Here is a 55,588-nt window from a genome sequence, read left to right on the forward strand (position 1 = left end):
CGATCCAGTTCCCGGACCTCGCCGTCACGGTCGACGTAAGGCTTTTTCATATTTGTGTTTTTCCCTTTCGTTGGCCTTGCGGAGGCTGATCACGCGGAGAACGCCGCCCCGGTCGCACCAGGCAAAGACGCATAGGCGATTGTTGATCGGGGCCATTGCGACAAAGCGGACTTCGGAATAGTCCGCTCGCGCGTCTTCGCGAGTGAAGGCCAAATCCCAATCTACGTAGGCAACATCGGCAAAATCGAGGCCGCGCTCAGCCAGCGTCCTGTCTCGTTTTCCGTCGTCCCATTCCAGCTTCATGCAATTGGACTGAATTGATATACACACATAAAAGCGTCGTCGCGTCAATATATGGAAATTCCCTGCGCCGGCCCGCGAGGTCGTCAGAACGCCGTCGATTCGAAGCAACGACGTCGAGGCGCCGCCGCAAGATCCGACCCATCCGAGGCTCGTCAGAAGCCGAGCGGGTGCGCTTCGACGTCCGCCGGGGGCGCCCCGCCACGCTGACCGGCCGAGAAAGGGGCCGGTCTTCCTCGTCACGCTGCCGGTTTCGCTCGCCGTGACCGTGCTGTCCTCGACGCGCCGGCGCCGGGCTGGCTGATTGTCGGCGTCGTGGTTCTGATCGTCGGCGCCAGCCTGTCGCAGGCGTTCCACGGCGCCTTGCACCGCGACGACGTGGGCGTGGCCGTTCGCGCCCTGCGCGCGCTCGGACTCCTGATGTCGAAATCCGCCCACAACCGACACCACGAGACGTGACCCGGGATTTCGGCGTCGTCAACGGCTGGTCGAATCCCCTGGTCAGCCTCCGCGCGGCGTTCCGCCTCCGGATCGGCGCCATCCGAAGCGAAGGCGTGACGCCGGCCTGAAGCGGCCGACCGTCCCCGGACGAACCGGAGAGACGGCGCGCGCCGACCCCGTGCGCCCGCCGCGATGCGGGATCGCTCGCGAGCGCGCGAACCGGCCGGGCGGCCGGAACGCGCCCGCGCCGGGTGGGCAAAGCCCGTCATCCGGTTGGTGTTAACCGGGTTTCACGAAATTGCGCGCATGCGACTTCAGGCCCATTGCCACCCTTTCGCCTTGCATGCGCCGCGGCCCTGCGATAGGCCTTCGGGCACGCAAGGGGGCCGCGTCGATACGACGCAAGAACCCGTTGTGCTTGTCCAAAACCACGAGCCCAGCGATGCCGAGCATCATCTCCGACTACCTTCCGCTGGTCGTTTTCGTCATCCTGGCCACGCTGATCTGCGGCTCCCTGATGGTCATGCCGTTCCTGCTCGCCTTCAAGGCGCCGGATTCGGAAAAGCTGTCGCCGTACGAGTGCGGATTCGACCCCTTCGACGACGCGCGCATGCGCTTCGACGCCCGGTTCTATCTGGTGTCGCTGCTGTTCATCATCTTCGACCTCGAGGTCGCCTTCCTGTTCCCGTGGGCGATCGTGTTTCATCATCTCGGCGCGTTCGGCTTCTGGTCGATGATCGGGTTCCTCGCCGTGCTGACGGTCGGCTTCGTCTACGAATGGAACAAAGGAGCGCTGGAATGGGATTGAGCTCCGGTCCGATCGTCGCCCCCGCTCCGAGGGGAATCCTCGATCCCGCCACCGGCAGGCCGATCGGCGCGGATGACCCCGCGTTCGGCGCGATCAGCGACGAACTCGCCGACAAGGGGTTTCTGCTGACCTCGACCGAGGATCTGATCCAGTGGGCCCGCACCGGCTCGCTGATGTGGATGACGTTCGGGCTCGCGTGCTGCGCGGTCGAGATGATGCAGCTGTCCATGCCCCGATACGACGTCGAGCGCTTCGGCTTCGCGCCGCGCGGCAGCCCGCGCCAGTCGGACGTGATGATCGTCGCCGGCACGCTGACCAACAAGATGGCCCCGGCGCTGCGCAAGGTCTACGACCAGATGCCCGAGCCGCGCTACGTCATCTCGATGGGCTCGTGCGCCAACGGCGGCGGCTATTACCACTATTCCTATTCCGTGGTGCGGGGCTGCGACCGGATCGTCCCGGTCGACATCTACGTGCCGGGCTGCCCGCCGACCGCCGAGGCGCTGCTGTACGCCGTGCTGCTGCTGCAGAAGAAGATTCGCCGGACCGGCACGATCGAGCGCTGATCCGCCTTCAGGAACGAGAGACAGTCGAATGGACGACCTGTTGAAGACGATCGGCGACAAGCTCGCCGCCGCCCTTCCGGGCGCGATTCTCGAACAGACCTGGGCGTTCGGGGAACTCACGCTGACGGTCGAGGCTGCGCGCAACACCGACGTGCTGAAGGCGCTGCGCGACGACCCGGCCGGCCAGTTCGTGTCGATCATCGACGTGTCGGGCGTCGACTATCCGGAGCGGGAGAAGCGCTTCGACGTCGTATATCATCTCCTGTCGCCGCGACTGAACCGGCGCATCAGCGTCAAGACCCACACCGACGAGGAGACGCCGCTCGCCAGCGCCACCGCGGTCTATCCGGGGGCCGACTGGTACGAGCGCGAGATCTACGACCTGTTCGGCGTGCTGTTCGTCGGCCATCCCGACCTGCGCCGCATTCTCACCGACTACGGCTTCGAGGGCCACCCGCTGCGCAAGGACTTCCCGATGACCGGCTTCGTCGAGGTGCGCTACGACGACCAGGAGAAGCGGGTGCGTTACGAGCAGGTTCGCCTGAACCAGGAATTCCGTGAGTTCGACTTCCTCAGCCCCTGGGAAGGGCCGCCGCTGCCGGGCGACGAGAAAGCGAGCGGGGGGAGCAGGCAGTAGGCAGTCGGCAGTCGGCGGTCGGGAAGTTCGCGGTGGACGGGATCAGGTCGTACCGGGATCTCAGAGTGTGGCAGGAAGCTATGATCTTGGCGGAAGACAGCTACCGGTTCTCGGCGACATTGCCCCGCGAAGAGCTGTTCGGCCTGATGTCGCAAATCCGACGGGCGGCCGTGTCGGTTCCAGCCAACATCGCCGAGGGTTATGGCCGCGACAGCAAAGGGTCCTACGTCAGTTTCCTGAAGACGGCGCAAGGCTCTCTCAAGGAACTCGAGACCCATCTGATCTTGGCGCAGCGACTGAAACTGGGCAGTTTCGCAGCGGCCGAGGGCCTGCTTGCGCGGTGCGAATCGATAGGGCGGATGATGCGGGGACTGATTCGAAGCCTACAAGGCGCGCCGGAGGCATGAAATGACACGACCCATACAGGCCATTCGCGCCGACTGCCGACTGCCGACTGCCGACTGCCTTCGCGCGGCGGAGCCGCGCTCATGACCGACCAGAACCTCCGCAATTTTTCCATCAACTTCGGCCCGCAGCATCCGGCGGCGCACGGGGTTCTGCGACTCGTGCTCGAGCTCGACGGCGAGGTGGTCGAGCGCGTCGACCCGCACATCGGCCTCCTGCACCGCGGCACCGAGAAGCTGATGGAGGCGCGCACCTACCTGCAGAACGTGCCCTACCTCGACCGGCTCGACTATGTCGCGCCGATGAACCAGGAGCACGCCTATGCGCTCGCGGTCGAGCGCCTGCTCGGCATCGCGGTTCCGCGTCGCGCCCAGCTGATCCGTGTCCTCTATTCCGAGATCGGCCGCCTCCTCTCGCATCTCCTCAACGTCACCACCCAGGCGATGGACGTCGGCGCGCTGACGCCGCCGCTGTGGGGGTTCGAGGAGCGCGAGAAGCTGATGGTGTTCTACGAGCGGGCGTCGGGCGCGCGCATGCACGCGGCTTATTTCCGCCCCGGCGGCGTCCACCAGGACCTGCCGCCGAAGCTGATCGACGACATCCACGCCTTCTGCGATCCGTTCGAGAAGGTGCTCGACGATCTCGAGACGCTGCTCACCGGCAACCGCATCTTCAAGCAGCGCAATGTCGACATCGGCGTGGTCAAGCTCGAGGACGCATGGGCCTGGGGGTTCTCGGGCGTCATGGTGCGCGGCTCCGGCGCGGCCTGGGACCTGCGCAAGTCGCAGCCCTACGAGTGCTACGAGGAGATGGAATTCGACATCCCCGTCGGCAAGAACGGCGACTGCTACGACCGCTATCTGATCCGCATGGCCGAGATGCGCCAGTCGGCGCACATCATGAAGCAGTGTTGCGAGAAATTGCAGCTGGCGAGCGGCGCTGGGCCGGTCGCCAGCGACGACGGCAAGGTCGTGCCGCCGAAGCGCGCCGACATGAAGACGTCGATGGAGGCGCTGATCCATCACTTCAAGCTCTACACCGAAGGCTATCGGGCGCCGGCCGGCGAGGTCTACGCGGCGGTCGAGGCGCCGAAGGGCGAGTTCGGCGTCTACATCGTGTCGGACGGCTCCAACAAGCCCTATCGCGTCAAGCTTCGGGCGCCGGGATTCGCCCACCTGCAGGCGATGGACTTCCTGTGCCGCAAGCACATGCTCTCTGACGTCAGCGCCATCCTCGGCTCGATCGACATCGTGTTCGGGGAGGTCGATCGGTGACCGTCCTCGAGTCGCTCAAAAGCCGCGCCGGTTTCATCGCCTCCGGGGCGGCGTCGTTCGCCGTCATCGTCGGCGGCGTGCGCTTCGCCTCCGGGGAGCCGCTGGTCCAGCCGCAGACCGATCTCGGGATCGTCATCGGGGTTGCGATGGTGGCCCTCTATCTTGTCCTTTCCGACACGCGCGGGGGCGTCCGATGACGACCCGCCTCGCTCGTTCCGCCCCCGGGATTGCATAGCCCATGTCCGTTCGCCGACTTGCCGAGAAGCAGCCTGACAGCTTCGAGTTCACGCCCGAGAACAAGGCGTGGGCGCAGACCGAGATCGCCAAATATCCGCCTGGCCGTCAGGCTTCGGCGGTGATCGCGCTTCTGTGGCGCGCCCAGAAGCAGAACGCCTACTGGCTGACGAAGCCGGCGATCGAAAAGGTCGCCGAGATGCTCGACATGCCGAAGATCCGCGTGCTCGAGGTCGCCACCTTCTACACCATGTTCAACCTCGAGCCGGTGGGACGCTACTATGTCCAGCTGTGCGGCACGACGCCCTGCATGCTGCGCGGCGCCGAGGAGATCAAGGGCGTGCTGCGCAGCCGCGTGGGCGAGCCCGACCACGTCACCGCCGACGGCCTGTTCTCCTGGAGCGAGGTCGAGTGCCTCGGCGCCTGCTGCAACGCGCCGATGGTGCAGATCAACGACGACTATTACGAGGATCTGACGGCGGAGAGTTTTGCGAAGCTCCTCGACGACCTGGCCGCGGGGCGCCCGGTGAAGAAGGGATCGCAGATCGGCCGCGTCTCGTCCGAGCCGGTCGGGGCCTTGACCGCGCTGACCAGCCTCTACGGGGCGGACGGCCGCAGCGGGCCGGCGAGCGTCGACCAGAAGACGGGGGCCTGAAGACGATGCTGGAAGACAAGGACCGCATCTTCACCAACCTCTACGGCTTCGGCGACCGCAGCCTGAAGGGCGCCCGGGCGAGGGGAAACTGGGACGGGACCAAGGCGCTGATCGACAAGGGCCGCGACTGGATCATCGCCGAGATGAAGGCGTCGGGCCTGCGCGGCCGCGGCGGGGCGGGCTTTCCGACCGGCCTCAAGTGGTCGTTCATGCCCAAGACCGTCGACCCGAAGCGGCCGCACTATCTGGTCATCAACGCCGACGAATCCGAGCCGGGCACCTGCAAGGACCGCGAGATCCTGCGCAACGACCCGCACGTGCTGATCGAGGGCGCGTTGATCGCCTCGTTCGCCATGGGGGCCGAGGCCGCCTACATCTACTTCCGCGGCGAATACATCGAGGAGCGTCTGCGCTTCCAGGCGGCGGTCGACGAGGCGTACGAAGCCAGGCTGATCGGCAAGGACAACATCCACGGCTGGCCGTTCGACCTCTACGTCCATCACGGCGCGGGCGCCTACATCTGCGGCGAGGAGACCGCGATGCTCGAATCGCTCGAGGGCAAGAAGGGCCAGCCGCGCATGAAGCCGCCGTTTCCGGCCGGCATGGGCCTCTACGGCAGCCCGACGACGGTCAACAACGTCGAGTCGATCGCCGTCGCGCCGACCATTCTCAAGCGCGGCGCCGCCTGGTTCACGAGCTTCGGCGCCCCCAACAACGCCGGCACGAAGCTGTTCTGCATCTCGGGGCACGTCGAGCGCCCGTGCAACGTCGAGGAGGCGATGTCGATCCCGTTCCGGGAGCTGATCGACAGGCATTGCGGCGGCGTACGCGGCGGCTGGGACAATCTGCTCGCCGTCATCCCCGGCGGCTCGTCGGTGCGCTGCGTGCCGGCGGCGCAGATCATCGACTGCCCGATGGACTTCGACTCGCTCGGCAAGCTGCGCTCGGGGCTCGGCACCGCGGCGGTGATCGTGATGGACAAGTCGACCGACATCGTCCGCGCCATCGCCCGCCTCAGCTACTTCTACAAGCACGAGAGCTGCGGCCAGTGCACGCCCTGCCGCGAGGGCACCGGCTGGATGTGGCGGGTGGTCAGCCGGATGGCGGAGGGCCGCGCCGAGAAGCGCGAGATCGACATGCTGCTCGACGTCACCAAACAGGTCGAGGGCCACACGATCTGCGCCCTCGGCGACGCGGCGGCCTGGCCGATCCAGGGCCTGATCGCGCATTTCCGCCCCGAGATCGAGCGGCGCATTGACCTCTATTCCGCCCGGCCGCACGGGCCGAGCCCCGTGCGCGCGGCGGCGGAGTAGGCCATGGCCGAGGAGCCGGACAACCTGGTTCTGCAACTGCTGCGCGCGATGCGAGCGGAGAATTCCGCGCGCTTCGACGCGATCGAGGCGATCGTGAGGGAGGTCAGGCTGACGGTCGTCAGTCACGACCTGCGTTTCGACGCGCTGGATGAGCGGGTCGAATTGATCCGCGAGGGCGCCGTGACGGCGATCGGATACGCCGCCCACGCCAACCGCGGGCATGTCGATCTTCGCAAGCAGATCGCCGACTTGACCCGCCGGGTCGAAAGGCTGGAGGCCGGACGATGACCCGCGCCGTGGCGAAAGCCGCCCTCGCGGCGGCCGCGCTCCTGCTCGCTGCGGCGCCGCTCGCCGCTCACGGCGACCACGCGGCCGGAGTGCCGGGCGATCCGAACAAGCCCGCGCGCACGGTGGAGATCGTCATGTCCGAGGCGGCGGACGGAATGCATTACACACCCGACCGGGTCGAGGCGCATCCCGGCGAGCAGATCCGCTTCGCGATCCGCAACGCCGGTTCGGTCAGCCACGAATTCTTCCTCGGGACGGCGGAGGCCGACAAGGCCCACGCCGCGATGATGGCCGCGATGCCCGAGATGAAGCACCACGACGCCAACGCGGTCACGGTCGCGCCGGGGCAGTCGGCGACGTTGCTGTGGCGCTTCACCCACGCCGGCGACTTCGAGTTCGCGTGCCTCGTCCCGGGCCACTACGAGGCCGGCATGCACGGCGCGGTGGCGGTCAAATGAAAGCGACGTCTCCGGCTCGGTTGGTCGAGCGCAGCGCGGGGTCCTGCCGATGAAGATCGAGTGCGAGAAGCAACGGCTGGATGTCCATTCCGCCGACCTCTCGGGGTCGCGCTTCGACGACGTCAATCTGTCTGGCTCGGACTTTCACGACATCAACATGTCGGGCTGCTCGTTTGACGACCTGAACATGTCCGGATGGCGGGTTCGAAACGCGAATTTGGCCGGTTTGAAGGTCGAGGGGGCCAACCTCGCCGGCGCGTCGATCGCCGACGCCCGGCTGGACGGCATGACCATCGACGGTATTGCCGTCACAGATTTGCTCGCCTATTGGCAGGCCGGTCACGGGGCGAAGGGCGCATGAGCAAGATCAACATCGACGGCAAGGACATCGACGTTCCGGCCGAATACACCCTGCTTCAGGCCTGCGAGGCCGCCGGCGCCGAAGTGCCGCGGTTCTGCTTCCACGAGCGGCTGTCGATCGCCGGAAATTGCCGCATGTGCCTCGTCGAGGTGAAGGGCGGCCCGCCCAAGCCGACCGCGTCCTGCGCCATGGCGGTGAGGGACCTGCGTCCGGGACCCAACGGCGAGCCGCCGGTGGTGCTGACCAATTCGCCGATGGCGCGCAAGGCCCGCCAGGGCGTGATGGAGTTCCTGCTGATCAATCATCCGCTCGACTGCCCGATCTGCGATCAGGGCGGCGAGTGCGACCTGCAGGACCAGGCGATGGCCTACGGCGCCGATTCGTCGCGCTTCGCCGAGAACAAGCGCGCCGTCGAGGACAAGTACCTCGGCGCCCTCGTCCGCACCTCGATGAACCGCTGCATCCAGTGCACCCGCTGCGTGCGCTTCGCCACCGAAGTGGCGGGCGTTCCGGAGCTGGGCGCGATCGGGCGCGGCGAGGACATGGAGATCACCTCCTATCTCGAGCGCGCGCTGAGTTCGGAGCTGCAGGGCAATGTCGTCGACCTGTGCCCGGTCGGCGCGCTGACGGCGAAGCCGATCGCCTTCCACGCCCGCCCGTGGGAATACGTCAAGACCGAGACGGTCGACGTGATGGACGGGCTCGGCGCGGCGATCCGCATCGACTCGCGCGGCCGCGAGGTCGTGCGCATCCTCCCGCGCGTCAACGACGCGATCAACGAGGAGTGGATCTCGGACAAGACCCGGCACGTCGCCGACGGCCTCAAGACGCAGCGCCTCGACCGCCCTTACGTCCGGGTCGACGGCAAGCTCAAGGCGGCGAGCTGGAATGAGGCGTTTGCGGCGATCGCCGCAAAGGCGAAGGCCGCCGCGCCGGAGAAAATCGGCGCGATCGTCGGCGACCTCGCCGCCGTCGAGGAGATGTTCGCCCTGCAGGGCCTGATCGCCCGGCTCGGATCGCCCAACATCGACTGCCGCCAGGACGGCTCGAAGCTGCATCCGAAGTTCGGCCGCGCCTCCTACCTGTTCAATTCCACCGTCGCCGGCATCGACGACGCCGACGCGATCCTGGTGATCGGCTCCAACCCGCGGCTCGAATCGCCGGTGCTCAATGCGCGCATCCGCAGGCGCTGGCTGAAGGGGGGCGTCCGGATCGGCGTCATCGGCGAGCGGGCGGACCTGACCTACGACGCCACCTACATGGGCGCCGGGCCGGAAACGCTCGCGGAGGTCGCCGAGAAGCCGGCGCAGGGGATGACGAAGCCGATGTTCGTGGTCGGGGCGGGCGCGTTCGCGCGGCCCGACGGCGTCGGCGTCCTGGCGAGCCTCGCGAAGGCCGCGGCCGCGGCCGGCGTCGTCAAGGACGGCTGGAACGGCTTCAACGTCCTGCATACCGCGGCCTCGCGCGTCGGCGGCCTCGATCTCGGCCTCGTCCCCGGAGACGGCGGCCTCGACGCGCCGGCGATGGCGAAATCCGGCGCGCTCGACGTGCTGTTCAATCTCGGCGCCGACGAGATCGAGGTCGAGCCCGGCGCTTTCGTCGTCTACATCGGCACGCATGGGGACCGCGGCGCGCATCGCGCCGACGTCATTCTGCCCGGGGCCGCCTATACCGAAAAGTCCGGCGTCTACGTCAACACCGAGGGGCGGCCGCAGTTCGCCGAACGCGCCGTCTTCCCGCCGGGCGACGCCCGCGAGGACTGGTCGATCCTGCGCGCGCTGTCCGAGGCGCTCGGCGCCCGGCTGCCGTTCGATTCGCTGACCGAGCTTCGGGCGACGCTCGCCGCCGCGCATCCGCATCTCGCGCAATTCGACCAGATCGCGCCCGCCGATCCCGCCGCGCTGACCGCGGCCGCGGCGCTCGGCGGGGCGGTCGACCGGACGCCGTTCCGGTCGCCGGTCGAGGACTTCTATCTCACCAACCCGATCGCGCGCGCTTCGCGCGTCATGGCCGAGTGCTCGGCCCTGGCGCGCGAGCGGACGCGGCAAGCCGCGGAATAGCCGCCGATGAGCAGCGCAACGCCCACACGCCCCGACTCGTCGTCGAACTGGCTCGCCATCATCGGCGGAGGCGCCGCCGTCGCGGTGGTCTTCGTCGTCGCGATCGTCTGGTGGCTCGTCGCCGGCGGATATTTCGCCGCCCTCGGCCGCTGGATGCACGAAAGCGACCTCGGCTCGGCGCTCCGCTACATTCTCGAGGCGCTGGCGATGCTCGTCTGCGTCCTGCTGTCGACCGCGGTTCTGATTTACTTCGAGCGCAAGGTCTGGGGCTCGGTGCACATTCGCCGCGGCCCCAACGTCGTCGGGCCATGGGGAATCCTGACGCCCTTCGCCGACTTCGGCAAGTTCATCATCAAGGAGCCGATCATCCCGGCGGGCGCCAACAAGGGCGCGTTCCTGCTCGCGCCCCTGGTCTCGGTGGTGCTCGCCTTCGCCGGCTGGGCGGTCATTCCGGTCAACGACGGCTGGGTGGTCGCCGACATCAACGTCGGCATCCTCTACCTGTTCGCGGTGTCGTCGCTCGGGGTCTACGGCATCATCATGGCCGGCTGGGCGTCGAACTCGAAGTACCCGCTTCTCTCGGCGCTGCGCTCGGCGGCGCAGATGGTGTCCTACGAGGTGTCGATCGGGTTCGTGATCGTCACCGTGCTCATGTGCGCCGGTTCGCTGAACCTGAGCGACATCGTGCGCGCCCAGGACACGCGCTTCGGCCTGCTCGGGTGGTACTGGCTGCCGCTGCTGCCGATGTTCATCATCTTCTTCGTCTCCTCGCTCGCCGAGACGAACCGGCCGCCGTTCGACCTGACGGAAGCGGAGTCGGAGCTCGTCGCCGGTTACATGGTGGAATATTCGGCGTCGCTGTTTCTGCTGCAGTTCCTGACCGAACTCGTCGCCATCCTGCTCATGTCGGCGATGACGGCGGTCCTGTTCCTCGGCGGCTGGCTGTCGCCGCTGCCGTTCCCGCCGTTCACCTGGATTCCGGGCATCGTCTGGTTCCTGCTCAAGATGTGGAGCGTCGTGTTCTGCTTCTCGATGGTGAAGGCGTTCGTGCCGCGCTATCGCTACGACCAGCTGATGCGCCTGGGTTGGAAGGTGTTCCTGCCGATCTCGCTGTTCATGGTCGTTCTCGTCGCGGCGGTGCTGGAGTTCACCGGCCTCGGCGCCAACGTTTCGGGTTGAGGGGAGAGGAGAGAACCATGGCGCTCAGACTTGCCCAATCAGCCCGCTCGCTGTTCCTGACCGAGTTCTTCGCGGCGTTCGCGCTGTCGATTCGGTACATGTTCAAGCCGAAGGTGACGATCAACTATCCCAACGAGAAGTTTCCGCTGTCGCCGCGGTTCCGCGGCGAGCACGCGCTGCGCCGCTATCCGAACGGCGAGGAGCGCTGCATCGCCTGCAAGCTGTGCGAGGCGATCTGCCCGGCGCAGGCGATCACCATCGAGGCGGGGCCGCGCCGCAACGACGGTACGCGCCGCACCACCCGTTACGACATCGACATGACGAAATGCATCTACTGCGGCTTCTGCCAGGAGGCGTGCCCGGTGGATGCGATCGTCGAGGGGCCGAATTTCGAGTTTTCCACCGAGACGCGCGAGGAGCTGTTCTACGACAAGGACCGGCTGCTCGGGAACGGCGCGCGCTGGGAGCGCGAGCTGGCGCGCAACATCGCGATGGACGCGCCGTATCGGTGATCCCGGGCGCCGCGGACATCGGTTTCGCGGACCAGGGGCGAGGCAGGTTTGAGGGGCGGGGGCGCGAGCCTCCCGCCAGTCGCTTCGGCTGCGTCCGATCCCGCTTCGCGCGGGAGGGGGCAGGGGGCAGGGCTTTCAAGAGGCTGACGACATGGCCGAGGCGGTATTTTTCTGGATTTTCTCGACGATCCTCGTGGGATCGGCGGTCGCGGTCATTTTCGCCCGGAACCCGGTCCATTCCGTGCTGTTCCTGATCCTCGCCTTCGTCAGCGCCGCGGGGCTGTTCCTGATCCTGGGGGCGGAGTTCCTGGCGATGATCCTGGTCGTCGTCTACGTCGGCGCGGTGGCGGTGTTGTTCCTGTTCATCGTCATGCTGCTCGACGTCGACTTCGCCCGGATGAAGGAGGGCTTCGTCACCTACCTGCCGCAGGGCCTGCTGATCGCCTTCGTGTTCGGCGCCGAGCTCGTCTACGTCGTCTCCGGCTGGGCGGTTTCGCCCCATGCCGCCGGGGCGGCGACGCCGTCGGGCACGCTGTCGAACACGGCCGCGCTCGGCGAGGTCCTGTACACCCGCTACGTCTACTTCTTCCAGGCGGCCGGCTTCATCCTGCTGACCGCCATGATCGGCGCGATCGTCATCACCCTCCATCACAAGGTCGGGGTCAAGCGGCAGGACATCGGCGCCCAGAACGCCCGCACGCCCGAGACCGCGATCGAGTTGCGCAAGGTCCCCTCGCGCGTCGGCATCTGAAGGATCACGTCCATGGACCTTTCCGCCTACCTGATCCTCGCGGCGATCGTGTTCACGATCGGCGTCGCCGGCATCATCCTGAACCACAAGAACATCATCATCATCCTGATGTCGGTCGAGCTGATCCTGCTGGCGGTCAACATCAACCTCGTCGCCTTCTCGACCTTCTCGGGCGACCTCACCGGCCAGGCGTTCGCGCTGTTCATCCTGACGGTGGCGGCGGCCGAGGCGGCGATCGGGCTCGCCATCCTGGTCGCCTACTTCCGCAACCGCGGCTCGATCGCGGTCGAAGACATCAATTCGCTGAAGGGCTGAGAAGACCGATGTACGACCTGATCGTCTTTCTTCCGCTCCTCGGCTTCCTGATCGCGGGCCTGCTGGGTCCGTGGATCGGGGCGCGCGCGTCGGAATACGTCACGACCGGCTTCCTGGGCGTGAGCTTCGTGCTGTCCTGGTTCGCTTTCTTCCTGGTCGCCGGCGGCGCCGACGCCCACGTCCTGGTCGGCAACTGGTTCACCTCGGGCCGGCTCGACGTCGCCTGGGCGCTGCGCATCGACACGCTGACGGCGGTGATGCTGGTGGTGGTGACCACCGTGTCGTTCCTCGTCCACGTCTACTCGATCGGCTACATGGCTGACGACCCGTCGCGGCCGCGCTTCTTCGCCTATCTGTCGCTGTTCACCTTCGCCATGCTGATGCTGGTGACGTCCGACAACCTGGTGCAGATGTTCTTCGGCTGGGAGGGGGTGGGCCTCATGTCCTACCTCCTGATCGGCTTCTGGTACGAGAAGCCGTCGGCCAACGCCGCGGCGATCAAGGCCTTCGTCGTCAACCGGGTCGGCGACTTCGGCTTCGCCCTCGGCATCTTCCTCGTCTTCGCCCTCACCGGTTCGGTGACGTTCGACCAGGTGTTCGCCGCCGCCCCGGGCATTGCCGGCAGGACGGTTCACTTCATCGGCATCGACTGGGACGCCTGGACGATCGCCTGCCTGCTCCTGTTCATGGGGGCGATGGGCAAGTCGGCGCAGTTCCTGCTCCACACCTGGCTGCCCGACGCGATGGAGGGCCCGACCCCGGTCTCCGCCCTCATCCACGCCGCCACCATGGTGACCGCCGGCGTGTTCATGGTGGCGCGGCTGTCGCCGCTGTTCGAGCAGTCGAACGTCGCGCTGAGCGTCGTGCTGATCGTCGGCGCGACGACGGCGTTCTTCGCCGCCACGGTCGGCCTGGTGCAGAACGACATCAAGCGGGTGATCGCCTATTCGACCTGCTCGCAGCTCGGCTACATGTTCGTCGGCCTCGGCGTCGGCGGCTACAGCCTCGGCATGTTCCACCTGTTCACCCACGCCTTCTTCAAGGCGCTGCTGTTTCTCGGCGCGGGCTCGGTCATCGTCGCGATGCATCACGAGCAGGACATGCGCCGGATGGGCGGCCTGCGCAGGGAGATCCCGTTCACCTTCTGGATGATGACGATCGGCACGCTGGCGCTGACCGGCGTCGGTCTGCCGTTCAGCACCATCGGCTTCGCCGGCTACGTGTCGAAGGACGCGATCGTCGAGGCCGCCTTCGCCTCGCACCGCGTCGGCGCGGTCTACGCCTACTGGTGCGTGGTGATCGCCGCGGCTTTCACCTCGTTCTATTCCTGGCGTCTCGTGTTCATGACCTTCTTCGGCGAACGCGGCCAGTTTTCCTCGTGGCTGCCGGCGGAGGCGCATGACGGCCACGGGCACGGGCACGACGATCACGGTCATGGCCACGGCGACGGCCGGGCGCACGAGTCGCCGCGGGTGATGCTCGTTCCGCTCGCGGCGCTGGCGCTGGGCGCGGTCATCGCGGGCGTGGCGTTCCGGCACGCGTTCATCGGCGCGGGCGCCGAGGGCTTCTGGCGCCATTCCCTGTTCCTCGGGCCGATCCTCGAGGAGATGGAGCACGTTCCGACGCTGGTCTCGCTGTCGCCGACGCTGGCGATGGTCGTCGGGCTGCTGGTCGCCTACTATTTCTACATCGTCGACCGCCAGGCGCCCGAGCGGCTGGCCGAGCTGTTCCCGGCGCTCTACCGGTTCCTGCTCAACAAGTGGTACTTCGACGAGCTTTACGACTTCCTGTTCGTCCGGCCGGCGTTCGCGATCGGCCGCGCGCTGTGGAAGGGCGGCGACGGCGCGATCATCGATGGGCTTGGGCCCGACGGGCTGTCGGCGCGCGTGCTCGACGTGACCCGCGGCGCGGTGAAGCTCCAGTCGGGCTTTGTCTATCAATACGCCTTCGCGATGCTGCTTGGCGCAGCCGCCTTCGCGACCTGGTATCTGTTCGGGGGAGCGCGCTGATGTCCGGGTCCTGGATTCTCTCGAGCCTGCTGATCCTGCCGCTGATCGGCTGCGTGTGCATCCTGGCGTTGCCGACGGGGAATTCGGAGGCGACCCGGCGCAACGCGCGCTGGATCGCGCTGTTCGCGACGCTGATCACCTTCGTGCTGAGCCTCGCCGCCTGGGGCCGGTTCGACCCGGCGCAACCCGGTTTCCAGCTGATCGAGGAGCACGCCTGGTTCTCGCACGGCATCCTCTACAAGCTCGGCGTCGACGGCATCTCGATGCCGTTCGTGCTCCTGACCACCTTCCTGATGCCGATCGCCATCGCCGCATCCTGGGGGATCGAGATCCGGGTCAAGGAGTACATGATCGCCTTCCTCGCCCTCGAGACGCTGATGATCGGCGTGTTCGTGGCGCTCGACCTGGTGCTGTTCTACCTGTTCTTCGAGGGCGGCCTGATCCCGATGTTCCTGATCATCGGCGTCTGGGGCCACGGCAACCGCGTCTATGCGGCGTTCAAGTTCTTCCTCTACACCTTCGCGGGCTCGGTGCTGATGCTCCTCGCCATCATGGCGATGTACTGGAGCACGGGCACGACCGACATCACGGTGCTCCTGAAGACGGCGTTCGACCCGAAGATTCAGACCTGGTTGTGGCTGGCGTTCTTCGCCTCGTTCGCGGTCAAGATGCCGATGTGGCCGGTCCACACCTGGTTGCCCGACGCGCATGTCGAGGCGCCGACGGCGGGTTCGGTCATCCTGGCGGCGGTGCTCCTGAAGATGGGCGGCTACGGCTTCATCCGCTTCTCGCTGCCGATGTTCCCGGACGCCTCGCTCTACTTCACCCCGCTCGTCTACGCGCTGTCGGTGATCGCCATCATCTACACCTCGCTGGTGGCGCTGGCGCAGGACAACATGAAGAAGCTGATCGCCTATTCGTCGGTGGCGCACATGGGCTTCGTGACCATGGGGATCTTCGCCCTGAACGCGCAGGGCGTGCAGGGCGCCGTCTATCTGATGATCAGCCACGGCCTCGTGTCCGGCGCGCTCTTCCTCTGCGTCGGCGTCCTCTACGACCGGATGCACAGCCTGGAGATCGCCTCCTACGGCGGCCTCGTGCAGCGGATGCCGCTCTACGCCGTCGCCTTCATGCTGTTCACGATGGCCAATGTCGGCCTGCCGGGGACGTCGGGCTTCGTCGGCGAATTCCTGACCCTGATCGGCGCGTTCCAGTCCAACACCTGGGTGGCGTTCTTCGCCACGACCGGCGTCATCCTGTCGGCGGCCTACGCGCTGTTCCTGTACCGGCGGGTGGTGTTCGGCGTGATCGAGAAGGCCGGCCTCAAGACGATCCTCGACCTGAACCCGCGCGAGATCGCGATGCTCCTGCCGCTCGGGCTGCTCGTCCTCTACTACGGCGTGCATCCCCAGCCGATCCTCGACGCGAGCTCGGCCTCCATCGACGCGCTCCTCAGGGGCGTGGCGCAGGCGGTCTCGGCCACCAGGACGGCCGGGCTGTAACGGGGCGCTAGCCGCCGGTCATCGAGTTCAACACGAAGAGCCCCCCAATGCACGAAACGGCCCTCTCCCTTCCGGTTGTCCTGCCAGAGGCGGTTCTCGCCCTCGGAACGCTCCTGCTGGTGCTCTACGGCGCGCTGCGGGGCGAACGGGCCTTCCATCTCGTGACCGAGGTTTCGGTCGCGCTGCTCGGGATCGTCTTCCTGATCGTCGTGTGGAAGTCGCGCCCGATGGGGATCACGTTCTACGGCTCCTTCGCCGACGATCCGTTCACCCGCTTCATGAGCGGGCTGGCGGTGATCGGCTCGCTGGTGACGCTGCTCCTGTCGCTCGAGTTCATGCGCCGGGAGCAGATCGCCGGCTTCGAGTTTCCGGTGCTGATCCTGCTCGCCACGCTCGGCATGCTGATGCTGATCTCGGCCAAGGACTTCATCGCCCTCTATCTCGGCCTCGAACTGATGAGCCTCGCGCTTTACGTCATCGCCGCCTACCGCCGCCACGACCTGCGCGCGACCGAAGCGGGCCTCAAGTATTTCGTGCTCGGCGCGCTGTCGTCCGGCATGCTGCTCTACGGCGCCTCGCTGATCTACGGCTATTCCGGCTCCGTGGCGTTCAGCGACATCGCCGCGGCGGTGCACGATCACCGCAGCATCGGCGTGCTGTTCGGGCTCGTGTTCGTGCTGGCCGGGCTGGCGTTCAAGATCTCGGCGGTCCCCTTCCACATGTGGACCCCGGACGTGTACGAGGGCGCGCCGACGCCGGTCACGACGTTCTTCGCCTCCGCCCCCAAGATCGCGGCGATGGCGGTGCTGGTGCGCGTCGCCTATTCGGCCTTCCCGGGGATCGCCGTCGACTGGCGGCAGATCATCGCCTTCGTGTCGATCGCCTCGATGGGGCTCGGCGCCTTCGCCGCCATCGGCCAGAAGAACATCAAGCGGCTGATGGCCTATTCCTCGATCGGCCACATGGGGTTCGCGCTGGTCGGCCTCGCCGCGGGCTCGGTGGAAGGGGTGCAGGCGGTGATCGTCTACATGTCGATCTACGTCGTCATGACGCTCGGCACCTTCGCCGGCATCCTGATGATGCAGCGCGACGGCAAGGCGGTCGAATCGATCGACGACCTGTCCGGCCTCGCCCGCACCGACCCGACGATGGCCTTCTACCTCGCGGCGATGATGTTCTCGCTCGCGGGCGTGCCGCCGCTCGCCGGCTTCTTCGCCAAGTTCTACGTGTTCGCCTCCGCCATCCAGGCGGGCCTCTACGGCCTGTCGATCTTCGGCGTGCTGGCGAGCGCGGTCGGCGCCTACTACTACCTGCGCATCGTCAAGGTGATGTACATCGACGATCCGGCGGTGGCCTTCGACCGGCGCGGCGTCGTCGCGAGCGGCGTGCTCGGGCTCGCCGCGGTTCTGGTCATCGTGTTCGTCTTCGCCCCCTCGCTTCTGACCAACGCCGCGATGGCCGCGGCGCAAACCCTGTTTTGAGCGGCGGCGCGACGCGGGGGGCCGCCCGGGCCGACTGGCGGATCGATCGGCTGGAGACGGTCGACTCCACCAACGAGGAGGCGCGACGGCGAGCTTTCGCCGGCGATGCGGGGAATCTGTGGATCGTCGCCGCCGCGCAGACGGCGGGCCGCGGCCGCCGGGGGCGCGCCTGGGTGTCGCCGACCGGCAACCTGCACGCGAGCGCGCTGCTGATCGACCCGTGCCCGCAGGCGCGCTCGCCGCAGCTCGGCTTCGTCGCCGGCGTGGCGCTGGCGAAGGCGGCGGAGGACGTCGGCGCGGGTTCCGCCCGGCTGAAATGGCCGAACGATCTCGTTGTCGACGGCGCCAAATGCGCCGGCATGCTGCTCGAGGCGGCGGCGCTTCCCGACCGTCGCATCGCCTGCGTCGTCGGCGTCGGCGTCAACTGCGCCCACGCCCCCGAGGGCGTCGGCTACCCGACCGCGGCGCTCGCGGGCGGCGCGGTCGCCGCCTCCGATCTCTTCCGACGCCTCGCCGCGCGGTTCGCCGAGGCGCTCGATCTGTGGGCGCGGGGCGAGAATTTCGCGGCGATCCGCGCGGCCTGGCTCGAGCGGGCGGCCGGAGTCGGAGCGCTGGTGCGCATCGAAGACGCACGCGGCCGGCGCGAGGGCGCTTTCTTGGGACTTGACGCGGACGGCCGATTGCTGTTTCGCGGGGAGGGCGGACTCGAGGCGATCGAGGCCGCCGATCTCTGGATATCGCCGGAACCGAATCGCGCGCCCGTTGCGGCGTCGGCCGATTCGCGCGGGAATGCTTGAATGAGTGACGACAACGAGTTCGTGTTCGTGGCCCTCGGGGGCCTCGGCGAAATCGGCATGAACTGCGCGCTTTACGGCTACGGGCCGGCGCGCGCGCGCAAGTGGCTGATGGTCGATCTCGGGGTCGCCTTCGCCGGCGACGACCTGCCGGGCGTCGATCTCATTCTGCCCGACCTCGGCTTCATCGAGAAGGTGAGGAAGGACCTGGTCGGCGTCGTCCTCACCCACGCCCACGAGGATCATATCGGCGCGCTCGCCGAATTGTGGCCGAGCCTCGGCGTGCAGGTCTACGCCTCGCCCTTCTCCGCCGGCCTCGCCGAGGCGCGGCGGCTGGGCGAGCCGGGGGCGCCCAAGGTGCCGATCCAGATCGTCAGGCCCGGCGGCCGGGTGATGATCGGCCCGTTCGACGTCGAATTCGTGCGCGTCGCCCATTCGATCCCGGAAAGCTCGGCGCTGGCGATCCGCACCCCGGCCGGCCTCGTGGTCCACACCGGCGACTGGAAGATCGATCCGACCCCGATCGTCGGCGCGGTCACCGACGAGGCGCGGCTCGCTGCGCTCGGCGACGAGGGCGTTCTGGCGCTCGTGTGCGATTCCACCAATGTGCTGCGCGAGGGCGAGAGCCCGTCGGAGCGCGACGTCGCGGCGACGCTCGCGGATCTGGTCGGCAAGGCGAAGGGCAGGGTGGTCGTCACCACCTTCGCCTCCAACGTCGCCCGCCTGCGTTCGGCCGCCGAAGCGGGCTTCGCCGCCGGGCGGCAGGTGTGCATTCTCGGCCGCGCGATGGAGCGGGTGGTGGCGGTCGCGCGCGAACTCGGCATGCTCGACGGCGTCCCGCCGTTCCTCGGCATGGACGCGTTCGGCCGCCTGCCGCGGGACAAGATTCTGGCGCTCGCGACCGGCAGCCAGGGCGAGCCGCGCGCCGCGCTCGCCCGCATGGCCTCGGACGATCATCCGACCGCCGAACTGGTCCCCGGCGACACGGTGATCTTCTCGTCGCGCACCATTCCGGGCAACGAGAAGGCGGTCGGCAAGATCATCAACGCCTTCGCCGCCCGCAACGTCGAGGTCATCACCGACCGTCACGCGCTGGTGCACGTCTCGGGACACCCGCGCCGCGCCGAAGTCGCGAAGATGTACGGCTGGCTGAAGCCGCGGATGGCGGTGCCGGCGCACGGCGAGGCGCTGCACCTGACCGAACACGTCGCGTTCGCGCTGGCGATGGGCGTCCCGCAGGTGCGGCGCGCCTTCAACGGCGATCTCGTTCGCTTCGCCCCCGGCGACCTCGAAACGATCGCCAGAATCGACCATGGCCGCCGGCTCAAGGACGGCGAGATCCTGCTGCCGGCGGTGCAGGATTGCGTCGGGCAGCGCCGCCGCCTGTCGTTCGCCGGCGTCGTGTCGATCGCGATCGCGCTCACCCCGAAAGGCGAGATGGCGGGCGATCCCGACGTGATGATCGCCGGCCTGCCCGAGCGCACCCGCGACGGCGCCGGCTTCGACGGGATCATCGACGCCGCGATCTTCGAGACCTTCGAAAGCCTGCCCCGCGGCAAGCGCCGCGACCCCGACGCCCTGTCGAGCGCGATCGAGCGCAGCGTCCGCGCCTCCGTCGGCGCCCACTGGGGCAAGAAGCCGCAGGTGCACGCGCTGGTGGTGGAGGTTTGATAGGCGGTAGGCAGTAGGCAGCCGGCGTCGGCCGCGCGATCCGTCCGGATCCGTCGCCGCGGCCATTCGCCTGTTGGCTTATTGCTCGTCGCCGCCGGCTACTGCCTACTGCCACTGCCGAATCCCCGGAGGCACGCCCATGATCGGAAAACTCAACCACGTCGCCATCGCCGTTCCCGACCTCGAAAAGGCGGCCAACACCTACCGCGAGACGCTCGGCGCGAAAGTGTCGGCGCCGCACCCCGTTCCCGCCCACGGCGTGACCGTCGTGTTCGTCGAACTGCCGAACACCAAGATCGAGCTTCTCCATCCGCTCGGCGACAAGTCGCCGATCGCGGGTTTTCTCGAGAAGAACGCGGGCGGCGGCATCCACCACATCTGCTTCGAAGTGGAGGACGTCGTCGCCGCCGGCGAAACGCTGAAGGCGGCGGGCGCGCGGGTGCTCGGCGACGGCGCGCCCAAGATCGGCGCGCACGGCAACCCGGTGCTGTTCCTGCACCCGAAGGACTTCTTCGGCACGCTGGTCGAAATCGAGCAGGTTCCCGCCGCCTGAGGCGAATGAAGTCGGCGCCGGGAGCTTGACCCGTCTCGAGGCCGACGCGCTGCTGCTCGCCGCCGCGATCGTCTGGGGGGTCACGTTCGTCGTCCAGAAGGATATCGGCGCGCTGCCGCCGATGGCCTTCGTGGCGGCGCGCTTCGTCGTGTCGGCGCTGGCGCTGGCGCCGCTCGCGCTGTTCGAAGGCCGGCGCGCCTCGCGGCCCGTGAGCGCAAGCGCGCGCCGCCTCGCGGCGGTCATCGGGCTGATGCTGTTTCTCGGCGCCAGCCTGCAGCAGGTCGGGATCGCGACCACCAGCGCCACCAACGCCGGTTTTCTCACCGCCTGCTACGTCGTCTTGACGCCGTTCGTCGTCTGGGCGCTGTCGCGCACGCGCCCGCGCGCGATCGTGCTCCTGGCGAGCGCCGTTTCGCTCGCCGGCGCGTGGTTGCTCGCGACCGGGGGCGGACCCGGCGCGCCGCCGACGGCGGGCGACGGGATCGTGCTCCTGTCGGATCTCGCCTGGGCGACCGGGATCGCGCTGACCCCGCTCTATCTGGCGAGGACCGAGCGGCCGCTGACGCTCGCCTTCACCCAGTATGCGCTGTGCGCGGCGCTGGCCGCAGCCGCGTCGCTCGCCTTCGAGACCGCGCCGCCGGCGGCCTTTGTCGCGGCGGCGCCCGAGATTCTGTTCGCCGGGCTGGTGTCGGGCGCGCTCGGCTATACGCTGGCGATCTTCGGCCAGCGCCACACGCCGCCGGCCGAGGCGGCGCTGATCCTGTCGCTGGAAAGCGTATTCGCGGCGCTTGCGGGCGCGCTCTGGCTTGGCGAGCGGCTCACGCCCGCCGCGGCCGCCGGCTGCGGGCTCATTCTCCTCGGCGCGCTCGCGGCGGAAGCGGCGCCGGCGCTGATCGCAGGGAAAGCCGCGCGCCGCAACGTGGCGTTACGTCGCGACCGCGGGGCGCGATTATGACGGCGGCCGCCCTTGCCTCGTCGGCCGCGTGGCGTAAAAGTGGCGCAAAGAAGCTGCGAATCTTCCGGGAGGGGCGAACTCATGGACTTTCTGATTGCGCTGGCGGCGCTGTGTTTTCTGATGTTCGTCGCCTATCGCGGCTTCAGCGTCATCCTGTTCGCGCCCATCGCCGCCATGGGCGCCGTCTTTCTCACCGACCCGCACGCGGTGCCCGCCGCCTTCACCAATCTCTTCATGGTGAAAATGGTCGGCTTCGCCCAGCTCTATTTTCCGGTCTTCCTGCTCGGCGCGGTGTTCGGCAAGGTGATCGAGCTGTCCGGTTTCGCCAAGTCGATCGTGGCCACCATCATCCGCGTCGTCGGCAAGGAGCAGGCGATGCTGGCGATCGTGCTCGTGTGCGCGGTGCTGACCTACGGCGGCGTGTCGCTGTTCGTGGTGGTGTTCGCCGCCTATCCGTTCGCGGCCGAACTGTTCCGCGCCGGCGACATCCCCAAGCGCCTGATCCCCGGCACGATTGCGCTCGGCGCCTTCTCCTTCACCATGGACGCGCTGCCGTTCACCCCGCAGATCCAGAACATCATCCCCACCACCTACTTCAAGACCACGACCGGCGCCGCGCCGATCCTCGGCGTCATCGGCGCGATCTTCATCCTGGTTTGCGGGATGAGCTATCTCGAGTGGCAGAAGCGGCGCGCCCGGGCCAACGGCGAGGGCTATGGCGAAGGCCACATCAACGAGCCGGCGCCGGTCGACACCACCCATCTGCCGTCGCCCTGGATCGCCTTCCTGCCGCTGATCGTGGTGTTCGTCCTCAACATCATCCTCGGCGGCTTCCCGCCCGGCATCCCCGGCCTGATCGACTGGGCCTACGGCGCGAGCTATGACCTCAAGCTCGCCATGGACCACGCCATCCCGACGCCGGTCCAGCCGATCCGCGCGGTCTGGGCGGTCGAGGGCGCGCTGCTCACGGGCATCATCCTGGTCTTCCTGCTCGCCTTCCGCACCGTGTCGAAGACTTTCGCCGAGGGCAGCAAGGCGGCGGTGGCCGGCGCGTTGCTCGCGGCCATGAACACCGCCACCGAATACGGCTTCGGCGGCGTGATCGCCTCGCTGCCCGGGTTCCTCGCCATCCGCGACGCGCTCGGCGCGATCCCCAACCCGCTGGTGCGCGAGGCCGTCACCGTCACCTCGCTCGCCGGCATCACCGGCTCGGCCTCGGGCGGCATGTCGATCGCGCTGGCCGCGATGTCGAAGGACTTCATCGAAGCCGCCAACGCCGTCGGCATCCCGATGCAGGTCCTGCACCGCGTCGCCGCCATGGCGTCGGGCGGCATGGACACCCTGCCGCACAACGGCGCGGTCATCACGCTGCTGGCCGTCACGGGCCTCACCCACCGCGAGTCCTACAAGGACATCTTCGCCGTGACGATCCTGAAGACGGCGGCGGTGTTCGTGATCATCGGCGTCTACGAGTTCAGCGGCCTCTACTGAGGGACAGGATCATGCCGGGCGGACAGAAGCATCCGGCGCTGCCGTACCTCCGCTCGCCCGAGCTGGGCAAGGTCGTCACCGCCGCCGAGGCGGTGCGCCTGATCCGCGACGGCGACACGGTGGCGACCGGCGGCTTCGTCGGCATCGGCTTCGCCGAGGAGATCGCCATCGCCCTCGAGGCGCGTTTCCTCGCCGACGCCGCCCCGCGCGACCTGACGCTCGTCTACGCGGCCGGCCAGGGCGACGGCAACACCAAGGGCCTCAACCACTTCGCCCACGAGGGCCTCGTGCGCCGCGTCATCGGCGGCCACTGGGGGCTCGCGCCGAAGCTGCAGGCGATGGCGATCGACAACCGGATCGAGGCGTACAACCTGCCCCAGGGGGTGATCACCCACCTGTTCCGCGACATCGCCGCGCGCCGCCCGGCGCACGTCACCCGCGTCGGCATGGAGACGTTCGTCGACCCGAAGAACGGCGGCGGCAAGCTCAATGCCCGCACGACCGAGGACCTCGTCGAGCGCATCACCCTCGCCGGGCAGGCGTGCCTCGCCTACCGCACGTTTCCGATCCAGGTCGGGATCATTCGCGCCACCACCGGCGACGCCGACGGCAACCTCACCATGGAAAAGGAGGCGCTGACGCTGGAGGCGCTCGCCATCGCGATGGCGGCGCACAACTCGGACGGAATCGTCATCGCCCAGGTCGAGCGGGTCGCCGAGAGCGGCAGCCTGAACCCGCGGCAGGTGAAAATCCCCGGCGTCCTGGTCGACTGCGTCGTCGTGGCGCGGCCGGAGCATCACTGGCAGACCTTCGGCACGCAATACAATCCCGCCTACAGCGGCGAGATCCGGGCGCGCGCCGGATCGCTGCCGGCGATGGCGATGAGCGAGCGCAAGATCATCGCCCGCCGCGCCGCGTTCGAGCTCAAGGCCAACAGCGTCGTCAACCTCGGCATCGGCATGCCCGAGGGCGTCGCCGCGGTCGCCAACGAGGAGAAGATCATCGACCTGATCACGCTGACCGCCGAGCCCGGCGTGATCGGCGGGATTCCGGCGAGCGGCATCGACTTCGGCGCCGCGACCAACACCCAGGCGGTGATCGACCAGCCCTACCAGTTCGACTTCTACGACGGCGGCGGACTGGACGCCGCCTTCCTCGGCCTCGCCCAGGTCGATCGCCACGGCAACCTCAACGTCAGCAAGTTCGGGCCGAAACTCGCCGGTGCCGGCGGCTTCATCAACATCAGCCAGAACGCCAAGGAGGTCGTGTTCGTCGGCACGTTCGGCGCCGGCAGCCAGAAGGTCGGCGCGCGGGAGGGCAGGCTGGTCATCGAGCAGGAGGCGAAGTTCAAGAAATTCGTGGCCGACGTCGAGCACGTCACCTTCAGCGGCGCCTATGCCGGGACACGCGGGCAGAACGCGCTCTACGTGACCGAGCGCGCCGTCTTTGCGCTCCGGTCGGAAGGGCTGGAACTCGTCGAGGTTGCGCCGGGCGTCGACATCGAGCGCGACATCCTCGCCCGCATGGATTTCAAGCCGCTGATTCCGCGTGACCCCGTGTTGATGGACGCGCGGATTTTCGCGCCCGAACCGATGAATCTGCGCGCCGATCTCGTCGGGGTGTCGCTCGAAAGCCGCTTCACCTACGACGCGACGCAGAACGCCTTCTTCATCAATCTCGAACGCTTCGATCTGCGCCGCCGGGAAGACATCGGCGCGATCGAGAAAGTGGTCGAATCGAAGCTCGGATCGCTCGGCGAGCGCGCCTACGCGATCGTCAATTACGACAATTTCACCATCCTGCCGGACCTGCTCGACGAGTACACGGCAATGGTGCGCGGCCTCGCCGACCGCTTCTATTCCGGCGTGTCGCGCTACACCACCAGCGGCTTCCTGCGGATGAAGCTCGGCGACTCGCTGAAAAAGCGCGGCGTCGCGCCGCATATCTTCGAGAGCGAGGCGCAGGCGCGGAGGGACTGGCGCAAGGAGACGCGCGAGTAGAACGGCGGCCCGGCCCAAACGAAATGCGGCAATCGGCGCGCAGCGTCTTGCCATGAGCGTCCGGCGCGGGCATCGTCGCGGACAGACGGTCGATGCGAGCGCGCCGACCCGGCCATTCGACGATTAGCGGGGGCGCTGTCGATGCGGAAATACATGATCCACGCCATCCTGGCGGCGCTGGTCCTGGGGATTTTCGTCGGATATCTCATCTTTCTCGTCGATCCGGACACCGGCAAGGCCGTCGCGTCCTATCTCGAGCTGGTTTCGACGCTGTTTCTTCGCCTGATCAAGATGATCATCGCGCCGCTGGTGTTTTCGACTCTGGTGGTCGGCATCACCCATGTCGGCGAATCGAACCAGATCGGCCGCATTTTCATCAAGACCATGACGTGGTTTATCGCCGCCTCGCTGGTTTCGCTGTTGCTCGGGCTCTTGATGGTCAATATCCTGCGGCCTGGCGACGCGCTGAACATTCCGATCCCCGACGCGCATGCGGCGACCGGCCTCAAGACCTCGGCCCTGTCGCTGCAGAACTTCGTCGAGCATCTCGTGCCACGATCGATTATCGAGGCGATGGCGAACAACGAGATCCTTCAGATCGTGGTGTTCTCGGTGTTCTTCGGCGTCGCCATCGCCTCGCTCGGCGACAAGGGGAAGCTGATCGTCCAGGGGATCGACGAACTCGCCCACGTCATGCTGATCGTCACCGGTTATGTGATGACCTTTGCGCCGCTGGCGGTGTTCGCGGCGGTGGCGGCGACCGTCGCCAAGCAGGGCCTCTGGGTGCTGCTGGTGTTCGCCAAGTTCATGGGGGGCTTCTATCTGTCGCTGCTCCTGTTGTGGGGGCTGCTCGCGCTCGGGGGCTTCCTCGTGCTGGGGCCGCGGGTCCTTCGCCTCCTCGGCATGATGCGGGGGCCGATCCTGCTCGCCTTCTCGACCGCTTCGTCCGAGGCGGCCTACCCGAAGACGCTCGAGGCCCTCGAGCAGTTCGGCGTGCCCAACCGCATCGCCTCCTTCGTCCTGCCGATGGGCTATTCGTTCAATCTCGACGGCTCGATGATGTACTGCACCTTCGCCTCGCTGTTCATCGCGCAGGCCTATGGCGTCGTGCTGCCGCTCGGGACGCAGCTCACCATGCTGTTGATCCTGATGCTGACGTCGAAGGGCATGGCCGGCGTGCCGCGCGCGTCGCTGGTGGTGATCGCCGCCACGCTCAACCAGTTCGCGATTCCCGAGGCGGGCCTCCTGCTGATCATGGGAATCGACCAGTTCCTCGACATGGGTCGATCGGCCACCAACGTCGTCGGCAATTCGATCGCCACGGCGGTCGTCTCCCGCTGGGAGGGCGCGCTCGGGGAGGAGAGGCCCGCCGGGGCGGACGACGCCTTTCTCGACGAACCGGCGGCGGCGTGAGGCGGCGATGGGCGTCCCGACGTTGATGGCGCTCAGGCGACGCCTGGGTCTGGCCGCGGCCGCTCTCCTCGCCGCGACGGCCTTCGCCGCCGCGCAGGCGGACGACGCCGGCCTGACCGGCGCGCTGGCGAAGATCGCCCGCACGGGCGAAGTCGTCGTCGCGGCGCGCGACGATGCGGCGCCGTTCTCGTTCCGCGACCGCGCCGGACGGCCGGTCGGCTACAGCATCGACCTGTGCGAAGCGATCGTGGAGGAGATCGGCCGCACCCTCGGGCGCGACGACCTGCGCGTCGCGTTCAAGCCGGTGACCGCCGAGACCCGGCTCGCCGCGGTGATCTCGGGCGACGCCGATCTCGAATGCGGCGCGACCACGGCGACCGCCGAGCGGGCGCGTGTGGTCTCGTTCTCGCCGCTGATCTTCGTCGCCGGAACCCGCATTCTGGTCCGGAAGGGGACGCCTTGGCGCGACTTCCACGACCTCGCCGGCAAGCGGATCGCCGTCACCGCCGGCACGACCAACCTCGCCGTGATGACGACGCTCAACGACAGCTTCCGTCTCGCGATGACGCTGGTCGCGACCCCGGATCACGAGCAGGCTTTCCGTCTGCTCGGCGACGGCGAGGTCGACGGCTTCGCGGCCGACGACGTGCTGTTGGCCGGCCTCCTCGCCCGTCATCATGCGCGCGACCGGCTCGAGGTCGTCGGCGAAATGCTGTCCTACGAGCCCTACGGCATCGTCTACCGCCACGACGACCTCCCCATGAAAGAGGCGGTCGAGCGCGCCTTCGCGACGCTCGCGGCCTCCAACGACCTCGCCTGGACCTATGCGCGCTGGTTCGAGCGGCGACTGCCCAACGGCGAACTGTTGGGGATCCCGATGAGCCCGCAGCTCGAGGCGGCCTTCGGCCTCCTGCGCGAGCCCGCCAACGCCGAGCCCAAGGAGGCGCCCGGCGGTGGCGGCGGGTGACGGCGAGCCCCGGCCGACGCAGGTCGGCGGCGCGCCGCCGCGGTGTCCTGCCGGTCGGAATGACGCAGACAGTGAGAAACCAGCAAGACGCGTTGACGCTTTCGTCACGTGTTTTTTTCATTGTTCACGCTTGCCGGCGCATGCTGTAGCCGTACACGGAATTATTGACAGTATCGGCCAGATTCGGCGACCGAAAAGACGCCCCGAAGGTCTCGTCTGATCTCCCCACTGCTATAAGTTTACGGACGCTCAATCAACTTGTCTCTCTTGCCTTCCGCGGATCGTCACGACGACCATGGCGCGCAGGTCAGGTCCAATAAAGGGAGACTCGTCGATGCCATACTATATGTTCCAGTGGAAATACAAGAACGAAGCGGTCAAGGCCCTTGTCCAGACCCCGCAGGACCGCGCGGCCGAACTGCGCAAGGTGGTGCAGGCGTTCGGCGGTCGCTTGCACGAGTTCTTCTTCGCTTTCGGCGACTACGACGGCGTCAGCATCGTCGAGTTCCCCAACAACGAACGGTGTGCGGCCTGCGCGACGACGTTGACCGGCGCCGGCGCCAACGACCTCTTCCGAACCACCGTCCTGCTCACCGGCGACGAGGCCAAGGCGGCTCTGGCGATGGCGAACGCGACCAATCCGGACTATGCGCCGCCGACAGGCTACACGCACCACTCCTGAACCCGTCTCTGTCGGCGGCGCGCGGCCGGCCGACCCTCGATCATGCGCCGGCCGGCCGGGCCCGTCGGCGGTTCCCTGAACGCCTCGAGGCGCGCACGGCGGGAGCGCGCTTGCGAAGCCGCCGTTTTGCGGGTATATACCCGCATCATGCAAACCCCCTGCTACTGCGCCGCGCTGCGCGCCGCCGCCCGCAAGACCACCGCGCTCTACGACGGGGCCCTCGCCCCGGCCGGGATCGGCGTCGCCCAGTTCAGCCTGATGCGGCGGATCAAGAGCGTCGGGACGGTGTCGCTGACCGAGCTCGCCCGGCTCGCCGAACTCGACCGCTCGACGGTCGGGCGCAACGTGAAAGTGCTCGCGCGCATGGGGCTGGTCGCGGAAATCCCGGCCGATGACCAGCGCGAGACGGCGGTGGCGGTGACGGAAGCCGGCCGGCAGACCCTGCGCCGCGCGCGCCCGCTGTGGGAAGCGGCGCAAGCCCGCATCGAGGCCGCGCTCGGAGACGCCGGCGCCGCCGCGCTGCGCGCGCTCGCCCTCGACCTGTAACCATCCGCCCGACCATGGTCAGCCGAACGGAGACCCTATGACGGACACGATCCGCCTTCCGAACGCTTCCGCGCCCGTCCCGGCGTCGCGCGCCGTCCTGTCGCTGTCGAACCGGCTCGCCGCGAGCATGAGCCGGCGCGGGCTGTTCTACGGCTGGGCGGTCGCGGGCGCGACCTTCCTCGTCATGCTGGCCAACGCCGGCGCGATGGGCGCAGCCGGCGTCTTCATCGTGCCCTTGCAGAAGGAGTTCGGCTGGAGCGCGGCGGACATTTCCTCGGCCTTCGCCATCCGCCTCGCGCTCTTCGGCCTGACCGCGCCGTTCGCGGCCGCCTTCATCAACCGCTTCGGCATCCGGCCCGTCGTCGTGACCGCGATCGGCATGGTGTCGGCCGGCCTTCTGGCTTCGCTCGCCATGACCCAGCTCTGGCAGCTCGTGGCGCTCTGGGGCGTTCTGATCGGCTTCGGCACCGGCATGGTGGCGCTGGTGCTCGGGGCGACGGTCGCGGCGCGCTGGTTCCACCACCGGCGCGGCCTGGTCGTCGGCATGCTGACCGCGAGCACCGCGACCGGCCAGCTCGTCTTTCTGCCGCTGCTGGCCAAACTCACCGAGGACCATGGCTGGAGAGCCGCGCTCGGCTTCGTCGTGGTCATGCTGCTGCTGGCCGGCGTGGTCGCGCTCCTCGTCCTGCGCGACCGTCCTTCCGACGTCGGGCTCGCGCCCTACGGCGCGCGCGCGCCCGATCCGCCGCCGCCGCAAACGCTCGCCTTCGGCCCGATGCTCGCCTCGCCCCTTCGGGCGCTCGCCGAAGCGCGCGCGAGCCGCACGTTCTGGGTGCTGTTCGTCACCTTCTTCGTCTGCGGCCTGTCGACCAACGGCCTCATCCAGACCCACTGGATTGCGCTGTGCGGCGACTATGGCGTCGCGCCGGTGGCGGCGGCGGGCGCGCTCGCGGCGATCGGCGTCTTCGACTTCGTCGGCACGATCCTGTCGGGCTGGCTGTCCGACCGCTACGACAACCGCTGGCTTTTGTTCGTCTATTACGGCTTGCGCGGCCTGTCGCTGATCGTCCTGCCGTTCACCGATTTTTCCGTCGTCTGGCTCTCCGCCTTCGCCGTGTTCTACGGGCTCGACTGGGTCGCGACCGTGCCGCCGACGGTGCGGCTGACGGTGCAGCGCTTCGGCGCGGAACGCTCGAACCTGACCTTCGGCTGGATCTTCGCCGCCCACCAGCTCGGCGCCGCGACCGCCGCTTTCGGCGCGGGCGCGTTCCGCACCGAGCTGATGACCTACCTGCCGGCGCTCTACGCCGCCGGCGCCGCCTGCCTGGTCGCCGCCGCGCTGGCGCTGACGATCGGCAGGCCGAGGCCGGCGCTCGCCGCCGCCGCGGCGGCGGCCGAGTGAAGGGGGCCGCATCGGCCCCCGCAGCCGTCCCCCGGTCTCGAGACGGCCGGGCGAGGTCAGGGCTGACTCCGCCGCGCTCCCCGACTATAAGCGCGCGAAGCCTGCGCCCGCCGCGTCCGTTCGTTTCGCGTCCTGGCCGGAGCTTGCCCTGGCCATCCACGTGGCCGCCGCCGCTGTCGCCGGCCGTGCTGGAGCGCGCGCCGCGATGGCTTCTTCAGGTGGAGGGATGTGGATCGCCGGAACGAGTCCGGCCATGACGTCGTTGCGTCAACGACGCTGCCCACGCCAATTGTGAAAGGGGCCTCGATGTCCGGCTCGATGCTGAGCAGCGCCGCGCTCGATGAGCGCCGGCGCAGGATTCTGTTTCGCGCCTGGCGGCGCGGGATGCGCGAGATGGACCTCGTGATGGGCCAGTTCGCCGACGCCAACTTGCCGACGATGAGCGAATCGGAACTCGACGAATTCGAGCGGCTGATGGAGGCGCCCGACCCCGAGGTGCTGGCGTGGATCGTCGGCGAGCGGCCGACGCCGGCGGTTCACGACACGCCGCTGTTCGCGCGCATCGCCGCCGCGCCGCGCGAGGCGCGTGAGCGGGCGAACCGCGACCGATGAGCGACGTCAGGGAGCGGACCGGGCCGGTCGACCTCGCCTTCGCCGCGCGGCGTCTGGAGGGCGGCGGCGCCGTCACGCTCTGCCGCGCCCCCGAGGGCTACGACGCCTTCGTCGTGGCCGAGCTTGCCCGCGCCCTCGCCGAAGCGGGCGAGAAGCGCGCGGCGGCGCTGGTGTTCGTCGCCCGCGACAGCCTCCGGGCGCAGGCGTTCATCGACGCGCTCGCCTTCGCTGCGCCCGGGATCGAGGCGCTGTACCTGCCCTCGTGGGACTGCCAGCCCTACGACCGCGTCTCGCCCAACGCCGCGGTTGCGGCCGAGCGCATGACGGTTCTGGCGCGCCTCGCCCGCACCCGCGGGGCGGTGGAGCGTCCGCGCGTGCTGGTCATGTCGGTCAACGCGCTCACTCAGCGCGTGCCGCCGCTCAAATACGTCGCCTCCGCCGCCTTCTCGGCCGCGCCCGGCAACAGCGTGCGCATGGAAGAGCTGGCGCTCTGGCTCGAAACCAACGGCTATGCCCGCGCCAGCACCGTGCGCGACGTCGGCGACACCGCCATCCGCGGCGGCATCCTCGACCTCTATCCGCCCGGCGCGCCCCATCCGATCCGGCTCGACTTCTTCGGCGACACGCTGGAGACGATCCGCGCCTTCGATCCCGAGACCCAGCGCAGCGTCGGCCAGCTGCGCTCGCTCGACCTCGTGCCGATGAGCGAGGCGCGGCTGACCACCGAGACGATCAAGCGCTTCCGCCAGCTCTACGCCCAGGAATTCGGCGCCCCCGCGCCCAACGACGACCTCTACGCCGCCGTCAGCGAGGGCCGGCGCGCGATCGGCCTCGAGCACTGGCTGCCGCTGCTCTACGACCATCTCGACACGGTGTTCGACTATGTCGGCGACGCGCCGTTCGTGCTCGACGCCCGCGCCGAGGATGCGGCCGCGCAGCGCGTCGCCCAGATCGCCGACGCCTACGCCGCGCGCCGCGCCGCCTACCAGGCGGACCCGGGAAAAGCCGACTACAAGCCCCTGCCTGCGGCAAAACTCTATCTCGCCGGCGACGAATGGAAGGAGCGGCTCGCGGCCGGGCCGCTGGCGCGGCTGACGCCGTTCGAGCATCCGCCCGGCGGCGCGATCGTCGATTGTGGCGGACGGATCGGCCGCAATTTCGCCCCCGAGCGCCAGACCGAGGGCGCCAACGTGTTCGACGCCGCCGCCGCCCACATCAAGGATCTGCGCAAGGACGGCCGGACGGTGATCGTCGCGGGATGGAGCGACGGCTCGCGCGAGCGCCTGAGCCACGTGCTGGCCGAACACGGGCTGAAGTCGCTGGAGCTGGTCTCGTCCTATCATCAGGCCACGACGGCCCGCGCGGGCGCGCTGCCGCTGGCGGTGATCGCCCTCGAACAGGGATTCGAGGCGCCGGGCCTCGCGATCGTCGGCGAGCAGGACATTCTCGGCGACCGGCTGGTGCGCCGGGTCAAGCGCAAGCGCCGCGCCCAGGACGTGCTGGCGGAGGCGGCCGCGCTCACCGCCGGCGACCTCGTCGTCCACATCGACCACGGCGTCGGCCGGTTCGTCGGCCTGAAGACGATCGAGGCCGCCGGCGCGCCGCACGATTGCCTCGAAATCCACTACGCCGGCGGCGACCGGCTGTTCCTGCCGGTCGAGAATCTCGAGCTTCTGTCGCGCTTCGGCTCGGAGACGGGCGAACTCGACAAGCTCGGCGGGGCGGGGTGGCAGTCGCGCAAGGCGCGGCTCAAGAAGCGCGTGCGCGAGATGGCGGGGGAGCTGATCCGCGTCGCCGCGCAGCGCATGACCCGCCCCGCGCCGCGCCTCGTCGTGCCCGACGGGCTCTACGACGAGTTCTGCGCCCGCTTCCCCTACGACGAGACGCAGGACCAGGACAGCGCGATCGAGGCGACGCTCGCCGACCTCGCCGCCGGCCGGCCGATGGACCGGCTGGTGTGCGGCGACGTCGGCTTCGGCAAGACCGAGGTGGCGCTGCGCGCCGCCTTCGCCGCGGCGATCAATTCGAAGCAGACCGCGATCGTCGTGCCGACCACGCTGCTCGCCCGCCAGCACGCGCGCATCTTCAAGGAGCGCTTCGCCGGCCTGCCGGTCAGGATCGGTCAGCTCTCGCGCATGGTGGGCGCGGCCGAGCAGCGCGAGGTCAAGAAGGGGCTCGCCGAGGGCAAGGTCGACATCGTCGTCGGCACCCACGCCGTGCTCGGCAAGACCGTGGCGTTCAAGGACCTCGGCCTGGTCGTGGTCGACGAGGAGCAGCACTTCGGCGTCGGCCACAAGGAGCGGCTGAAGGAGCTGCGCGCCGAGGTCCACATGCTGACCCTGTCGGCGACGCCGATCCCGCGCACCCTCCAGCTCGCCATGACCGGCGTCCGCGACCTCTCGATCATCGCCACGCCCCCGGTCGACCGGCTCGCGGTCCGGACGTTCGTCTCGCCGTTCGACGCGCTGATCGTGCGCGAGGCGCTGTTGCGCGAGCGCTACCGCGGCGGGCAGTCGTTCTACGTCTGCCCGCGCATCGAGGATCTGGACGAGGCCGCGGCCTTCCTGCGCCAGAACGTGCCGGAAGCGAAATTCGTCCTGGCGCACGGGCAGATGGCGGCGACCGAGCTCGAGGAGAAGATCGGCGCCTTCTACGACGGCAAGTACGACATTCTGCTGTCGACCGCGATCGTCGAATCGGGCCTCGACATCCCGCGCGCCAACACCATGATCGTGCATCGCGCCGACATGTTCGGCCTAGGCCAGCTCTACCAGCTCAGGGGCAGGGTGGGCCGGTCGAAGATCCGCGCCTACGCCCTCTTCACCACGCCGGCCAGGGCCACGATCACGCCGCAGGCGGAGAAGCGGCTCACCGTTCTGCAGTCGCTCGACACGCTCGGCGCCGGCTTCCAGCTCGCCAGCCACGATCTCGACCTGCGCGGCGCCGGCAACCTTTTGGGCGAGGAACAGTCCGGCCACATCAAGGAGGTCGGCTACGAGCTCTACCAGCAGATGGTGCGCGAGGCGGTCGAGCGCATCAAGGCGGGCGAGGAAGCGGCGCCGGAGGACCTGTGGTCGCCGACCATCCAGCTCGGCGCGCCGGTGACGATTCCCGAAAGCTACATTCCCGATCTCGCGACGCGGCTGTCGCTCTACCGCCGCCTGTCGGCGCTCGAGGACGAGGCCGAGATCGACGCCATGGCGGCCGAGATCGTCGACCGCTTCGGTCCGACGCCGCCGGAAGTGGGCCTCTTGATGAAGCTGGTCCTGATCAAGGCCCTCTGCCGCCAGTCGAACGTCGAAAAGCTCGACGCCGGCCCGCGCGGCGCGACGCTGGCCTTCCGCGGCAACGCCTTCGCCAATCCGACGGGGCTGGTGAAGTGGGTGACGGCGCAGGGCTCGCTCGCCAAGGTGCGGCCGGACATGAAGATCGTCGTGGTGGACGACTTCGAGAAGCTCGCCGACCGGCTGGCGGGGACGCTGAAGATCATGCGGGAGATCGCGAAGATCGCGGGGAAGAAGGGGTGAGGGGGACCGTCATTGCGAGGAGCGAAGCAATCCATGCCGCAGGCCCTGCGGCATGGATTGCTTCGCTTCGCTCGCAATGACGCCGAGAGGTCGGATCGTCACGCTCGACGGCGGCGAGACGATCGCCAACGCTGTCTTCGACCGGGGCTTTGTGGAGGCCGGGTCATGAAGCTGCACCATTATCCGGAAACGGACCGCCTCTCCATCGAGTTCAAAGCCGCGCCAGGCGTCGAGACACGCGAAGTCGGCCCGGGCTGAACGTCGACCTCGACGCCGCGGGCGACGTGGTCTGATTCGAGATCGACGGCGCGTCGCGACACGTCGACCTGACGCCGCTGGAAACGGTCGCCCTGCCGACCAAAGCGACCAAGGCGGCGTGAAGGCGCCGAAACCCGTCTCAGCGCAATTCGTCGACGATCTCGGGATGCCGGTCGAGGATGCCGATCAGCACGCCCGTCGGCCCGCTCGGCTCGACGAGGCCGCGCTCGTACTTATCGAACGCGTTCTCGCCGACCTTCAGCAACGCGCCGGCTTCGCGCTGCGATAGGTTCAGCTTCGCCCGCACGCGCCTTATCGTCGCCGGCGAGGGCACGCCTTCGATCTGTTCCTTCAGCGTCCGCAACGCCTTGTCGGCCACGTCCATGTCGTCGCCGACATGGACGCCGTCGCCTTCACCCGCCGGGTAGTAGCCCGGCAGGTCGACGGTGACGCTCTCGCCCTTGTAGGCGACCACGAAAGGCCGGACGCCATCACGGTTTCGACAGCGCGACAATTCCCGACACCTTGTCTGAACGAGATTGCGTGCGCCGCTTGACGGCGACAGTTTCCGTAACTACAAAAACCTGTGACGACCTGGGATGAGAGCAAGCGGCTCGCGAACCTCGCCAAGCACGCGGTCGACTTTCACGACCTCGAGGGCTTGGCCTGGGACGAAGCCCTGACATTCGAGGATCGTCGCAAGGATTATGGTGAAAGGCGTAACTCCCAAGCCGGCAGCGAACAGCGCCGTCATCGCGAGCGAAGCGAAGCGATCCAGGGCCGCTGGGCTGCTGTTGCGCCCTCTGATCGTCCCGCCGCCCTTCGTTGCGAGCAGAAGACGGAGCGATTTTTTCCGCAGGAGGCAAGCGGCGGCATGGGTTGCTTCGTCGCTTCGCTCCTCGCAATGACGGGGTTGGGAGTTACTGAAAGGCGGTTGATCGCGATGGCGCCGCTCGGCGCGCGCTTGCACGTGGTGGTCTACGTGGAGCGCGCCGGTGAGCGCCGCGTCATTTCCGCCCGGAAAGCCAACAGTCGTGAGGTCGCGCTTTATGAGAACGAAACTCGTTCGTCCGACGGCTAGCGAGGACGCGAGAATCGCGCGTGGCGTCGCCGCCGATCCCGACGCCGCGCCGGACCTCTCGGAACCTGTCGAGGGGATCGTGCGCCGTCCGGGGCGTCCGCTGAAGGCTGACCGAAAAGTCTCCGTCACCTTGCGGCTCGACCGCGATGTCGTCGAGCGTTTCAAGGCGACCGGGGCGGGATGGCAGACGCGCATCAACGCGGCGCTGAAAAGAGCGAAGTCGGGCTGAGAGCAGGTCGTCACCCCGGCCAGAACCCATCGTCCAACACCTGCTCCACCGTCCACGGGCACGCCTCCGGAAACGTCGCCTCCAGCAGCCCCGTCTCTGCCACCGCATCCAGGCGGGCCCTGCGGTGGGCGGTCGCGATCGCCTGCGGCAGCAGGGGTCTCAGGCTCGGATTGTCGTCGAGATGGTCTTCGATGCGGTCACGCTGGACGCGGATGCTCGCCTCCCAGCTCGGGCCGCGCTTGTCCGGCTGATACCGTCCCTTCAGGAGATGCAGCATGAGGACTTCGAGCCGGCTGACCAGTTCGCGCTTTTCCGTCCGCCCCATGCTGTCGATTTCCTCGGCGATATGCTCGATGTCCGCCTGCGCCAGTCTCCCCGCGCGCAGCAGGTCCACCTGCTCGCGGCTCCAGGCGTAGAAATCGCTGTCGTAGAGTGCGCTCTTCACGGGCATGGCGAGAGGATAATGGCTGCCGCGGCGGGCGTCCATGGCGAGAGGAACGCGGGTACCGGGGCCAATGTCGGGGCGCTGGTGTAGACGCGGCCGCTGGCCGCGCACCGCGCTCACCGAGCGGCCCGGTGACGGAACGCGTCCCTGAACCCCGCCCTGACCGTCTCGCGCGGCGACGCCGGCGCGGACCGCCGAGCGGCGCCAGCGTCACGGCGCTTGCGCCGCCTCCGGCCGCCCGGTCCGCATCCCGGCGACGAGAATGTCGACGAGCCGTCTCGCCGCCTCGGTCGACGCCGGCGCCGCCAGCGCGCGCAGGAGATCCATCGGCTCGATGTCGAGGCGGATGCAGCCGCTGGCGACGGCGCGCTCGACCAGCAGCGTGACGCCGTCGTTCAGCTTCGCGCCGGAGGCCGCCTTGAGGTCGGGCGCTCCCGCGGCGATCGCGCTCAGCGCCTCGGCCATGCCCCGCTTCACCGCGAGGTAGTCGAGGAACAGCAGCAGCCATTCGCGCAACGCCGCCACCGGAGGCCGCGTCGCGGCGAGCCGCGCGGCGGCGGCGAACAGCTGGTCGCTCTCCTTGCGGAAGACCGCCTCGACCAGCGCGTCGCGAGTGGGAAAGCGGCGGTAGAGCGTGCCGATCCCGACGCCGGCCGCGCGCGCGATCTCGTCGAGGCTCGCCGCCGCGCCCTTGTCCGCGAAGGCCGCCTTGGCCGCTTCCAGCAGGCGGGCGCGGTTGCGCTCGGCGTCGGCGCGCGGTCGCCGGGCGGCGGTCGTAACGTCGGCGTCGGCCATTGCGTCATGCCCCCTTGATAAGCGGAGGAACCCTCCGTATTACAACCGGAGACGTCCTCCTTTTAAGCTGGACGGCGTCGGCGGGCAACCCGTCCCGGAGCAAGGAGTTCGTCATGACACAACCTTTCGGCGCCCATTCCACCACCGACGACGTGCTCGAGGGCGTCGACCTCGCCGGCAAGCGGATTCTGGTGACCGGCGCGTCGGCCGGCCTCGGGGTCGAGACGGCGCGGGCGCTCGCAGCGCACGGGGCGGAGGTGGTCGGCGCGGCGCGCGACCTCGACAAGGCGAAGCGCGCGACCGCGGAGGCCGCGGCCGAGGCGAAAGCCGGCTTCGACCTGGTCGCGCTCGATCTCGCGTCGCTGGCCAGCATCCGCGCCTGCGCCGACGCGCTGGTCGCGGCCGGCCGCCCCTTCGACGTCGTCATCGCCAACGCGGGCGTCGCCGGCGCGCAGGGGCGGACGGCCGACGGCTTCGAGATTCAGTTCGGCGTCAATCACACCTCGGCCACTTTCTGTTCGTCAACCGGATCGCGTCGCTGCTGCGGCCCGGCGCCCGGCTGGTCAATCTGTCGTCCGGCGTCCACCGCCAGGCCGACATCGACCTCGAGGACCTCCAGGGCGAGCGCGCGGCCGACGCCAGGTCCGCCTATTCGCGCTCGAAGACCGCGAACATTCTCTTCACCGTGGAATTCGACCGCCGGCACAGGGACCGGGGCGTGCGGGCGACCGCGATCAATCCCGGCCTGGTCGAGACCGAGCTCAACCGCCACGTCGGCCGCGACGCGATCCGACGCTTCACCGAGGACTTCAACGAGAAGCAGAAGGCCGCCGGCCGGCCCCTGCTGCTCTACAAGTCCGTGCCGCAGGGCGCCGCCACCACCGTCTGGGCCGCCGCCGTCGCCGAAGCGGAGGCGATCGGCGGGCGCTATTGCGAGGATTGTCACGTGGCGGAGTTGATCGACGGCGGCATGGAGACGCTGGCCGGCGTGCGCGACTACGCCGTCGATCCGGAGCGCGCCCGGGCCCTGTGGGCGAAGAGCGAGGAACTCGTCGGCGAGCGCTTCTGACCAAGCGCGGGCGATGCAATCGGAGCGAAACCTCATGACGACATTCGGCGCGAAATCGACGACGGACGAGGTGCTGGCGGGCGTCGACCTCGCCGGCAAGCGGATTCTCATCACCGGCGCGTCAGCCGGACTGGGGGTCGAGACGGCGCGGGCGCTGGCGGCGCACGGGGCTGAGGTGGTCGGCGCGGCGCGCGACCTCGCCAAGGCGAAGCGCGCGACCGCCGAGGTCGCGGCCCAGGCGAAGAACGGCTTCGAGCTGATCGAACTCGATCTCGCTTCGCTCGCGAGCGTGCGCGCCTGCGCCGACGCGTTGGTGGCGGCCGGCCGGCCATTCGACGTCGTCATCGCCAACGCGGGCGTGATGGCGACCCCGTTCGGCAAGACGGCGGATGGTTTCGAGACCCAGTTCGGCACGAACCACCTCGGGCACTTCGTGTTGGTCAACCGGATCGCCGAGTTGCTGCGGCCGGGCGGACGGCTGGTCAACCTCTCATCGGCCGGCCACCGGCGCGCCGACGTCGATCTCGACGACCCGAACTTCGAGCGCACGCCCTATGAGCCGTTCATCGCCTACGGCCGCTCCAAGACGGCCAACATTCTGTTCGCCGTCGAGTTCGACCGGCGCCACAAGGAGGCGGGCCTGAGCGCCACGGCCGTTCATCCCGGCGGCATCGCGACCGAACTCTCGCGCCATATGGATCCCGGGGCGGTCGGGCGGATGCTCGACCGGATCAATGCGGACAACCGCGCCGCCGGCTGGCCGCCGTTCGCAATGAAGTCGGTTGCGCAGGGGGCCGCGACCTCCGTCTGGGCCGCGGTGGTCGCCGGGGCGGACGAGGTCGGCGGGCGCTATTGCGAGGATTGCCGGGTGGCCGAGGTGGTCGAGGCCGGACCGAACGTGCTCGGCGGCGTTCGCCCGCATGCGCTCGATCCCGAGCGCGCCAGGGCGCTCTGGGCGAAGAGCGAAGAGATGGTGGGCGAGCGGTTCTAACCGCCCCTCGCCGTCGACGGCGGAAACCGCGGTCTCCGCCCCGCCGATTGGCCGGGGCGGGACCTCAGGATCGGGCGAGAGCCAAACGGCGCCGGGCCGCCCGGCGTGCGCCCGCGAGGCCGAGGCCGGCGAAGCCGACCATCATCATCGTCCAGACGCCGGGTTCGGGCGCGCCGGCGCCGGGCGCGCTGATCGTCGCGCCGTCCAGCGTGACCGCGCCGTTGAGCGCAATCGCCCGGCCGTCGACGATGGTCGCGCCGGCGTTCAAGGCGGCGCTGGCGACTGCGAGGATGGTTCCCTCGAACGCCGTGCCCGCGCCCAGCGTCGCGGAACTGCCGACATCCCAGTAGACGTCGCAGCCGCCGCAGCCGGTCGAAGCGACGATGGCGCCGCCGGCCGTGGTCAGCGTGCTGCCGATCACGAAGACGAAGCGCCCGGGTCCGGACAGCGTCAGCGTTCCCGTCAACTGGGCAGACGACGAGAACGTGTAGACGCCGGCCGTCAGGTCGAGACCGCCGAGGTCCGCGCCGCCGAGGTCCGTCGTGACGGGCAGCGCCGCGAGCGCGTCATAGGCCGCGAGCGCGTCGATTCGAGCCTGCTGCGCCAGAGCGTCGCCCACGTGCGTCGCTCCGTTGACGACGCCGGGAGGAAAGCCGGTGATCGATGCGCCCGGCGACAGACCGAGGTCGCCATTGATCACGGTGTCGCCGGTGCTGGTCACGGTGCTGGCGCCGAGGACGGCGAATGGCGCCGCTGCGCCGAGGTCGATGGCCGCGGCCGCGGGTCCTGCGCCGAGCAGGGTCAGCGCCGCCGTCAACCCGAACCAGGACTGTGTCATATACAGTATCCCTAAATAATATGATCAAGAAGGGCAGGGAAAATCTGCCGAAACCCTTGCCACATGTTCACGTATACAGCCGTGGCGACTGCTAACATTATCAATCGGGACATTTATTTCTCGGGCGGCGGCGAAGAAGATTCGGGATGGACATGAGGCCATCGCCGGTCGAGCGAGGCGAGGGCGTTCGGCGCCGCCCGCCGCCGATCGAGCCGATTGATCGCCGGCGCCGGACGCGGCAGGATCGGGCCACCCGATGTCGGGAATCCAAGGGGTCCTGTCGGAGGCGCCGGATGGAAAGGATGCATTTCACCCGCATGGACGCGGGCAGCGACGCCGACTTCCAGATCCTTCGGCGCGTGCACGAACAGACGCTGCGCAACCTGCCCGACCGCCTGTTCGCCCTGCTGCGCGATCTGGCCAGCGACACCGCCTACACCATCACCCGTTATGACCACTGCCTTCAGACCGCGACGCGCGCTCTGCGCGACGGAAAAGACGAGGAATATGTGGCGGTCGCCCTGCTGCACGACGCCTGCGAGTCGCTCGGGCCGTTCAACCACGGCGAGGTGATCGCGGCGATCCTGCGGCCGTTCATTTCCCGCGACAACGCGTGGATGCTGACGCAGCACGGCCTGTTTCAGACCTATTTCTATGGCCGCCATCTCGGGCTCGATCCCAACGCGCGCGACAAGTTCAAGTCGGACCCGGCCTACGAGCGCACGGTCGAGTTCTGCGCCAAATACGACGAGGTCTCGTTCGATCCCGCCTATCCGAACGAGCCGCTTTCGACGTTCGAACCGATGGTGCGGCGGCTTCTCGCCAAGCCGTGGACGCCGCCGGCGTGACGGGCGGGACCGATCGTCCGGACCCTGTTCCCGCGGGAAACGTCGCCCCGGGCGTTTCCGCCGCCGTCGCGAGGGTCGCCTTGCGACCGACGCCGCCGGGACAGCCGGGAATGCCCGAGCCCCGGACTTCGCCGCGGCGGTCAAAGCCACGATCGTCATTTCCGAACGCGTTACGGGGCTCAGCGCTCGGCGGGTCGTCGCCGCGTTCGCGCGACCGCCCCGATCCCTCGGGTCTCGGACGGCGGCCGAACCAGTTGCGACAGGTCTCTGACGAGCGTTCTCAGGGCCTGCTCGTCGGCGTGCGCCGACGAGAGCGCAAACCCGAGATAAGCCCAGTTCATCATGCGCGCGCGTGTCTCGGCGGCCTTCGCCGGCACGCCGGCGTCGGCCAGCAGCGCCTGGAGGTAACGGACTCGCTCCGCATCCACCGCTTCGGCGGCCGTATTCGCCTGCTCGTCGAAGGTCGCCCAGGCCCGCACGGCGCGCTCGGTCTCCGAGTCGGTGGAAAATGCGCGGGTGAGCGCCGCCTCGAGGCGATCGTCCGCGGCGCCCTCGACCTCGTCGAAGAGGCTCGCGAGCGCGATCTCGCGCCAGCGGCTCAAGATCGCCGCGTGGAACGCCGAGACGTGGGCGAAGTGCCAATAAAAGCTGCCGCGCGACACCCGCAGGCGATTGGCGAGCGTCTCGGCCTTGAGCGCGGCGTACCCGGCTTTCGCCAAGGCTTTGAGGCCCGCATTCACCCATTCCGTCGGTCCGAGTCGGCTGTCCCGCATTTCCATACACTACTGTATTGACGTTTCGCGATCGGAGTGCTAGGCCTTCCATACAGAACTGTTTGGAGAGCCGCAATGCGCAGCCTCGTCGCTCGGCCGGCCGGAATGCCAGGGCTGGCGGCGTCGGTCGCTCGCGGGGCGCTTCCGGAGGCGAAGGGTCTCCCGCGCGCAGGCGTCGCGGCGTGAGCCGCGGGCCGCATTCCCTAAAGCCCGGACAGAACCCGACTCGTCCCACGCAACCGCCCGCGCCCTCCGCCAAGGGAGTCCCCATGCCTGCGAAACCCGCCGCCCTCTCGCTCTCCGACCTCCTCGGCCTCGGCCGCCTCGCGGCCGACGCGGCCCACGGCGTCACCGGGATTGTCGAGCACATGCACGCGTCCATCCTCGACACGCCGGGCCTGGCGCCGCTGGCGCGAGGTTTGACCGGCGGCGTCACGCGGCTGGTCTACGGCGGGGTGCGCGGGGCGTTCCGGCTGACCGGCGAGGGGCTCGGAAACATGGCGGCGCTCGTTGGTCCGAACCCGGACGATCAGCCGGTGTCGCGCGGCCGCGAGATCGCGCTCGCCGTGCTCAACGGCGTCGTCGGCGACCATCTCGCCGACACCGGCAATCCGCTGGCGCTGCCGATGCGGTTTCGCCGCGACGGGCGGGCGCTCACGCTCGAAAGGCAAGCGCTGGCCGAAGCCTTTCCCGAGGCGACCGGCAAGCTCGCTGTCCTCCTGCACGGGCTCTGCATGAGCGACCTGCAATGGAATCGCCAGAACCACGACCACGGCGCCGCGCTCGCCCGCGACCTCGGCTATACGCCCGTCTATCTCTCCTACAATTCCGGCCTGCACGTCTCGACCAACGGCCGCGCCTTCGCCGAGGCGTTGGAAGCGCTGGTCGCCGCATGGCCGACGAAGATCGACGACTTCGTCATCGTCGGCCACAGCATGGGCGGGCTCGTGGCCCGCAGCGCCTGCCTCGTCGCCGAAGCGGAGGGCCATGCGTGGCGCGGCAGGCTGAACACGATCGTGTTTCTCGGAACGCCCCACCACGGGGCGCCGCTCGAGCGGGTCGGCAACTGGGTCGATGTCGTGATCGGCAAGACGCCCTACGCCGCCGCCTTCGCCCGGCTCGGCAAGCTGCGCAGCGCCGGCGTCACCGATCTGCGCTACGGAAACCTGATGGACGAGGACTGGCAAGGCCGCGACCGTTTCGCCCGCCAGGCCGACCCGCGCCGGCCGACGTCGCTGCCCGAGGGCGTCGCCTGTTACACGATCGTGGCGACCACCGCCGCCGCGCCCGGCGACCTCAAGGACCTTCTGCTCGGCGACGGCCTCGTCCCGGTCGCGAGCGCGCTCGGCCGCCACAAGGAGCCGGCGCGCAGTCTGGATTTCCCGCCCGACCGGCAGTGGATCGCCTGCGAGACCGGGCACCTCGACCTGTTGAGCCGCCGCGACGTGTACGAGCGGCTGGCGGGGTGGCTGGGGCAGGGGGTCGCCTCTTCGTCGCCGGCTCGGTGAAGACACGGCCCCGTCCGGGCCCGCTCGCTCCCGGCCGCGGCCCCGCTTCGGCAAGGGGGGACCGTCGCAGCAACTCCCAACCCCGTCATTGGGAAACGCCCGTCCGGCCGAGCGCGCAATTCGAGGCGGCGCAAGCCAGGGGACGGGCTGCGCACGGGTGTCGGTCGATGCTAAAGGCAGGGCGGGACGGCGTTCATTCGGTCGGGGCTTCGGCTCGCGCTGGGCAGGACTGCGCATGTCCCGCCCTTCGACCCGAGGTCTTTCCTTGCAGAACGCCGCTCTCTTTCTCGCCACCGTGCTCGTCTGGGGCGCGACCTGGATCGCCATTGCGATGCAGGTCGGCCCGGTTCCGGTGCTGGTCTCGATCTTCTACCGCTTCGTGATCGCGGCGCTGGTGGTGATCGCGGCGCTGGCGGTCACCGGCCGGCTCAGCGTGCCGGAGCGCCGTCACCATCCCTGGCTGCTGGCGCAGGCCGTGTGCCTGTTCTGCATGAACTTCGTCTGCTTCTACAACGCCGCCGGCTTGATCACGTCCGGGCTGATCTCGGTGATCTTCTCGCTCGCGACGGTCTACAACGCCATCAACGGCCGCATTTTCTTCGGCGACCGCTTCACCGGGCGCGCCCTCGTCGCCGCCGTCCTCGGCGCCGGCGGGCTGGCGCTGCTGTTCGGCCGCGACCTGTTCGTGACGCTCGACGCGCGCGCCCTCATGGGCGTCGGACTGGCCGCGCTCGGCACGTTGTTCTTTTCGCTCGGCAACATGGTCTCGCGGCGCAACAGCAAGGCCGGACTGTCGCCCGCGACCGCCAACGCCTGGGGCATGACCTATGGCGCGGCTCTGCTGCTCATGCTGATCCTCGTGACCCGGACGCCGATCGTCGCGCCGCCGGACGCGCGCTACGTCTGGGCGCTCCTGTTTCTCGGGATCTTCGGTTCGGCCTTCGCCTTCACCGCCTACCTTCTCCTCGTGGCGCGGGTCGGGTCCGCCCGCGCGGCCTACGCGACCGTGCTGTTTCCGATCGTCGCGCTGTCGATTTCGACGGTGTTCGAGGGCTACCGCTGGACCTGGCCCGGGGCGCTTGGGCTCGCGCTCTGCCTCTTCGGCAACGTGGTGATGTTCGCGCCGGCGCGGTTCGGCCGCTTCCGGTGAGCCTCAATCGGGCCAGTATCCGCCGTCGAGCGCCTGCTCCGCCGTCCACTCGCAGGTCTCGGGGAAGGTGATCGCCGGCAACCCCGTCTCCGCCACCGCCTCCAGCGGGGCCTTTCGATAGGCGACGCCAGCGCCTGCGGCAGCAGGGGTCTCAAACTCGGGTTGTCGTCGAGATGGTCTGCGACGTCTTCGCGCCTGTTCGCGATGCTCGCTTGCCAACCCGGACTGCGCTTGCCGGGTTGATGACGCCACTTGAGGAGATGCAGCAGGAGGACTTCGAGCCGGCTCACGAGTTCGCGCTTTTCCGCTCGGCCCATGCTGTCGATTTCCTCGGCGATGCGCTCGATGTCGGCTTCGCCGAGCCGGCCGGCGCGCAGGAGCTCCGCCTGCTCGCGGCTCCAGGCGTAAAAGTCGCTGTCGTAAAGCGGGCTGCGGGTGGACATGGACGAAGGGTACCGTTTGTCGCGCTCGCCGTCCATGACGCCGGAAAGGCTATGGCCGCTGGCCGAAGGGCGGGCGCAAATCCGCGCCCGTCTCCGACGCGCGGCTCACCTCTTCGGCGGCAGCCCCCTCACGAACGCCAGCGCCGCCTCGATCAGCCGCGCGCGCACCGCGTCGTCGCCGTAGGCCGCGGCGCCGGCGCGGACCCAGCCGGCCATGGGCCGGCCGGCGGAGATCATCGGGGCGACGTCGGGCAGGGCGAGGGCCCAGGCGTCGTTTCCCTTGCCCAGCCGCGCCAGCATGCCGTCGCCGCGCGCGCCGAGCGCCAGATTGCCGTCGAGGAGCCATGCGAGGCCGCCGAACATCGCCGTCTCCGTCAGCCCGAGGCCGCGCGGCAGATCGTTGCGGATGAGGTCCTCGAGCCCCTTGTCACGCGCCATTCGAAACCCTCCCTGCGGCCGGAGCTTCGCATCCTGCGGGAACAAACGCCACGACCGGCGGTTGGCGTTCGATCCACTCTCGAGGGAGCGTTCCCCATGCCCAACATCAGCGAAGCGCGCGTTCTCATCATTGCGACCGACGGCGTCGAGCAGGCCGAGCTGACGACGCCGCGCGACGAACTCCGCAGGGCGGGCGCCAAGGTCGACGTCGCGACGCCGAGCGGCGAGGCGATCCGCGGCTGGAACATGACCGACTGGGGCGACACGATCCCGGCCGACCTCGGGATCGGCGACGTCAACTGCGACGATTACCAGGCCCTGGTCATCCCCGGCGGCGTGATCAACCCCGACAAGCTGCGCGTCGACGACACCGCGATGGAAGTCGTGCAATATTTTCTCAACAGCGACAAGCTGGTGGCGGCGGTCTGCCACGGCCCCTGGCTGCTCGTGCAGGCCGACGCCTGCGACGGCCGCCGCATGACGTCCTACCATTCGATCCGCACCGACGTGGAGAACGCCGGCGCCGACTGGGTCGACGAAGAGGTGGTTCAGGACGGCGCGATCATCACCAGCCGCAACCCGAAGGACCTGCCGGCCTTCTCGGCGAAGATCGTCGAGGCGCTGACCTCCGGCGCCGCAGTCCGGGCGGCGGAGTGAACCGCGCCGCGGCGGCGTCGCCGACGCCGCCGCGGCCCGGGCGACCGGCGGTCGTCCCATCGTTACGGCGTGTGGTTGGCGCCGCCGGGCTTGACGTTGGTCCCGGCGCCGGCCGTGCCCTGGTTCGCGCCGTTGCCGGCGCCCGATCCGGAATTCATACCCGATCCGGTTCCGGGGTTCAGCGTGCCCGGCGCCCCGGTTCCGACGCCGTTGCTTCCGAGCGAACCCGTCCCCGTATTGGCGCCCGTTCCGGTCCCGGCGGTTCCGCCGCTCATGCCTGCGCCTGCGCCCGGCGTCCCGGGGGCGGTTCCCGGCGTCCCCGCGCCGCCGGTTCCGCCAGCGCCCATCCCGCCGGTTCCGCCGGCGCCCATTCCGCCGGCGCCCGCGCCGGTTCCGGCGCCGCCCGCGCCCCCGGTCTGCGCGAGCGCAAAGGCGGGAAGCAGGGCGATGGCGGCGACGGCCGCGAGATATCTGACCTTCATGACGAGTCTCCCTGGTCGGACTGCAAGCCGCTTCGCCGCGGCCTGCCCGACCGCCAACGTTCCACCCGCCCGGACCGATCCGTGGCCGGCTCCGTTTTTTGGGAGAATCCTGCCGTTGGGACGCGGGAGGGCCTGGCAAAGGGGCGGGACGGCGCCCCGGCGCGCGTCAGCGCCTTAGTTTTGCACGCAGTCTCGGCCCACGATGACCGCTTGGCGACCAGTTTGGAGCGGCGAGCATGAGCAAGCGACCCAAAGCGGCGGACGGGCCGGGCGAGCCGGAATCCGAGGTCGATCGCGACCTCGACGAGGCGCTCGACGAATCCTTCCCGGCGAGCGACCCGCCGGCGATGACCCGCCGGTCAACCGCCGCGCCCGGCCATCCGGCCCCGAAGCCGCGGCCCCGCAACGGCGAGGCGCAGAAGAAGCCATGAGTGGCGACGGCGAGACTCGAAGCGACGGAGCGGATTTGCCGGCGCCGGCGCCTCTGTAGCCGCGCTCGGCTCGCGCCCGATGGCGCGGTCGGCGACCGGGCCTGCAGTCTCTAATCGGTCGCCCGCACCTCGAACGCGTCGCGCGGCCACTCCTCTCCGAGCGCCTCGTGAAGCCGCACGGTCCGCACCTGCGCCCCCGGCGGGCCGCGGCGCAGGTCGGCGAGCATCGCCTCGACCGCGTCGGGCGGCCCGGCGATCACCGCTTCGACCGTTCCGTCGGAGCGGTTGCGCACCCAGCCGCACAGTCCGAGCCGCCGCGCCGCGCGCCAGGCGAACTGGCGGTAGCCGACGCCCTGCACGAAGCCTTCGACGACGACGCGGCGGACGAGCTTCTGAGGGTCGGGCATGGGCGGGGCTTTCGGGTCAGCCGGCCGCGAGCGCGCGCTGTTCCGCCGCCTCGGGGATGTCGATCGATTCAAGCCGCGCGGTGCGTCGCAGAACCTGCGGCGGTTGCCCGAAGGCCCGGAGAAACGCCCGTCGCATATGATCGCGGTCGCTGAACCCGGTCTGGCGCGCCACCACGTCGATCGGATGGCGGCTCTGCTCCATGAGATTGCGGGCGCTCTCCACCCGGAGGCGCTCGATGGCCTTGGCCGGGGACTGGCCCGTCTCGGCGTGGAAGGCCCGGCTGAACTGCCGCGGGCTCAGGCGTGCGGCCTCGGCAAGGTCGGGGACCGTAAGGGGTTTGTGCAGGTTGTCGCGGGCGTAGGCGAGCGCGGCCTGGATCCGATCGGATTTCGGCGACAGCTCGAGCAGGGTGGAGAACTGGGACTGCCCGCCCCGGCGGCGATGATAGACGACGAGCTTGCGCGCGATCTCCTTGGCGAGCTCGGGACCCAGGTCGTTTTCGATCAGCGCCAGGCCGAGATCGACGCCGGCCGTCATTCCGGCGGAGGTCCAGATCGGGCCGTCGTTGATGAAAATCCGGTCCTCGTCCAGGTGAGCCTTTGGATAGGCCCGTTGCAGGTCGCGCGCGTGCATCCAATGGGTCGTGGCGCGCCGCCCGTCCAGCAGGCCGGCTTCCGCCAGAACGAAGGCGCCCGTGCACACGGCCGCAATCCTGCGGTGGCGCTTGGGCGCGTCCCGCACGAACGCGATCAACCCGGGCGTGGACGGCGCCACATAGGTGGCGCCGCCCACCACGAGCGTGTCGAACGGCTTGTCCGTGAACCTCTCGGTCTGCAGAATCAACCCGGCCGAGGTTTTGATCGGGCCGCCCGTTTCGGACACGTAGTGCAGGTCGTAGGGCTGGGGGTCGACGATCGAATTGGCGACCTCGAAGCCCGCCACGATGGCGAGGGCCATGAGCGAGTAGCCGGGGTACACGAGAAAGGCGATGTCGCGCATGACGTCCTCGATGTCCTAAATCTCCGTATATATGACATTTGAGACTCAGGGCTGCAACCGTAGCTTCCCATCCACGGGCTCAATCACGAGCCGCCGAGGATGGAGAACACGATGAGCAACCCATCGCCGAAGGGCGTCGCCCTGATCACCGGGGCATCGGCCGGCATCGGCGCCATCTACGCCGATCGCCTCGCCAAGCGCGGTTACGATCTGATCCTGGTCGCCCGCGATCAGCAGCGGCTGAACGCTATCGCCGAGCGGCTGCGCGCCGAAGCCGACGTCCAAGTCACCCCGCTGCCGGCCGACTTGAACGACAAGGCGGCCCTGGCGAAGGTGGAAGCGGTGCTGCGCGAAGACCCGAACATCGCCATGTTGGTCAACAACGCCGGCGTCGGGTCGGTCGCCTCGATCCTGCAGGCCAATGTCGACAAGATGGAGGCGATGATCGATCTGAACATCACCGCGCTCACCCGCCTGACCTATGCAGCCGCCCCGGCTTTCGCCGCCCGCGGCAAGGGCGCCATCATCAATATTTCCTCGGCGGTGGCGATCGCGGTGGAGAACCTGAACGGCGTCTACAGCGCCTCGAAGTCCTACGTCCTGAGCTTCGGCCATTCGCTGCAGAAGGACCTGGCCGAAAAGGGCGTGCGCATCCAGACCTTGCTGCCCGCCGCCACCGCCACGGAGTTCTGGGACATCGCCGGCTATGCGCCGCAGAAGACGGCCGACACGACCATGCGGGCGGAAGACCTGGTCGACGCGGCCCTGGCCGGCTTCGATGCGGGTGAGCTCGTGACCATCCCCGCCCTCCACGAGGCCGAGGCCTGGACGCGGTGGGAGCAAGAGCGCCGCGCGATGGCGGCGAAGTTCCGCAACCCGAAACCCGCCCCGCGCTACCACGTCGCGTGACGGGCGACGCAAGGCGCCACGCCTGACCGGCGGCGACTTCCTCTCGGCAGAAAACCCCGTGTTCTTCAGCAAGATAGGCGGCGTGAACGCGCCCGCCAAAGGAAAGGTGTCTCCCATGTCCAAAGGCAAAGTTCTCGTCGTGATGTCCAGCGCCCATGCGCTCGACTTGAAGGACGGCAAGACCTACTCAACCGGCTACTACCTGAACGAGTTCGTCGCGCCCTACCGCAAGCTCATCGAGGCCGGCTATGAGCCGGTGATCGCCAACCCGAACGGCGGCCGTCCGGCGATGGACGTCAACTCCAACAACGCCATGTTCTTCGGCGGCGACGATGCGGCCCGGGCCGAGGCGCTCAGGTTCGCCGAAAGCCTGGCGGCGCTGGATCATCCCAAAACCCTGGCCTCCGTGGTCGCCGAAGGCGTTCAGGGATACGTCGGCCTGTTCATCCCCGGCGGCCACGCCCCGATGGCCGACCTCGTCAAGGACAAGGACCTCGGCAAGATCCTGACCAGCTTCCACGACGCCGGCCGCCCGACCGGAATCGTCTGCCACGGCCCGATCGTGCTGCTCTCCAGCCTGCCGGACCCCGACGCCTTCATCGCCTCGATGATCGCCGGCGACGGCAAGGCGAGTTCGCTCAGCGCCGGCTGGCCCTATGCCGGCTACCGCCTGACCGTCTTTGCAACGGGCGAAGAGCAGGCGCTCGAAGGCCCCAACGGTCTAGGCGGCAACGTTCAATATTACCCCGTCAACGCCTTGGCCGAGGCCGGCGCTCGCGTGGAGTGCATCGCCAACTGGCATTCCAACGTGGTGGTCGACCGCGAACTGATCACCGGCCAGCAGCCGATGTCCGCCCCGGCCTTCGGCGACGCCCTGCTCGCCAAGCTGAACGAGTGCGTCCAGCGCTAGCCCGGCGCGAGTCTCCCGGCCCCGGCCGGCTCGCTGCCACAGTCCAAATCAACCCCACGACAGGAGGACATCATGTCCCGTCTTGAAGGCAAGGTCGCCGTCATCACCGGCGCGAATTCCGGCATCGGCCTCGCCACCGCCAGGCGCTTTCTCGCCGAGGGCGCGGCCCGGGTCTATCTGACCGGCCGTCGCCAGGCCGAGCTCGACAAGGCCGTCGCCGCCCTGAACGCCGAGTTCGCCGCCGACCAGGGTCCGAGGGGTCCACGCGCCGTCGGCGTGCAGGGCGACGTCACCAGGGTCGCCGACATGGCGAGGCTCTACGAGAAGGTGAAGGCGGAGGTCGGCCACATCGACGCGGTGTTCGCCAACGCGGGCTACGCCGCGCCGGCCCCTCTTGGCGCGCTGACGGAAGCACACGTCGACGGCCTCCTCGACACCGACGTCAAGGGCGTCATCTGGACCGTCCAGGGCGCGCTGCCGCTGATGGGCGACGGCGGCTCGATCATTCTCGCCTCCTCGATCGTCGGAACCAAGGGCTTCGAGAACTGGAGTCTCTACAGCGCCAGCAAGGCGGCGGTTCGCTCCTTCGCCCGCACCTGGTCCGCCGACCTGAAGGGGAGGAACATCCGCGTCAACGCGGTCAGCCCCGGCGTGATCCGCACCGCCGCCTGGACCGAGTCGGATCTCCCGACCGAACAGGTCGACGGTTTCTTCGCCTTCGCCGCCTCGATCACGCCGCTCGGCCGCATCGGCCGCGACGAGGAGGTGGCCAAGGCGGTCGCCTTTCTCGCCTCCGACGACAGCAGCTTCGTCAACGGCAGCGAACTGTTCGTCGACGGCGGCCTCGCCCAGCTCTGAGCCCGCCCCTTCAGGGTCGTCGGGCCATGGCGCCCGACGACCGCTTCCCCAGGAGGATCCAAAGCTATGTCCAGTCGCGAGCTCCTTGCCGCCTTCTTCGATTGCCTGCGTGACTTCGAAAACACGACCGAGCGCTGTCTCGACCTCTTCGCCGAGGACGGCGTCTTCGAGTTCCCCTATTTCGCGGCGCTCGGCATGCCGACGCGCTTCCAGGGCGAGGCCGAGCTCCGCCAGGTGCTCCGCATGATCGGCGCCCGCTTCAAGGCCTTCACGATCTCGGACGTCGAGATTCACGAGGTGAAGGACGCCGACGCCCTCTTCGTCCGCTATCACACCGACGCCTTCATCGACGGCGGGAAGCGGATTTACGCGCAGGACTACGTCAGTCAGCTGATCGCCGAAGACGGCAAAATCAAAATTCTGCGCGAGTACCTCAATGTCATCAAGACCGCCCGTGCGCTGTTTCCGAACGGCCTTGCCGACGTGCCTCCCGCCGCTGAATGAGGCCGAGCGCTGGGGGTTTCAATTGGTCATTCCTGGCCGCCACCACTTGGCCGGACGACGATCTTCAAATGGACTTCAGGGAGTCGTCGTAACGGGTTGCCCCGTGCTGTGATGTATCCTTCCCCCCACGGCGGCCAGCCCGCCCTCAACGTGAACTGGAGCACTCCATGCCCTTGGCCCGGATCGACCTCATCAAAGGAAAGTCGGAAGCCTATCGCAAAGCCATCGGCGAAGCCGTCTACCAGGCTTTGCTCGCGATCGGCGTCCCCGAAGACGATCGCTTCCAGGTCATCCATGAGCACGAGCCGGCCAATTTCCTATTCGCTAAGTCGTACCTGGGCGTTGAGCACACGAACGATCTCGTCATCATCCAGATCACCTTCAATGAAGGTCGGACCACAGCGCAGAAGCAGGCCCTCTACAAGGCGATCGCCGAGGGGATCCATTCCGCGACGGGACTCGCGATCGGCGATGTCTTCGTCAACCTGGTCGAGGTGAAGCGGGAGAATTGGTCGTTTGGAAACGGCGTGGCCCAGTACGTCCCGACGTGACCTGGCCCAGGAGCCCAGCTCTCGGCCGTCAAGGTCGAGCTTCGATGGCGACCGCGCAGCCCAGCGGCGCGGGAACCATTGCCGGTCCGGCCCAGCGCGTCTATAGGCACCTGCGTTTCGCTTACGCCGATTGGTCTCGGCGAGTGAGCTTCTCGAGGAGCGACATGATCCACGTCACCTTTCCCGACGGCGCGCAGCGCGCCTTCGAGCCCGGCGTTTCCGGCCTCGACATCGCCCGATCCATCTCCCCCTCGCTCGCCAAACGAACGGTCGCCATGATCCGCGACGGCGAGCTGGTCGATCTCGCCGACACGATCGCCACCGACGCGCGCGTCGAATTCATCGCCCGCGACGATCCGCGGGCGCTGGAGCTCATCCGCCACGACGCGGCGCACGTGCTCGCCGACGCGGTGCAGTCTTTGTGGCCCGACACCCAGGTGACGATCGGCCCGGTGATCGAGAACGGCTTCTACTACGACTTCTATCGCTCGGAGCCGTTCACGCCCGATGACTTCCCGGCGATCGAGAAGAAGATGCGCGAGATCGTCGCCAGCGACCGGCCGTTCGTGCGCACGGTGGTTCCGCGCGAGGAGGCCAAGAGCTTCTTCGAAAAGAAGGGCGAGGCGTTCAAGGTCGAGCTGATCGACTCGATTCCGCCCGGCGAGGACCTGAAGCTCTACAGTCAGGGCGGCTGGACCGACCTCTGCCGCGGCCCGCACATGACCTCGACCGGCAAGGTCGGCGACGCCTTCAAGCTGATGAAGGTCGCCGGGGCCTACTGGCGCGGCGATTCGTCGAAGCCCATGCTGTCGCGCATCTACGCCACCGCCTTCGCCAAAAAGGAGGAGCTCGACGCTTATCTCAAACAGATCGAGGAGGCCGAACGGCGCGACCACCGCAAGCTCGCCCGCGAGATGGACCTGTTCCACTTCCAGGAGGAGGGGCCGGGCTCGATCTTCTGGCATCCCAAGGGCTGGGCGATCTTCCAGACGCTGACCGCCTACATGCGCCGCCGCCTCGCCGACGACTACCAGGAGGTCAACGCGCCGCAGGTGCTCGACAAGAAGCTGTGGGAGATTTCCGGCCACTGGGGCTGGTATCGCGAGAGCATGTTCATGGCGCGGCCCGCGGGCGAAGAGGCCGAGGGCGAGGACGAGCGCGTCTACGCCATCAAGCCGATGAACTGCCCCGGCCACGTCCAGATCTTCAAGAACGGCCTCAGAAGCTACCGCGAGCTGCCGCTGCGGCTGGCCGAGTTCGGCGCGGTCAACCGCTACGAGCCGTCGGGCGCGCTCCACGGCCTGATGCGGGTGCGCTCCTTCACCCAGGACGACGCCCACATCTTCTGCACCGAGGAGCAGATGGCGGCCGAGTGCCTGAAGATCAACGATCTGATCCTCTCGGTCTACAGCCACTTCGGCTTCGACAAGATCGTGGTCAAGCTCTCGACCCGGCCGGAGAAGCGCGTCGGCACGGACGCGATGTGGGACCACGCAGAGGACGTGATGGGGCGCGTGCTGGACGAGATCAAGGCGCGCCACGGCGACGTGGTGACGACGGCGATCAATCCGGGCGAGGGCGCCTTCTACGGGCCGAAGTTCGAATACGTGCTGCGCGACGCGATCGGGCGCGACTGGCAGTGCGGCACGACCCAGGTCGACTTCAACCTGCCGGAGCGCTTCGGCGCCTTCTACATCGCCGCCAACAGCGAGAAGACCATTCCGGTGATGGTGCACCGCGCCATCTGCGGCTCGATGGAGCGCTTCATCGGCATCCTGCTTGAACATTATGCGGGGCATCTGCCGCTGTGGCTGTCCCCGGTGCAGGCGGTGGTGTGCACCATCACCGGCGACGGCGACGATTTCGCGCGCGCCTTCGTTGCCAAGGCGAAGAAGCGCGGCCTCAAGGTCGAGGCCGACCTCAGGAACGAGAAGATCAATTACAAGGTTCGCGAGCACTCGCTGGCCAAGATCCCGGCGCTGCTCGCGGTCGGGCGCAAGGAGGCGGCCGAAAACACCGTGTCGGTGCGCCGGCTCGGCTCGAACGCGCAAGTCACGATGGGCGCGGACGAGGCGATCGAGGCGCTGCTCGCCGAGGCCGTCCCGCCCGACCTGCGCGGCTGAGCCGCCGCCCGGCGGGCGTCGGGCGGCGCGGCTCGCCGGGTCGAAATCGCCCGGCGGCCGCGGCCGGCGCGGCCGGCCCGCGTCGGGCCGGCGAAGCCGACCGGCGGCAGCGCCCTCGTGGCGATTCACCATCGGTTCGCGTCGCGCAGGCGCCCGGTCAGCGCTCGTCACATTCGGCGCTTCCGCTTCCTCGCGAAGGCTGGCATGGTGTTTGCTCACCGATGTGACGCGCGTCACACTTCCGTTCCGGCGGCAAACCCTTCATCATGGCTTCCTTCAGCGACAGGCGGAGAATGTGACGGACACGGCGATCGAACCCCGCGGCGCGCTCCGCTTCCGCTTTCGTGGCCGGGAGGTCGCGCTCGACCGCTTCTCGCCGCGGGCGACCGTGCTCGACTGGCTGCGCGAGGACGCGCTCGCCAAGGGGACGAAGGAGGGCTGCGGCGAGGGGGATTGCGGCGCCTGCACCGTCGTTCTGGCGCGGCTCGAGGGCGGCCGGATTCGCCATGGCGCGGTCAACGCCTGCATCCTGCTGCTCGGGCAACTCGACGGCGCCGAATTGATCACGGTCGAGGACCTGGCCGACGGCGGCGTCCTCCATCCGGTGCAGCAGGCGATGGTCGACCAGCACGGCTCCCAGTGCGGCTTCTGCACGCCGGGCATCGTGATGAGCCTGTTCGCCGCCTATCATTCCGGCGCCCCGGCGACGCCCGCGAGCCTCAATGACCAGCTCGCCGGCAACCTCTGCCGCTGCACCGGCTACCGGCCGATCCTCGCCGCCGGGCTCGCGACCTGCGACGGCGCGCCGACCGACCGCTTCGCGGCGGCGGCCGAGTCGCGCGCCGCGGCGCTCGCCGCCCTCGCCGACGGCCGGGACCTGTTCGTCGGCGACGACACCCGGTTCTTCGCCGCCCCGGCGAGCCTCGAGTCGCTGGCAGCGCTTTACCGCCGCTTTCCCGGCGCGGCGCTGGTCGCCGGCGCGACCGACGTGGGCCTGTGGATCACCAAGCAGCTTCGCGACCTCGGCCAGGTGATCTGGCTCGGACGCGTCGCCGGTCTCGACGCGGTCGGAGAGACCGCGGACGGCGCGCTGTCGCTCGGCGCCGGCGTCACGCTCCTCGACGCTGCGCCCCGTCTCGCCGCCATCCACCCCGACCTCGGCGAACTGCTGCGCCGCTTCGGCTCGGTCCAGGTCAGGACCAGCGGCACGGTCGGCGGCAACATCGCCAACGGCTCGCCGATCGGCGATCTCGCCCCGGCGTTGATCGCGCTCGGCGCCCGGGTCGTCCTGCGCCGGGGCGACGCCGCGCGCAGCCTGGCGCTCGAAGACTTCTTCATCGCCTACGGCAAGCAGGACCGGGCGCCGGGGGAGTTCGTGACCGCGATCGAGACGCCGAGACTGGGGGAGGGCCAGCGCTATCGCGCCTTCAAGGTCACCAAGCGGTTCGACGAGGACATCTCCGCCGTCATGCTCGCCGCCCGGCTGGACCTCGACGGGCGGCGGATCGCGGGCGCGCGCATCGCCTGCGGCGGCATGGCGGCGACGCCGAAGCGGGCCGCCAACGCCGAGCGCGCGCTCGTCGGCGCGAGCCTCGATTCCCCGGACACGTGGGCGCCGGCCCTCGCCGCGCTCGGCCAGGACTTCACCCCCCTGACCGACATGCGCGCCTCGGCCGCCTACCGGATGACGGTCGCCAGGAACGTGCTGCGCAAGGCGCTGCTCGAGGT

Annotated in this window: 58 protein-coding genes and 2 pseudogenes (2 of these 60 cut by a window edge); 48 read left to right on the forward strand and 12 right to left on the reverse strand. The window is 68.8% G+C overall.

Annotated elements, in window-relative coordinates; genetic code table 11:
* Together DFR50_RS19510 and DFR50_RS32595 are read right to left on the reverse strand one after the other, a co-directional pair.
* Positions 1-50, reverse strand: the start of a protein-coding gene (locus DFR50_RS19510) for a BrnA antitoxin family protein (protein ID WP_113890942.1). 169 nt of this gene lie to the left of the window's left edge; only the first 50 of its 219 coding nucleotides appear in the window; it begins with the start codon at positions 48-50; its stop codon lies beyond the left edge, outside the window.
* Positions 25-750, reverse strand: a complete 726-nt coding sequence (locus DFR50_RS32595; RefSeq protein WP_210208973.1) for a BrnT family toxin — start codon at positions 748-750, stop codon at positions 25-27. The genes DFR50_RS19510 and DFR50_RS32595 overlap by 26 nt, the downstream gene beginning before the upstream one ends.
* 433 nt (positions 751-1,183) lie before the next feature.
* Here DFR50_RS32595 and DFR50_RS19525 point away from each other — a divergent pair, with 433 nt between their 5' ends.
* The 32 genes from DFR50_RS19525 (at position 1,184) to mfd (ending at position 34,162) form a co-directional block, all read left to right on the forward strand.
* Complete coding sequence (locus tag DFR50_RS19525) at positions 1,184-1,549, forward strand: NADH-quinone oxidoreductase subunit A (RefSeq protein ID WP_113890945.1); 366 nt, start codon at positions 1,184-1,186, stop codon at positions 1,547-1,549.
* Positions 1,540-2,115: a NuoB/complex I 20 kDa subunit family protein gene (locus tag DFR50_RS19530; protein WP_170153297.1), complete on the forward strand. Its 576-nt coding sequence runs from the start codon at positions 1,540-1,542 to the stop codon at positions 2,113-2,115. The genes DFR50_RS19525 and DFR50_RS19530 overlap by 10 nt, the downstream gene beginning before the upstream one ends.
* 28 nt (positions 2,116-2,143) lie before the next feature.
* Positions 2,144-2,752, forward strand: a complete 609-nt coding sequence (locus DFR50_RS19535; RefSeq protein ID WP_113890947.1) for an NADH-quinone oxidoreductase subunit C — start codon at positions 2,144-2,146, stop codon at positions 2,750-2,752.
* Between the two features lie 32 nt (positions 2,753-2,784).
* A complete protein-coding gene (locus DFR50_RS19540; RefSeq protein ID WP_113890948.1) occupies positions 2,785-3,159 on the forward strand; it encodes a four helix bundle protein in 375 nt (124 codons plus the stop codon).
* 81 nt (positions 3,160-3,240) lie between these two features.
* Positions 3,241-4,431, forward strand: a complete 1,191-nt coding sequence (locus DFR50_RS19545) for an NADH-quinone oxidoreductase subunit D (protein ID WP_113890949.1) — start codon at positions 3,241-3,243, stop codon at positions 4,429-4,431.
* Entirely contained in the window at positions 4,428-4,628 is a 201-nt protein-coding gene (locus tag DFR50_RS19550; RefSeq protein ID WP_113890950.1) for a hypothetical protein, read from the forward strand. Before DFR50_RS19545 ends, DFR50_RS19550 begins: the two co-directional genes overlap by 4 nt.
* A gap of 41 nt (positions 4,629-4,669) precedes the next feature.
* On the forward strand, positions 4,670-5,320 hold the full coding sequence (gene nuoE, locus DFR50_RS19555) for an NADH-quinone oxidoreductase subunit NuoE (protein ID WP_113890951.1): 651 nt from the start codon (positions 4,670-4,672) through the stop codon (positions 5,318-5,320).
* A 5-nt stretch (positions 5,321-5,325) separates the two neighbouring features.
* The gene (nuoF, locus tag DFR50_RS19560; RefSeq protein WP_113890952.1) at positions 5,326-6,633 is read left to right on the forward strand and encodes an NADH-quinone oxidoreductase subunit NuoF; all 1,308 of its coding nucleotides are present in this window, start codon (positions 5,326-5,328) and stop codon (positions 6,631-6,633) included.
* Positions 6,634-6,636: 3 nt separating this feature from the next.
* A complete protein-coding gene (locus tag DFR50_RS19565; protein ID WP_113890953.1) occupies positions 6,637-6,921 on the forward strand; it encodes a hypothetical protein in 285 nt (94 codons plus the stop codon).
* A complete protein-coding gene (locus DFR50_RS19570; protein WP_113890954.1) occupies positions 6,918-7,379 on the forward strand; it encodes a cupredoxin domain-containing protein in 462 nt (153 codons plus the stop codon). The genes DFR50_RS19565 and DFR50_RS19570 overlap by 4 nt, the downstream gene beginning before the upstream one ends.
* Positions 7,380-7,428: 49 nt before the next feature.
* Positions 7,429-7,740 (forward strand): pentapeptide repeat-containing protein, encoded by a 312-nt coding sequence (locus DFR50_RS19575; RefSeq protein WP_113890955.1) that lies wholly within the window; start codon positions 7,429-7,431, stop codon positions 7,738-7,740.
* The gene (nuoG, locus tag DFR50_RS19580; RefSeq protein ID WP_113890956.1) at positions 7,737-9,800 is read left to right on the forward strand and encodes an NADH-quinone oxidoreductase subunit NuoG; all 2,064 of its coding nucleotides are present in this window, start codon (positions 7,737-7,739) and stop codon (positions 9,798-9,800) included. The genes DFR50_RS19575 and nuoG overlap by 4 nt, the downstream gene beginning before the upstream one ends.
* A gap of 153 nt (positions 9,801-9,953) precedes the next feature.
* On the forward strand, positions 9,954-10,979 hold the full coding sequence (nuoH, locus tag DFR50_RS19585; RefSeq protein WP_113891000.1) for an NADH-quinone oxidoreductase subunit NuoH: 1,026 nt from the start codon (positions 9,954-9,956) through the stop codon (positions 10,977-10,979).
* 17 nt (positions 10,980-10,996) lie between these two features.
* On the forward strand, positions 10,997-11,491 hold the full coding sequence (gene nuoI, locus DFR50_RS19590) for an NADH-quinone oxidoreductase subunit NuoI (protein ID WP_113890957.1): 495 nt from the start codon (positions 10,997-10,999) through the stop codon (positions 11,489-11,491).
* 151 nt (positions 11,492-11,642) lie between these two features.
* Entirely contained in the window at positions 11,643-12,242 is a 600-nt protein-coding gene (locus DFR50_RS19595; protein WP_113890958.1) for an NADH-quinone oxidoreductase subunit J, read from the forward strand.
* A gap of 12 nt (positions 12,243-12,254) precedes the next feature.
* Positions 12,255-12,557 (forward strand): NADH-quinone oxidoreductase subunit NuoK, encoded by a 303-nt coding sequence (gene nuoK, locus DFR50_RS19600; protein ID WP_113890959.1) that lies wholly within the window; start codon positions 12,255-12,257, stop codon positions 12,555-12,557.
* A gap of 8 nt (positions 12,558-12,565) precedes the next feature.
* Entirely contained in the window at positions 12,566-14,566 is a 2,001-nt protein-coding gene (gene nuoL, locus DFR50_RS19605; protein WP_113890960.1) for an NADH-quinone oxidoreductase subunit L, read from the forward strand.
* Positions 14,566-16,068 (forward strand): NADH-quinone oxidoreductase subunit M, encoded by a 1,503-nt coding sequence (locus DFR50_RS19610; protein WP_113890961.1) that lies wholly within the window; start codon positions 14,566-14,568, stop codon positions 16,066-16,068. Before nuoL ends, DFR50_RS19610 begins: the two co-directional genes overlap by 1 nt.
* 47 nt (positions 16,069-16,115) lie before the next feature.
* Positions 16,116-17,549 (forward strand): NADH-quinone oxidoreductase subunit NuoN, encoded by a 1,434-nt coding sequence (nuoN, locus tag DFR50_RS19615; protein ID WP_113890962.1) that lies wholly within the window; start codon positions 16,116-16,118, stop codon positions 17,547-17,549.
* A complete protein-coding gene (locus DFR50_RS19620; RefSeq protein WP_113890963.1) occupies positions 17,546-18,346 on the forward strand; it encodes a biotin--[acetyl-CoA-carboxylase] ligase in 801 nt (266 codons plus the stop codon). The genes nuoN and DFR50_RS19620 overlap by 4 nt, the downstream gene beginning before the upstream one ends.
* Positions 18,347-20,014 carry a ribonuclease J gene (locus DFR50_RS19625; RefSeq protein WP_113890964.1) on the forward strand — a complete coding sequence of 556 codons (1,668 nt, stop codon included), beginning with the start codon at positions 18,347-18,349 and terminating at the stop codon, positions 20,012-20,014.
* Positions 20,015-20,153: 139 nt separating this feature from the next.
* Entirely contained in the window at positions 20,154-20,567 is a 414-nt protein-coding gene (mce, locus tag DFR50_RS19630) for a methylmalonyl-CoA epimerase (RefSeq protein WP_113890965.1), read from the forward strand.
* A 25-nt stretch (positions 20,568-20,592) separates the two neighbouring features.
* Positions 20,593-21,522 (forward strand): DMT family transporter, encoded by a 930-nt coding sequence (locus DFR50_RS19635; RefSeq protein ID WP_245427967.1) that lies wholly within the window; start codon positions 20,593-20,595, stop codon positions 21,520-21,522.
* Between the two features lie 81 nt (positions 21,523-21,603).
* Positions 21,604-23,013, forward strand: coding sequence for a GntP family permease (locus DFR50_RS19640; RefSeq protein WP_113890966.1), 1,410 nt, complete (start codon positions 21,604-21,606; stop codon positions 23,011-23,013).
* Between the two features lie 11 nt (positions 23,014-23,024).
* On the forward strand, positions 23,025-25,013 hold the full coding sequence (locus DFR50_RS19645) for an acyl CoA:acetate/3-ketoacid CoA transferase (protein ID WP_113890967.1): 1,989 nt from the start codon (positions 23,025-23,027) through the stop codon (positions 25,011-25,013).
* 141 nt (positions 25,014-25,154) lie between these two features.
* Complete coding sequence (locus DFR50_RS19650; protein ID WP_113890968.1) at positions 25,155-26,426, forward strand: dicarboxylate/amino acid:cation symporter; 1,272 nt, start codon at positions 25,155-25,157, stop codon at positions 26,424-26,426.
* A gap of 7 nt (positions 26,427-26,433) precedes the next feature.
* Positions 26,434-27,393, forward strand: coding sequence for an amino acid ABC transporter substrate-binding protein (locus DFR50_RS19655; RefSeq protein ID WP_245427969.1), 960 nt, complete (start codon positions 26,434-26,436; stop codon positions 27,391-27,393).
* A 334-nt stretch (positions 27,394-27,727) separates the two neighbouring features.
* Positions 27,728-28,075: a GYD domain-containing protein gene (locus DFR50_RS19660; protein WP_170153298.1), complete on the forward strand. Its 348-nt coding sequence runs from the start codon at positions 27,728-27,730 to the stop codon at positions 28,073-28,075.
* A gap of 147 nt (positions 28,076-28,222) precedes the next feature.
* Positions 28,223-28,621, forward strand: a complete 399-nt coding sequence (locus DFR50_RS19665; RefSeq protein WP_113890970.1) for a MarR family winged helix-turn-helix transcriptional regulator — start codon at positions 28,223-28,225, stop codon at positions 28,619-28,621.
* Positions 28,622-28,748: 127 nt separating this feature from the next.
* The gene (locus DFR50_RS19670; RefSeq protein ID WP_245427978.1) at positions 28,749-30,023 is read left to right on the forward strand and encodes an MFS transporter; all 1,275 of its coding nucleotides are present in this window, start codon (positions 28,749-28,751) and stop codon (positions 30,021-30,023) included.
* Positions 30,024-30,329: 306 nt separating this feature from the next.
* Positions 30,330-30,635, forward strand: a complete 306-nt coding sequence (locus DFR50_RS19675; protein ID WP_113890972.1) for a succinate dehydrogenase assembly factor 2 — start codon at positions 30,330-30,332, stop codon at positions 30,633-30,635.
* Positions 30,632-34,162, forward strand: coding sequence for a transcription-repair coupling factor (gene mfd / locus DFR50_RS19680; RefSeq protein ID WP_113890973.1), 3,531 nt, complete (start codon positions 30,632-30,634; stop codon positions 34,160-34,162). Before DFR50_RS19675 ends, mfd begins: the two co-directional genes overlap by 4 nt.
* Positions 34,163-34,559: 397 nt before the next feature.
* On the opposite strand, the gene DFR50_RS19690 is transcribed toward mfd, so the two are convergent.
* Positions 34,560-34,934, reverse strand: a complete 375-nt coding sequence (locus DFR50_RS19690; protein WP_113890974.1) for a type II toxin-antitoxin system MqsA family antitoxin — start codon at positions 34,932-34,934, stop codon at positions 34,560-34,562.
* A 72-nt stretch (positions 34,935-35,006) separates the two neighbouring features.
* Here DFR50_RS19690 and DFR50_RS32605 point away from each other — a divergent pair, with 72 nt between their 5' ends.
* Both DFR50_RS32605 and DFR50_RS19705 read left to right on the forward strand, forming a co-directional pair.
* Positions 35,007-35,501, forward strand: coding sequence for a BrnT family toxin (locus DFR50_RS32605; RefSeq protein WP_210208975.1), 495 nt, complete (start codon positions 35,007-35,009; stop codon positions 35,499-35,501).
* Positions 35,470-35,730 (forward strand): BrnA antitoxin family protein, encoded by a 261-nt coding sequence (locus tag DFR50_RS19705; protein ID WP_113890975.1) that lies wholly within the window; start codon positions 35,470-35,472, stop codon positions 35,728-35,730. Before DFR50_RS32605 ends, DFR50_RS19705 begins: the two co-directional genes overlap by 32 nt.
* Positions 35,731-35,740: 10 nt before the next feature.
* Here DFR50_RS19705 and DFR50_RS19710 read toward each other — a convergent pair whose 3' ends face one another.
* Positions 35,741-36,175, reverse strand: a complete 435-nt coding sequence (locus DFR50_RS19710; protein WP_425376082.1) for a DUF29 domain-containing protein — start codon at positions 36,173-36,175, stop codon at positions 35,741-35,743.
* A 210-nt stretch (positions 36,176-36,385) separates the two neighbouring features.
* Entirely contained in the window at positions 36,386-36,970 is a 585-nt protein-coding gene (locus DFR50_RS19715) for a TetR/AcrR family transcriptional regulator (protein WP_113890976.1), read from the reverse strand.
* 113 nt (positions 36,971-37,083) lie between these two features.
* On the opposite strand from DFR50_RS19715, the pseudogene DFR50_RS19720 reads away from it, so the two are divergent.
* A pseudogene (locus tag DFR50_RS19720) lies at positions 37,084-38,039 on the forward strand (SDR family NAD(P)-dependent oxidoreductase).
* A 34-nt stretch (positions 38,040-38,073) separates the two neighbouring features.
* Positions 38,074-39,030, forward strand: a complete 957-nt coding sequence (locus DFR50_RS19725) for an SDR family NAD(P)-dependent oxidoreductase (RefSeq protein WP_113890977.1) — start codon at positions 38,074-38,076, stop codon at positions 39,028-39,030.
* Between the two features lie 64 nt (positions 39,031-39,094).
* Here DFR50_RS19725 and DFR50_RS19730 read toward each other — a convergent pair whose 3' ends face one another.
* Positions 39,095-39,868 (reverse strand): ice-binding family protein, encoded by a 774-nt coding sequence (locus DFR50_RS19730; RefSeq protein ID WP_113890978.1) that lies wholly within the window; start codon positions 39,866-39,868, stop codon positions 39,095-39,097.
* Between the two features lie 293 nt (positions 39,869-40,161).
* On the opposite strand from DFR50_RS19730, the gene DFR50_RS19735 reads away from it, so the two are divergent.
* A complete protein-coding gene (locus DFR50_RS19735; protein WP_113890979.1) occupies positions 40,162-40,716 on the forward strand; it encodes an HD domain-containing protein in 555 nt (184 codons plus the stop codon).
* A 179-nt stretch (positions 40,717-40,895) separates the two neighbouring features.
* Here DFR50_RS19735 and DFR50_RS19740 read toward each other — a convergent pair whose 3' ends face one another.
* The gene (locus DFR50_RS19740) at positions 40,896-41,489 is read right to left on the reverse strand and encodes a TetR/AcrR family transcriptional regulator (protein ID WP_210208977.1); all 594 of its coding nucleotides are present in this window, start codon (positions 41,487-41,489) and stop codon (positions 40,896-40,898) included.
* Between the two features lie 269 nt (positions 41,490-41,758).
* On the opposite strand from DFR50_RS19740, the gene DFR50_RS19745 reads away from it, so the two are divergent.
* Positions 41,759-42,997 (forward strand): esterase/lipase family protein, encoded by a 1,239-nt coding sequence (locus tag DFR50_RS19745; RefSeq protein ID WP_113890981.1) that lies wholly within the window; start codon positions 41,759-41,761, stop codon positions 42,995-42,997.
* 265 nt (positions 42,998-43,262) lie between these two features.
* Positions 43,263-44,147, forward strand: a complete 885-nt coding sequence (locus DFR50_RS19750) for a DMT family transporter (protein ID WP_113890982.1) — start codon at positions 43,263-43,265, stop codon at positions 44,145-44,147.
* 3 nt (positions 44,148-44,150) lie between these two features.
* On the opposite strand, the pseudogene DFR50_RS33625 reads toward DFR50_RS19750, so the two are convergent.
* Positions 44,151-44,626, reverse strand: a pseudogene (locus tag DFR50_RS33625) (DUF29 domain-containing protein).
* 69 nt (positions 44,627-44,695) lie between these two features.
* Complete coding sequence (locus DFR50_RS19760) at positions 44,696-45,028, reverse strand: cold-shock protein (RefSeq protein ID WP_113890983.1); 333 nt, start codon at positions 45,026-45,028, stop codon at positions 44,696-44,698.
* Between the two features lie 96 nt (positions 45,029-45,124).
* Between DFR50_RS19760 and DFR50_RS19765 the strand changes: the two genes are divergently transcribed.
* Positions 45,125-45,685, forward strand: coding sequence for a type 1 glutamine amidotransferase domain-containing protein (locus DFR50_RS19765; protein ID WP_113890984.1), 561 nt, complete (start codon positions 45,125-45,127; stop codon positions 45,683-45,685).
* A gap of 62 nt (positions 45,686-45,747) precedes the next feature.
* Here the strand turns inward: DFR50_RS19765 and DFR50_RS32200 are convergent, their stop codons facing one another.
* Positions 45,748-46,167 (reverse strand): hypothetical protein, encoded by a 420-nt coding sequence (locus DFR50_RS32200; protein ID WP_170153300.1) that lies wholly within the window; start codon positions 46,165-46,167, stop codon positions 45,748-45,750.
* A 236-nt stretch (positions 46,168-46,403) separates the two neighbouring features.
* On the opposite strand from DFR50_RS32200, the gene DFR50_RS19775 reads away from it, so the two are divergent.
* Entirely contained in the window at positions 46,404-46,598 is a 195-nt protein-coding gene (locus DFR50_RS19775; protein WP_113890986.1) for a hypothetical protein, read from the forward strand.
* A 110-nt stretch (positions 46,599-46,708) separates the two neighbouring features.
* Here DFR50_RS19775 and DFR50_RS19780 read toward each other — a convergent pair whose 3' ends face one another.
* Together DFR50_RS19780 and DFR50_RS19785 are read right to left on the reverse strand one after the other, a co-directional pair.
* Positions 46,709-47,005, reverse strand: coding sequence for an acylphosphatase (locus DFR50_RS19780; protein WP_113890987.1), 297 nt, complete (start codon positions 47,003-47,005; stop codon positions 46,709-46,711).
* A gap of 16 nt (positions 47,006-47,021) precedes the next feature.
* A complete protein-coding gene (locus tag DFR50_RS19785) occupies positions 47,022-48,005 on the reverse strand; it encodes a GlxA family transcriptional regulator (RefSeq protein ID WP_113890988.1) in 984 nt (327 codons plus the stop codon).
* A gap of 111 nt (positions 48,006-48,116) precedes the next feature.
* Here DFR50_RS19785 and DFR50_RS19790 point away from each other — a divergent pair, with 111 nt between their 5' ends.
* The 7 genes from DFR50_RS19790 to xdhA all read left to right on the forward strand — a co-directional run.
* The gene (locus DFR50_RS19790; protein WP_113891004.1) at positions 48,117-48,914 is read left to right on the forward strand and encodes an SDR family NAD(P)-dependent oxidoreductase; all 798 of its coding nucleotides are present in this window, start codon (positions 48,117-48,119) and stop codon (positions 48,912-48,914) included.
* A gap of 115 nt (positions 48,915-49,029) precedes the next feature.
* Positions 49,030-49,824 (forward strand): type 1 glutamine amidotransferase domain-containing protein, encoded by a 795-nt coding sequence (locus DFR50_RS19795; protein ID WP_113890989.1) that lies wholly within the window; start codon positions 49,030-49,032, stop codon positions 49,822-49,824.
* Positions 49,825-49,896: 72 nt separating this feature from the next.
* Entirely contained in the window at positions 49,897-50,682 is a 786-nt protein-coding gene (locus tag DFR50_RS19800; protein ID WP_113890990.1) for an SDR family NAD(P)-dependent oxidoreductase, read from the forward strand.
* Positions 50,683-50,748: 66 nt separating this feature from the next.
* The gene (locus tag DFR50_RS19805) at positions 50,749-51,186 is read left to right on the forward strand and encodes a nuclear transport factor 2 family protein (protein ID WP_113890991.1); all 438 of its coding nucleotides are present in this window, start codon (positions 50,749-50,751) and stop codon (positions 51,184-51,186) included.
* A gap of 167 nt (positions 51,187-51,353) precedes the next feature.
* Complete coding sequence (locus tag DFR50_RS19810; RefSeq protein WP_113890992.1) at positions 51,354-51,737, forward strand: tautomerase family protein; 384 nt, start codon at positions 51,354-51,356, stop codon at positions 51,735-51,737.
* A 164-nt stretch (positions 51,738-51,901) separates the two neighbouring features.
* Positions 51,902-53,860: a threonine--tRNA ligase gene (thrS, locus tag DFR50_RS19815; RefSeq protein WP_113890993.1), complete on the forward strand. Its 1,959-nt coding sequence runs from the start codon at positions 51,902-51,904 to the stop codon at positions 53,858-53,860.
* Between the two features lie 295 nt (positions 53,861-54,155).
* A protein-coding gene (xdhA, locus tag DFR50_RS19820) for a xanthine dehydrogenase small subunit (protein WP_245427974.1) crosses the window boundary here: on the forward strand, positions 54,156-55,588 show its 5' portion. 52 nt of this gene lie beyond the right edge of the window; 1,433 of the gene's 1,485 nt are visible here — the first part of the coding sequence; its start codon is at positions 54,156-54,158; the stop codon falls past the right edge of the window.

It is taken from the genome of Roseiarcus fermentans (assembly GCF_003315135.1).
Classification (GTDB): domain Bacteria; phylum Pseudomonadota; class Alphaproteobacteria; order Rhizobiales; family Beijerinckiaceae; genus Roseiarcus; species Roseiarcus fermentans.

Coding starts and splice junctions, on each gene's coding strand:
- DFR50_RS19705 (WP_113890975.1), top strand. CDS start 35,470: ATGAGAACGAAACTCGTTCGTCCGACGGCTAGCGAGGACGCGAGAATC.
- mce (WP_113890965.1), top strand. CDS start 20,154: ATGATCGGAAAACTCAACCACGTCGCCATCGCCGTTCCCGACCTCGAA.
- DFR50_RS19735 (WP_113890979.1), top strand. CDS start 40,162: ATGGAAAGGATGCATTTCACCCGCATGGACGCGGGCAGCGACGCCGAC.
- DFR50_RS19765 (WP_113890984.1), top strand. CDS start 45,125: ATGCCCAACATCAGCGAAGCGCGCGTTCTCATCATTGCGACCGACGGC.
- DFR50_RS19570 (WP_113890954.1), top strand. CDS start 6,918: ATGACCCGCGCCGTGGCGAAAGCCGCCCTCGCGGCGGCCGCGCTCCTG.
- DFR50_RS19775 (WP_113890986.1), top strand. CDS start 46,404: ATGAGCAAGCGACCCAAAGCGGCGGACGGGCCGGGCGAGCCGGAATCC.
- DFR50_RS19805 (WP_113890991.1), top strand. CDS start 50,749: ATGTCCAGTCGCGAGCTCCTTGCCGCCTTCTTCGATTGCCTGCGTGAC.
- nuoG (WP_113890956.1), top strand. CDS start 7,737: ATGAGCAAGATCAACATCGACGGCAAGGACATCGACGTTCCGGCCGAA.
- DFR50_RS19800 (WP_113890990.1), top strand. CDS start 49,897: ATGTCCCGTCTTGAAGGCAAGGTCGCCGTCATCACCGGCGCGAATTCC.
- DFR50_RS19715 (WP_113890976.1), bottom strand. CDS start 36,970: ATGGCCGACGCCGACGTTACGACCGCCGCCCGGCGACCGCGCGCCGAC.
- DFR50_RS19670 (WP_245427978.1), top strand. CDS start 28,749: ATGAGCCGGCGCGGGCTGTTCTACGGCTGGGCGGTCGCGGGCGCGACC.
- DFR50_RS19545 (WP_113890949.1), top strand. CDS start 3,241: ATGACCGACCAGAACCTCCGCAATTTTTCCATCAACTTCGGCCCGCAG.
- DFR50_RS19730 (WP_113890978.1), bottom strand. CDS start 39,868: ATGACACAGTCCTGGTTCGGGTTGACGGCGGCGCTGACCCTGCTCGGC.
- DFR50_RS19810 (WP_113890992.1), top strand. CDS start 51,354: ATGCCCTTGGCCCGGATCGACCTCATCAAAGGAAAGTCGGAAGCCTAT.
- DFR50_RS19575 (WP_113890955.1), top strand. CDS start 7,429: ATGAAGATCGAGTGCGAGAAGCAACGGCTGGATGTCCATTCCGCCGAC.
- DFR50_RS19595 (WP_113890958.1), top strand. CDS start 11,643: ATGGCCGAGGCGGTATTTTTCTGGATTTTCTCGACGATCCTCGTGGGA.
- DFR50_RS19675 (WP_113890972.1), top strand. CDS start 30,330: ATGTCCGGCTCGATGCTGAGCAGCGCCGCGCTCGATGAGCGCCGGCGC.
- DFR50_RS19665 (WP_113890970.1), top strand. CDS start 28,223: ATGCAAACCCCCTGCTACTGCGCCGCGCTGCGCGCCGCCGCCCGCAAG.
- DFR50_RS19760 (WP_113890983.1), bottom strand. CDS start 45,028: ATGGCGCGTGACAAGGGGCTCGAGGACCTCATCCGCAACGATCTGCCG.
- DFR50_RS19795 (WP_113890989.1), top strand. CDS start 49,030: ATGTCCAAAGGCAAAGTTCTCGTCGTGATGTCCAGCGCCCATGCGCTC.
- DFR50_RS19650 (WP_113890968.1), top strand. CDS start 25,155: ATGCGGAAATACATGATCCACGCCATCCTGGCGGCGCTGGTCCTGGGG.
- DFR50_RS32200 (WP_170153300.1), bottom strand. CDS start 46,167: ATGAAGGTCAGATATCTCGCGGCCGTCGCCGCCATCGCCCTGCTTCCC.
- nuoF (WP_113890952.1), top strand. CDS start 5,326: ATGCTGGAAGACAAGGACCGCATCTTCACCAACCTCTACGGCTTCGGC.
- DFR50_RS19645 (WP_113890967.1), top strand. CDS start 23,025: ATGCCGGGCGGACAGAAGCATCCGGCGCTGCCGTACCTCCGCTCGCCC.
- DFR50_RS19660 (WP_170153298.1), top strand. CDS start 27,728: ATGCCATACTATATGTTCCAGTGGAAATACAAGAACGAAGCGGTCAAG.
- DFR50_RS19625 (WP_113890964.1), top strand. CDS start 18,347: ATGAGTGACGACAACGAGTTCGTGTTCGTGGCCCTCGGGGGCCTCGGC.
- DFR50_RS19725 (WP_113890977.1), top strand. CDS start 38,074: ATGACGACATTCGGCGCGAAATCGACGACGGACGAGGTGCTGGCGGGC.
- nuoL (WP_113890960.1), top strand. CDS start 12,566: ATGTACGACCTGATCGTCTTTCTTCCGCTCCTCGGCTTCCTGATCGCG.
- nuoN (WP_113890962.1), top strand. CDS start 16,116: ATGCACGAAACGGCCCTCTCCCTTCCGGTTGTCCTGCCAGAGGCGGTT.
- DFR50_RS19655 (WP_245427969.1), top strand. CDS start 26,434: ATGGGCGTCCCGACGTTGATGGCGCTCAGGCGACGCCTGGGTCTGGCC.
- DFR50_RS19745 (WP_113890981.1), top strand. CDS start 41,759: ATGCCTGCGAAACCCGCCGCCCTCTCGCTCTCCGACCTCCTCGGCCTC.
- DFR50_RS19565 (WP_113890953.1), top strand. CDS start 6,637: ATGGCCGAGGAGCCGGACAACCTGGTTCTGCAACTGCTGCGCGCGATG.
- DFR50_RS19640 (WP_113890966.1), top strand. CDS start 21,604: ATGGACTTTCTGATTGCGCTGGCGGCGCTGTGTTTTCTGATGTTCGTC.
- DFR50_RS19780 (WP_113890987.1), bottom strand. CDS start 47,005: ATGCCCGACCCTCAGAAGCTCGTCCGCCGCGTCGTCGTCGAAGGCTTC.
- mfd (WP_113890973.1), top strand. CDS start 30,632: ATGAGCGACGTCAGGGAGCGGACCGGGCCGGTCGACCTCGCCTTCGCC.
- DFR50_RS19525 (WP_113890945.1), top strand. CDS start 1,184: ATGCCGAGCATCATCTCCGACTACCTTCCGCTGGTCGTTTTCGTCATC.
- nuoK (WP_113890959.1), top strand. CDS start 12,255: ATGGACCTTTCCGCCTACCTGATCCTCGCGGCGATCGTGTTCACGATC.
- DFR50_RS19535 (WP_113890947.1), top strand. CDS start 2,144: ATGGACGACCTGTTGAAGACGATCGGCGACAAGCTCGCCGCCGCCCTT.
- DFR50_RS19785 (WP_113890988.1), bottom strand. CDS start 48,005: ATGCGCGACATCGCCTTTCTCGTGTACCCCGGCTACTCGCTCATGGCC.
- nuoH (WP_113891000.1), top strand. CDS start 9,954: ATGCACGAAAGCGACCTCGGCTCGGCGCTCCGCTACATTCTCGAGGCG.
- nuoE (WP_113890951.1), top strand. CDS start 4,670: ATGTCCGTTCGCCGACTTGCCGAGAAGCAGCCTGACAGCTTCGAGTTC.
- DFR50_RS19610 (WP_113890961.1), top strand. CDS start 14,566: ATGTCCGGGTCCTGGATTCTCTCGAGCCTGCTGATCCTGCCGCTGATC.
- nuoI (WP_113890957.1), top strand. CDS start 10,997: ATGGCGCTCAGACTTGCCCAATCAGCCCGCTCGCTGTTCCTGACCGAG.
- DFR50_RS19740 (WP_210208977.1), bottom strand. CDS start 41,489: ATGCGGGACAGCCGACTCGGACCGACGGAATGGGTGAATGCGGGCCTC.
- DFR50_RS19530 (WP_170153297.1), top strand. CDS start 1,540: ATGGGATTGAGCTCCGGTCCGATCGTCGCCCCCGCTCCGAGGGGAATC.
- thrS (WP_113890993.1), top strand. CDS start 51,902: ATGATCCACGTCACCTTTCCCGACGGCGCGCAGCGCGCCTTCGAGCCC.
- DFR50_RS19790 (WP_113891004.1), top strand. CDS start 48,117: ATGAGCAACCCATCGCCGAAGGGCGTCGCCCTGATCACCGGGGCATCG.